General features: G+C 67.5%; 53 protein-coding genes (2 of these 53 cut by a window edge). 20 read left to right on the top strand and 33 right to left on the bottom strand.

Annotated features, from left to right (window positions below; genetic code table 11):
* The 3 genes from DWF00_RS25695 to galE form a co-directional block, all read right to left on the bottom strand.
* Window positions 1-166: the start of an SGNH/GDSL hydrolase family protein gene (locus tag DWF00_RS25695; RefSeq protein WP_114828346.1), read on the bottom strand. The gene continues 1,052 nt to the left of window position 1, outside the view; the window shows 166 of its 1,218 coding nt (coding positions 1-166); its start codon is at window positions 164-166; its stop codon lies off the left edge, out of view.
* A gap of 63 nt (window positions 167-229) precedes the next feature.
* Entirely contained in the window at window positions 230-1,474 is a 1,245-nt protein-coding gene (locus DWF00_RS25700; protein ID WP_114828345.1) for a lytic murein transglycosylase, read from the bottom strand.
* 89 nt (window positions 1,475-1,563) lie between these two features.
* Window positions 1,564-2,553, bottom strand: coding sequence for a UDP-glucose 4-epimerase GalE (galE, locus tag DWF00_RS25705; RefSeq protein WP_114828344.1), 990 nt, complete (start codon window positions 2,551-2,553; stop codon window positions 1,564-1,566).
* Window positions 2,554-2,900: 347 nt separating this feature from the next.
* Between galE and galU the strand changes: the two genes are divergently transcribed.
* Window positions 2,901-3,779, top strand: a complete 879-nt coding sequence (galU, locus tag DWF00_RS25710) for a UTP--glucose-1-phosphate uridylyltransferase GalU (protein WP_114828343.1) — start codon at window positions 2,901-2,903, stop codon at window positions 3,777-3,779.
* Between the two features lie 127 nt (window positions 3,780-3,906).
* Here the strand turns inward: galU and DWF00_RS25715 are convergent, their stop codons facing one another.
* Window positions 3,907-5,439 (bottom strand): outer membrane beta-barrel protein, encoded by a 1,533-nt coding sequence (locus tag DWF00_RS25715; protein ID WP_114853086.1) that lies wholly within the window; start codon window positions 5,437-5,439, stop codon window positions 3,907-3,909.
* Window positions 5,440-5,830: 391 nt separating this feature from the next.
* Between DWF00_RS25715 and DWF00_RS25720 the strand changes: the two genes are divergently transcribed.
* Window positions 5,831-6,805, top strand: a complete 975-nt coding sequence (locus DWF00_RS25720) for a KpsF/GutQ family sugar-phosphate isomerase (protein ID WP_114828341.1) — start codon at window positions 5,831-5,833, stop codon at window positions 6,803-6,805.
* A gap of 195 nt (window positions 6,806-7,000) precedes the next feature.
* Here the strand turns inward: DWF00_RS25720 and serA are convergent, their stop codons facing one another.
* The 4 genes from serA to DWF00_RS25740 form a co-directional block, all read right to left on the bottom strand.
* Entirely contained in the window at window positions 7,001-8,257 is a 1,257-nt protein-coding gene (gene serA, locus DWF00_RS25725; RefSeq protein ID WP_181832546.1) for a phosphoglycerate dehydrogenase, read from the bottom strand.
* 236 nt (window positions 8,258-8,493) lie between these two features.
* The gene (locus tag DWF00_RS25730; protein ID WP_114828340.1) at window positions 8,494-8,940 is read right to left on the bottom strand and encodes an NfeD family protein; all 447 of its coding nucleotides are present in this window, start codon (window positions 8,938-8,940) and stop codon (window positions 8,494-8,496) included.
* A 7-nt stretch (window positions 8,941-8,947) separates the two neighbouring features.
* Window positions 8,948-9,934, bottom strand: coding sequence for an SPFH domain-containing protein (locus DWF00_RS25735; protein ID WP_114828339.1), 987 nt, complete (start codon window positions 9,932-9,934; stop codon window positions 8,948-8,950).
* Window positions 9,935-10,029: 95 nt separating this feature from the next.
* Window positions 10,030-10,527 carry a MarR family winged helix-turn-helix transcriptional regulator gene (locus tag DWF00_RS25740; RefSeq protein WP_114828338.1) on the bottom strand — a complete coding sequence of 166 codons (498 nt, stop codon included), beginning with the start codon at window positions 10,525-10,527 and terminating at the stop codon, window positions 10,030-10,032.
* A gap of 45 nt (window positions 10,528-10,572) precedes the next feature.
* Between DWF00_RS25740 and DWF00_RS25745 the strand changes: the two genes are divergently transcribed.
* Window positions 10,573-11,469, top strand: a complete 897-nt coding sequence (locus DWF00_RS25745; protein ID WP_114828337.1) for an alpha/beta fold hydrolase — start codon at window positions 10,573-10,575, stop codon at window positions 11,467-11,469.
* Between the two features lie 141 nt (window positions 11,470-11,610).
* Here the strand turns inward: DWF00_RS25745 and hemH are convergent, their stop codons facing one another.
* On the bottom strand, window positions 11,611-12,666 hold the full coding sequence (gene hemH, locus DWF00_RS25750) for a ferrochelatase (protein WP_114828336.1): 1,056 nt from the start codon (window positions 12,664-12,666) through the stop codon (window positions 11,611-11,613).
* A 167-nt stretch (window positions 12,667-12,833) separates the two neighbouring features.
* Here hemH and DWF00_RS25755 point away from each other — a divergent pair, with 167 nt between their 5' ends.
* The 3 genes from DWF00_RS25755 to ung all read left to right on the top strand — a co-directional run bounded on the left by DWF00_RS25755 (window position 12,834) and on the right by ung (window position 15,888).
* A complete protein-coding gene (locus DWF00_RS25755) occupies window positions 12,834-13,565 on the top strand; it encodes a hypothetical protein (RefSeq protein WP_114828335.1) in 732 nt (243 codons plus the stop codon).
* 104 nt (window positions 13,566-13,669) lie between these two features.
* Window positions 13,670-15,190 carry a bifunctional metallophosphatase/5'-nucleotidase gene (locus DWF00_RS25760; protein ID WP_114828334.1) on the top strand — a complete coding sequence of 507 codons (1,521 nt, stop codon included), beginning with the start codon at window positions 13,670-13,672 and terminating at the stop codon, window positions 15,188-15,190.
* Window positions 15,187-15,888 (top strand): uracil-DNA glycosylase, encoded by a 702-nt coding sequence (gene ung, locus DWF00_RS25765; protein ID WP_114828333.1) that lies wholly within the window; start codon window positions 15,187-15,189, stop codon window positions 15,886-15,888. The genes DWF00_RS25760 and ung overlap by 4 nt, the downstream gene beginning before the upstream one ends.
* A 268-nt stretch (window positions 15,889-16,156) precedes the next feature.
* Here ung and DWF00_RS25770 read toward each other — a convergent pair whose 3' ends face one another.
* The 8 genes from DWF00_RS25770 to DWF00_RS25805 all read right to left on the bottom strand — a co-directional run bounded on the left by DWF00_RS25770 (window position 16,157) and on the right by DWF00_RS25805 (window position 25,732).
* A complete protein-coding gene (locus tag DWF00_RS25770; protein WP_114828332.1) occupies window positions 16,157-17,389 on the bottom strand; it encodes a phenylacetate--CoA ligase family protein in 1,233 nt (410 codons plus the stop codon).
* Between the two features lie 19 nt (window positions 17,390-17,408).
* Window positions 17,409-18,092: a zinc metallopeptidase gene (locus DWF00_RS25775; protein ID WP_114828331.1), complete on the bottom strand. Its 684-nt coding sequence runs from the start codon at window positions 18,090-18,092 to the stop codon at window positions 17,409-17,411.
* A gap of 24 nt (window positions 18,093-18,116) precedes the next feature.
* The gene (locus DWF00_RS25780) at window positions 18,117-18,962 is read right to left on the bottom strand and encodes an ABC transporter ATP-binding protein (protein WP_114828330.1); all 846 of its coding nucleotides are present in this window, start codon (window positions 18,960-18,962) and stop codon (window positions 18,117-18,119) included.
* 192 nt (window positions 18,963-19,154) lie between these two features.
* The gene (locus DWF00_RS25785) at window positions 19,155-20,486 is read right to left on the bottom strand and encodes an ABC transporter substrate-binding protein (protein ID WP_114828329.1); all 1,332 of its coding nucleotides are present in this window, start codon (window positions 20,484-20,486) and stop codon (window positions 19,155-19,157) included.
* Window positions 20,487-20,592: 106 nt separating this feature from the next.
* Window positions 20,593-21,672 carry a branched-chain amino acid ABC transporter permease gene (locus DWF00_RS25790; RefSeq protein WP_114828328.1) on the bottom strand — a complete coding sequence of 360 codons (1,080 nt, stop codon included), beginning with the start codon at window positions 21,670-21,672 and terminating at the stop codon, window positions 20,593-20,595.
* A 10-nt stretch (window positions 21,673-21,682) separates the two neighbouring features.
* The gene (locus DWF00_RS25795) at window positions 21,683-22,597 is read right to left on the bottom strand and encodes a branched-chain amino acid ABC transporter permease (RefSeq protein ID WP_114828477.1); all 915 of its coding nucleotides are present in this window, start codon (window positions 22,595-22,597) and stop codon (window positions 21,683-21,685) included.
* Between the two features lie 382 nt (window positions 22,598-22,979).
* Window positions 22,980-23,798, bottom strand: a complete 819-nt coding sequence (locus DWF00_RS25800) for an ABC transporter ATP-binding protein (protein WP_114828476.1) — start codon at window positions 23,796-23,798, stop codon at window positions 22,980-22,982.
* Window positions 23,798-25,732 (bottom strand): AMP-dependent synthetase/ligase, encoded by a 1,935-nt coding sequence (locus tag DWF00_RS25805; RefSeq protein WP_181832557.1) that lies wholly within the window; start codon window positions 25,730-25,732, stop codon window positions 23,798-23,800. The genes DWF00_RS25800 and DWF00_RS25805 overlap by 1 nt, the downstream gene beginning before the upstream one ends.
* 305 nt (window positions 25,733-26,037) lie before the next feature.
* Between DWF00_RS25805 and DWF00_RS25810 the strand changes: the two genes are divergently transcribed.
* Window positions 26,038-26,790: a bestrophin-like domain gene (locus DWF00_RS25810; protein ID WP_114828326.1), complete on the top strand. Its 753-nt coding sequence runs from the start codon at window positions 26,038-26,040 to the stop codon at window positions 26,788-26,790.
* Between the two features lie 73 nt (window positions 26,791-26,863).
* Here DWF00_RS25810 and DWF00_RS25815 read toward each other — a convergent pair whose 3' ends face one another.
* The 3 genes from DWF00_RS25815 to DWF00_RS25825 form a co-directional block, all read right to left on the bottom strand.
* Window positions 26,864-28,057: an MFS transporter gene (locus DWF00_RS25815; RefSeq protein ID WP_114828325.1), complete on the bottom strand. Its 1,194-nt coding sequence runs from the start codon at window positions 28,055-28,057 to the stop codon at window positions 26,864-26,866.
* A 187-nt stretch (window positions 28,058-28,244) separates the two neighbouring features.
* On the bottom strand, window positions 28,245-28,919 hold the full coding sequence (locus tag DWF00_RS25820) for a Crp/Fnr family transcriptional regulator (RefSeq protein ID WP_114828324.1): 675 nt from the start codon (window positions 28,917-28,919) through the stop codon (window positions 28,245-28,247).
* A gap of 202 nt (window positions 28,920-29,121) precedes the next feature.
* On the bottom strand, window positions 29,122-32,679 hold the full coding sequence (locus DWF00_RS25825; protein ID WP_425453182.1) for an indolepyruvate ferredoxin oxidoreductase family protein: 3,558 nt from the start codon (window positions 32,677-32,679) through the stop codon (window positions 29,122-29,124).
* 246 nt (window positions 32,680-32,925) lie between these two features.
* Between DWF00_RS25825 and DWF00_RS25830 the strand changes: the two genes are divergently transcribed.
* Together DWF00_RS25830 and DWF00_RS25835 are read left to right on the top strand one after the other, a co-directional pair.
* Complete coding sequence (locus DWF00_RS25830) at window positions 32,926-33,576, top strand: DUF1007 family protein (RefSeq protein WP_181832545.1); 651 nt, start codon at window positions 32,926-32,928, stop codon at window positions 33,574-33,576.
* A gap of 164 nt (window positions 33,577-33,740) precedes the next feature.
* Entirely contained in the window at window positions 33,741-34,700 is a 960-nt protein-coding gene (locus tag DWF00_RS25835) for a nickel/cobalt transporter (protein WP_245974310.1), read from the top strand.
* Between the two features lie 174 nt (window positions 34,701-34,874).
* Here the strand turns inward: DWF00_RS25835 and DWF00_RS25840 are convergent, their stop codons facing one another.
* The 5 genes from DWF00_RS25840 to DWF00_RS25860 form a co-directional block, all read right to left on the bottom strand.
* Window positions 34,875-35,258, bottom strand: coding sequence for a nitrile hydratase accessory protein (locus DWF00_RS25840; RefSeq protein ID WP_245974312.1), 384 nt, complete (start codon window positions 35,256-35,258; stop codon window positions 34,875-34,877).
* Window positions 35,245-35,904, bottom strand: a complete 660-nt coding sequence (gene nthB / locus DWF00_RS25845; protein WP_114828321.1) for a nitrile hydratase subunit beta — start codon at window positions 35,902-35,904, stop codon at window positions 35,245-35,247. The genes DWF00_RS25840 and nthB overlap by 14 nt, the downstream gene beginning before the upstream one ends.
* The gene (gene nthA / locus DWF00_RS25850; protein ID WP_114828320.1) at window positions 35,901-36,584 is read right to left on the bottom strand and encodes a nitrile hydratase subunit alpha; all 684 of its coding nucleotides are present in this window, start codon (window positions 36,582-36,584) and stop codon (window positions 35,901-35,903) included. The genes nthB and nthA overlap by 4 nt, the downstream gene beginning before the upstream one ends.
* Before the next feature lie 112 nt (window positions 36,585-36,696).
* Complete coding sequence (locus DWF00_RS25855; RefSeq protein ID WP_114828319.1) at window positions 36,697-37,896, bottom strand: amidase; 1,200 nt, start codon at window positions 37,894-37,896, stop codon at window positions 36,697-36,699.
* 2 nt (window positions 37,897-37,898) lie between these two features.
* A complete protein-coding gene (locus tag DWF00_RS25860) occupies window positions 37,899-39,488 on the bottom strand; it encodes a gamma-glutamyltransferase family protein (protein ID WP_114828318.1) in 1,590 nt (529 codons plus the stop codon).
* Between the two features lie 112 nt (window positions 39,489-39,600).
* Between DWF00_RS25860 and DWF00_RS25865 the strand changes: the two genes are divergently transcribed.
* Window positions 39,601-39,840, top strand: a complete 240-nt coding sequence (locus DWF00_RS25865) for a hypothetical protein (protein ID WP_114828317.1) — start codon at window positions 39,601-39,603, stop codon at window positions 39,838-39,840.
* Window positions 39,841-40,032: 192 nt separating this feature from the next.
* Here the strand turns inward: DWF00_RS25865 and DWF00_RS25870 are convergent, their stop codons facing one another.
* The 3 genes from DWF00_RS25870 to DWF00_RS25880 all read right to left on the bottom strand — a co-directional run bounded on the left by DWF00_RS25870 (window position 40,033) and on the right by DWF00_RS25880 (window position 43,656).
* Window positions 40,033-40,398 (bottom strand): DUF1850 domain-containing protein, encoded by a 366-nt coding sequence (locus DWF00_RS25870; protein WP_114828316.1) that lies wholly within the window; start codon window positions 40,396-40,398, stop codon window positions 40,033-40,035.
* The gene (locus DWF00_RS25875) at window positions 40,395-42,533 is read right to left on the bottom strand and encodes a TRAP transporter permease (RefSeq protein WP_114828315.1); all 2,139 of its coding nucleotides are present in this window, start codon (window positions 42,531-42,533) and stop codon (window positions 40,395-40,397) included. The genes DWF00_RS25870 and DWF00_RS25875 overlap by 4 nt, the downstream gene beginning before the upstream one ends.
* A 154-nt stretch (window positions 42,534-42,687) precedes the next feature.
* Entirely contained in the window at window positions 42,688-43,656 is a 969-nt protein-coding gene (locus tag DWF00_RS25880; protein WP_114828314.1) for a TAXI family TRAP transporter solute-binding subunit, read from the bottom strand.
* A gap of 230 nt (window positions 43,657-43,886) precedes the next feature.
* On the opposite strand from DWF00_RS25880, the gene DWF00_RS25885 reads away from it, so the two are divergent.
* A complete protein-coding gene (locus DWF00_RS25885) occupies window positions 43,887-45,506 on the top strand; it encodes an OpgD/OpgG family glucan biosynthesis protein (protein WP_114828313.1) in 1,620 nt (539 codons plus the stop codon).
* Here DWF00_RS25885 and DWF00_RS25890 read toward each other — a convergent pair whose 3' ends face one another.
* Both DWF00_RS25890 and DWF00_RS25895 read right to left on the bottom strand, forming a co-directional pair.
* A complete protein-coding gene (locus tag DWF00_RS25890; protein WP_114828312.1) occupies window positions 45,507-45,764 on the bottom strand; it encodes a BrnA antitoxin family protein in 258 nt (85 codons plus the stop codon).
* The gene (locus tag DWF00_RS25895; protein WP_114828473.1) at window positions 45,724-45,996 is read right to left on the bottom strand and encodes a BrnT family toxin; all 273 of its coding nucleotides are present in this window, start codon (window positions 45,994-45,996) and stop codon (window positions 45,724-45,726) included. Before DWF00_RS25895 ends, DWF00_RS25890 begins: the two co-directional genes overlap by 41 nt.
* A gap of 113 nt (window positions 45,997-46,109) precedes the next feature.
* On the opposite strand from DWF00_RS25895, the gene DWF00_RS29590 reads away from it, so the two are divergent.
* The 8 genes from DWF00_RS29590 (at window position 46,110) to DWF00_RS25930 (ending at window position 53,176) form a co-directional block, all read left to right on the top strand.
* Entirely contained in the window at window positions 46,110-46,259 is a 150-nt protein-coding gene (locus DWF00_RS29590; RefSeq protein ID WP_181832544.1) for a hypothetical protein, read from the top strand.
* A 28-nt stretch (window positions 46,260-46,287) separates the two neighbouring features.
* A complete protein-coding gene (gene aztA, locus DWF00_RS25900) occupies window positions 46,288-47,022 on the top strand; it encodes a zinc ABC transporter ATP-binding protein AztA (RefSeq protein ID WP_425453183.1) in 735 nt (244 codons plus the stop codon).
* A 333-nt stretch (window positions 47,023-47,355) separates the two neighbouring features.
* Entirely contained in the window at window positions 47,356-48,186 is an 831-nt protein-coding gene (locus DWF00_RS25905; RefSeq protein WP_114828471.1) for a metal ABC transporter permease, read from the top strand.
* A 36-nt stretch (window positions 48,187-48,222) separates the two neighbouring features.
* A complete protein-coding gene (locus tag DWF00_RS25910; RefSeq protein WP_114828311.1) occupies window positions 48,223-49,155 on the top strand; it encodes a metal ABC transporter substrate-binding protein in 933 nt (310 codons plus the stop codon).
* 194 nt (window positions 49,156-49,349) lie between these two features.
* Window positions 49,350-50,312: a CobW family GTP-binding protein gene (locus DWF00_RS25915; protein ID WP_114828310.1), complete on the top strand. Its 963-nt coding sequence runs from the start codon at window positions 49,350-49,352 to the stop codon at window positions 50,310-50,312.
* A gap of 182 nt (window positions 50,313-50,494) precedes the next feature.
* On the top strand, window positions 50,495-51,499 hold the full coding sequence (locus DWF00_RS25920) for a WD40 repeat domain-containing protein (protein ID WP_114828309.1): 1,005 nt from the start codon (window positions 50,495-50,497) through the stop codon (window positions 51,497-51,499).
* Between the two features lie 6 nt (window positions 51,500-51,505).
* Window positions 51,506-51,787, top strand: coding sequence for a hypothetical protein (locus tag DWF00_RS25925; RefSeq protein WP_114828308.1), 282 nt, complete (start codon window positions 51,506-51,508; stop codon window positions 51,785-51,787).
* Between the two features lie 234 nt (window positions 51,788-52,021).
* A complete protein-coding gene (locus tag DWF00_RS25930; protein ID WP_114828307.1) occupies window positions 52,022-53,176 on the top strand; it encodes a winged helix-turn-helix domain-containing protein in 1,155 nt (384 codons plus the stop codon).
* Between the two features lie 187 nt (window positions 53,177-53,363).
* Here DWF00_RS25930 and DWF00_RS25935 read toward each other — a convergent pair whose 3' ends face one another.
* Entirely contained in the window at window positions 53,364-54,389 is a 1,026-nt protein-coding gene (locus tag DWF00_RS25935; RefSeq protein WP_114828306.1) for a zinc-dependent alcohol dehydrogenase family protein, read from the bottom strand.
* A 108-nt stretch (window positions 54,390-54,497) separates the two neighbouring features.
* Between DWF00_RS25935 and DWF00_RS25940 the strand changes: the two genes are divergently transcribed.
* A complete protein-coding gene (locus tag DWF00_RS25940; RefSeq protein WP_114828305.1) occupies window positions 54,498-55,403 on the top strand; it encodes a LysR family transcriptional regulator in 906 nt (301 codons plus the stop codon).
* A gap of 215 nt (window positions 55,404-55,618) precedes the next feature.
* On the opposite strand, the gene mutT is transcribed toward DWF00_RS25940, so the two are convergent.
* Window positions 55,619-56,023, bottom strand: a complete 405-nt coding sequence (gene mutT, locus DWF00_RS25945) for an 8-oxo-dGTP diphosphatase MutT (RefSeq protein ID WP_114828304.1) — start codon at window positions 56,021-56,023, stop codon at window positions 55,619-55,621.
* Between the two features lie 7 nt (window positions 56,024-56,030).
* A protein-coding gene (locus tag DWF00_RS25950) for a carboxypeptidase regulatory-like domain-containing protein (protein ID WP_147283660.1) crosses the window boundary here: on the bottom strand, window positions 56,031-56,037 show its 3' portion. 500 nt of this gene lie beyond the right edge of the window; 7 of the gene's 507 nt are visible here — the last part of the coding sequence; its start codon lies beyond the right edge, outside the window; its stop codon occupies window positions 56,031-56,033.

Consider the following 56,037-nt stretch of genomic DNA (forward strand, 5'->3'; position numbering starts at 1 on the left):
GCGGCGGCTGCCTCGGCTGCGCCGCCTGCCGCTCGGGGATCTGCCAGAACAGGTTGAACAGGCTGCGGTTCGGCGGCGGCGCGTTCTGGGCGAGCGAGACCGGCCCGCCCGTCGCCAGCAGGAGCAGGGCGGCTGCCAGAACCATGAAGAGCGAACGCAGTCGCATCGGGCCAGATCCCACGCCGGTCAGCGGCGCCAGCCAGCAATATAATGCAGAAACGGGCCGGCGTCAGCGGGAGGCGCGCAGCTTCGCCAGCAGCGCGGGGGTGGGGTAGCCGTCGGCGATCTCGCCGATCTTGAGCTGGTATTGCCTGACCGCCTCGCGCGTGCCGGTGCCGATGCGCCCGTCGGCGTCGTGGTTGTAGATGCCGAGCGCCTTCAGCCGCCTTTGCAGGTCCTGCGTGCCGGCCTTGTCGAGCCTGGGCGCCTGCACCGGCCAGTCGGCCTGGATCGCCGGGCGCCCCATGATCCGGTCGCCGAGATGGCCGACCGCGAGCGCATAGGCGTCGGAGGAATTGTACTTCTTGATGACGTCGAAATTCTCGGTCAGCAGCAGCACCGGGCCGCGATGCCCGGCCGGGAAGAACAGACGCCCCTCGCCCGAGGAGGGCAACGAGCCGCCATCGGCCCGGCGCACCCCTGCGGAGCGGAACGACGAGAAGCTCGCCTTGTTGAGCTTGTAGTCGAAGCCCTCGGGCAAGGTGATTTCGAGCGCCCAAGGCAGGCCCGAGACCCAGCCATAGCCCTTGAGGTAGTTCGCGGTGGACGCCAACGCGTCGCTGGTCGAGCTCCAGATGTCGGCATGGCCGTCGCCGGTGAAGTCGACCGCGTATTTCATGTAGCTCGACGGCATGAACTGGGTATGGCCCATCGCGCCGGCCCAGGAGCCGCGCAGCTCGCTGCGCTCGACATGGCCGTTCTCGATCAGCTCCAGCGCGGTCAGCAGCTCGTCGCGGAAGAAGTCGCCGCGATAGCGGATGCTGGCCAGGGTCGCGAGCGAGCGGATCGTGTCCTTGTCGCCCTTGAACGAGCCGTAATTGGTCTCCATGCCCCAGACGCCGAGCACGATCTCCTTGGGCACGCCATAGCGCGCCTCGACCTGCTGCAGCACGCCGGCATTGTCGGCAGCCGCATCGCGTCCGCGTGGGATGCGCGTGCCGCCGACGGCGTTGTTGAGATAGGCCCAGATCGGCGCGGAGAACTCGGCCTGCTTCTTGGTCAGCCCGATGATCGAGCTATCCGGCGTCACGCCGCGAAAGGCGAGGTCGAACGTCTTGCGCGAGATGCCGCGCGCCTGCGCCTGCGGCCAGAGCTTCTCCAGGAAGGCGGCGAAGCCGGCATCGGGCTGCGCCACGCTGGCGGTCTTCACGCCCTGCGCCCGCGCCACATGACCGAGCGAACCGGTCGTCGTCTGCGCCAATGCCGGGGCGAGGCTGATGGCGGCCACGGCAAGGACGAGGGGCAGGCGGCGCATGGATGGACCTCGCTCGGGCGGGGTGAAGACAAAAGATTGCGTCGTCCACAGCGCCCGAACAAGATTAATCGCGGGTTAAAGCAACCGTATCAGCGCGCATTCCGCGTCTTCAGCGCATCCTCCCAGGCCAGCGCCTGCTTCACGATCTCCTCCAGATCGTCATGCTCCGGCTGCCAGCCGAGCTCGGCCCGGATGCGGTCGGCCTTGGCGATGAGGGAGGCCGGGTCGCCCGCCCGGCGCGGCGAGAGCTTGACCGGGAAGTCGACGCCCGAGACCTGCTTGACGACCTCGACGACCTCCTTGACCGAATAGCCGCGGCCATAGCCGCAATTCAGCGTCAGGCTGCCACCGCCGGCGCGCAGATGGTCGAGCGCGGCGAGATGCGCCCGCGCCAGGTCGGTGACGTGGATGTAGTCGCGCACGCAGGTGCCGTCCGGCGTCGGGTAGTCGGTGCCGAAGACCTCCAGCCCGGCGCGCTGGCCGAGCGCGGCCTGGCTGGCGACCTTGATCAGATGCGTGGCGTTGGCCGAGGACTGGCCGGAACGCCCCTTCGGATCGGCGCCCGCCACGTTGAAATAGCGCAGCGCGACATAAGTCAGGCCATGGGCGCGGGCGACGTCGCCCAGCATCCACTCGCTCATCAGCTTGGAGCGGCCATAGGGATTGATCGGGGCAAGTCCGATCTCCTCCGGCACGGGCGAGACGGCAGGCTCGCCATAGACGGCAGCGGTCGAGGAGAAGATCACGTGCTTGACGCCGCCGCGCACGGCGCTCTCCAGCAACGCCCGCGTCTTCACCGTGTTGTTGAGGTAGTAGCCGAGCGGATCGGTGACCGAATCCGGCACCACGATCTTGGCGGCGAAATGCGCGATCTCGGTGATGCCGTGCTCGGCGATGGTGCGCTCGACCAGGCCCTGGTCGCCCATGTCGCCCTGGACGAAAATGGCCTCCTTCGGCACCGCCCACCAGAAGCCGGTCGAGAGATCGTCCAGCACCACGACCTGTTCGCCGCGGTCGACGAGCTCGAGGACCATATGGCTGCCGATATAGCCGGCTCCGCCCGAAACCAGAATCGCCATCGTCGTCTCCCTGTTGCCCTCTCCGCATAGAACGAGATCGCGACAGGTTGAACCAGCCCGCCTGACGCAGGCCTCCAATGGTTAAGAGCATCTGAGCGGGACGGCAGCGTAACGCCACGGCTTCGCTTCGATCTTCGCGAGAGTTTTTCGCAAAAGGCCGAGTTTGCTTAAAAGGCATTGACGATGCAGCAAGGCCCGGTTGGTATCAGGGCGCGGAGCTGGCCCGCCTTTTGCCAGAATCGCGCGACAGCCTCCCTTGGCCGGCCTCGATCGGGGCGAAGCCGGCTCCGGAATCGCCATCCCCTTCCGTCGCAGGCGTGCCGGCCGGCGCGCGAAATGGATTTTTCATGACGCAACGTATCCGCAAGGCCGTCTTTCCCGTCGCAGGCCTGGGCACCCGCTTCCTGCCCGCCACCAAGGCGATCCCGAAGGAGATGCTGACCATCGTCGACCGGCCGGTCGTCCAGCATGTCGTCGATGAGGCGCGCGCCGCCGGCATCGAGCATTTCGTCTTCGTCACCGGCCGCAACAAGGCCGTGATCGAGGACCATTTCGACATGGCCTACGAGCTCGACGACACGCTCGCCAAGCGCAGCAAGACCCGGGAGCTGGAAGGGCTGCGGGCCGACCTGCCGGCGGCGGGCGCGACCAGCTTCACCCGCCAGCAGGCGCCGCTCGGCCTCGGCCACGCCGTCTGGTGCGCCCGCGACATCATCGGCGACGAGCCCTTCGCGCTGCTGCTGCCGGACATGCTGCACCACACCCATGGCAGGGGCTGCCTCGCCGAGATGATGGAGGCCTATGACAGGCATGGCGGCAACCATGTCGCGGTCGCGCCGGTGCCGGAGGACCAGACCCATCAATATGGCATCGTCGGCGTCGAGGACGTGAAGGCCAAGGTCTCGAAGATCACCCACATGATCGAGAAGCCGGCCAGGGGCACCGCGCCCTCCAACCTGCACATCACCGGCCGCTACATCCTGCAGCCGACCATCTTCAACCTGCTCGCCCATCAGGAGCGCGGCGCCGGCAACGAGATCCAGCTCACCGATTCGATGATCGCGTTGTCGCACCAGGAGCCGTTCCACGCGGTGCGCTTCGACGGCGACATCTACGATACCGGCTCGAAGATCGGCTTCCTGACCGCCAACATCGCCTATGCGCTCGACCGCGCCGATCTGGGGCCGGACCTGCGCGCCGAGATCGAGCGGCTGATCGAGCGGTAAGTCCTGCTCGTCATTCTCGGGCGGAGCGCAGCGGAGACCCGAGAAGCTCGTGCCGGAAGAGGCTCCCTGGCACCGGAGCCCTCTCGTCCAGAGATGCTCGGGCCAAGCCCGAGCATAACGGCGCGCGCTAGAACTGCACCCGCAACCCCACCTGCGAGACATTCGCGGTGTAGTCGGACCCCGGCGCGGTCGAGTTCAGGCGCTCATGCGTGAAGCCGGCCCGGATCGCGAAGGTCCGGGTCAGCTTGTATTCGATCCTGACGCCGAGCGTGCTGAAATCCTCGCGCAGGCCCTGCCCGTCATATTCGGTGCGGCCGAAGCCGGCGACGCCGGTGACTGTCAGGTTGCGGCGCAGTGCATGCGCGATCTCGAGATTGACTCGCCGCGCCGTCGTGCCGCTGCTGCCGGCGATGGTGGTGTCGCCAAGCTCGGCCGTGCCGCGCAGGGTCACCGTGGTCAGTGGCGTCGGCGTCCACAGGATCGCGACGTCGCCGACCGGCCCGCGCAGGTTCTTCAGCCTGGCATCCTCGTACTTGCGGTCCTGGTAGCCGGCCGAGATCTCGCCGGTCAGTTGCCGGCTGATCTCGAAGGTCGAGCCGACGCTGGCGCCGATGCCGTTCGACGAGCGCTCATAGCCGTTCGAATCGACCTTCTGGTCGAACTGGCGCGTGTCGACCTCGCCCTGCACGAAGGGTTTTATGCCGGGCGTGAGCTCGTAGGCGGCGCGCAGGCGCAGCTCGTATTGGGTCTGGTTGCGGTCGCGCTGGCTCAGCGTCGCGCCGCTGGTCAGCTTGGCGTCCTCGTAGTCGAAGCGGTCGACCGAGCCGCGCAGGTTGAACTGCAGCCGGTTGACGTCATGCGTGATGCCTGCCGAGCCGCCATAGGCATAGGTCAGCGGCCGGCCGGTGACGGAGGCGTTCAGGTCGGGCGAGCCCGGGCGCTGCGTGTCGAGCTTCAGCCGGCTCTCCAGCAGGATGCGGGTGTCCCTGCTGGCGTCGAGCCTGAGGTCGAGGCCCCCCTCGGCATCCGGCCGCGAGGCGTCGCGCTGCTTGAAATACTCGGTATAGCCGCCGCGCAGCTTGCCCTTCAGCTCGTGCACGTTCCAGTCCGACTGGACGCTGAGCTCGCCCTCGTAGCGGCCGAAATACGAGCCCTTGGTCGCGCCGGAGGAGCGCTGCGGATTGGTGTCGTAGCCGCCCGACGCCGTGAGCGCCGGCTTGAGCGTGACAGCGCCGAGCCGCAGGCCGAGCGGCGCGTAAGGATCCTCCTCGGCCACCGTCTTGCGACGCGGCACCGGGGCAGGCTCGGGCGCCGGCGGCAGTTTGGCGATGTCGGGCTGCGGCGGGCGGAACTGGCGCTGCGTGACGCCGCGCAGCGCTGGCGACTGCACCGGCCGGCTGGCGCGCGGCGGGGGACGGCGGGAAATCACCGAGCCCTGGTTCTGGATCAGCGCGGCGGGGTCGCGCGCCGCTTCCGGAATGGGCGATGTCGGCTCGGCCGGAACCGGGTCGGGCTGAGGCTGTGCGACATAGGCCGGCGTCGTGCCGCGCAGCGCGCCCCTCGCCTGCTGCGCGCGCGCCTCCGTCGCGACGACGAGCGCCGCCGCGAGCCCGGCCAGAGCGGTGCCGGACAACAGGAGGATCGTGGCGCGGCGGGACACGGAGAGGCGCGCTCCAGGCAAACGGACGCGCAGCCGGGTGGGTGCGCATGGTTAACGGAGTTAGAACGAAGACGGTTAACGCACCGTCAATGTGCCGGCCGAGCGACGCTTTCCCCTTTTGCGAAAGCGGGCGCGGGAGCCCCTCTCCCTTGTGGGGAGGGGTGGGGGTGGGGGGCGAAAAGTCGGAGCGATCGCTTCTGCCTTCGCCCGCAGTGCCCATACAGCGGCCTTGTACCCAGTCGTCCGCCCCCCATCCCCATACCCTTCCCCACAAGGGGGAAGGGAGGAGCTTGAGCCGGCCAGTCCATTGCCCCACCTTTTTGCAGGCGTATCCACCCTGAGAAGGGAAGGCGGTGGATACCCTCCCTGCTCCCGTGCTAGAGCGCGGCGCATGACAGCCGATATCCGCGCTTCGGCGCTCCGCACCATCGCCACCGAGCGCGCCGGGCTCGACACGCTGCACGAGGCCCTGGCCGATGGCCTCGGCGCGCCCTTCGCCGCCGCCGTCGAGATGATCCGCACCGCCAGCGGCCGCGTCGTCGTCACCGGCATGGGCAAGTCCGGCCTCGTCGCACGCAAGATCGCCGCGACACTCTCATCGACCGGCACGCCCGCGCTCTTCGTCCATCCGGCTGAGGCCAGCCATGGCGATCTCGGCATGGTCCAGCCCGAGGACGTCGTCGTGGCGCTGTCCTGGTCGGGCGAGGCCGTCGAGCTCTCCGCCATCGTCGGCTATACCCGCCGCTTCCGCGTCGGGCTGATCGCGATCACCACCAATCCGGACAGCGCGCTCGGCCGCGAGGCCGATATCGCGCTGGTGGTCCCGAAGGCCGAGGAGGCCTGCCCGAACGGGCTCGCCCCCACCACCTCGACCACGATGCAGATGGCGCTGGGCGATGCGCTCGCCATCGCCCTGCTCGAGGCGCGCGGCTTCACCCGCCAGGATTTCTTCGTCTACCACCCCGGCGGCAAGCTCGGCGCCCAGCTCAAGACGGTCGAGAGCATCATGCATCGCGGCGAGGCGCTGCCGCGCGTCGGCCTTGATGCGGCGCTACCCGACGTCGTCGCGATGATCTCGGCCAAGGGCTTTGGCTGCGCCATCGTCACCGACCCGGACGGCACTCTCGCCGGCGTCGTCACCGATGGCGATTTGCGCCGCAAGCTCGGCTCAGGCACGCCGGGCGCGCTGCGCGCCCGCGACGTCATGACGCCCGATCCGCGCCGCATCGCGCCGGACGCGCTGGCGGTCGAGGCGCTGGAAATGGTCAACCGCCTGCGCATCACCGCACTGATCGTCGCCGATGCCGAGGAGCGCCCGGTCGGCCTCGTGCATGTGCACGACCTGCTGCAGCTGGGCGTGGCGTAACCCGCATCAGGCGCGGGAGCCCATCTCCTGTAAGGAGAGGGGTAGGGGTGAGGTGTAGGGCGTTTGACGCTTCAGCCGTGAGCTAACCGCGGCTCTCATACCGCCTCACTGGTCCAGCGGCCTACACCTCACCCTGCCCTCTCCTTACAGGAGAGGGTTCCCCGCGCTCTATAAAGCGAACGGCAGTGCGAGGGATCACATCCGTTCGTACAGCAGCCTCGCCCGGATCGTCCCATCCAGCGCGCGAATCTCGGCCAGGATGTCCTGCGCGTCCGCCCCCGAGCGATCCGCCTCCATCACCACGTAGCCGATCTCGCCATCGGTCTGGTAGTTCTGGGCGGAGATGTTGACCTGGTGCCGGGCAAAAATCTCGTTCAGCCGCTGCAGCATGCCTGGCTGGTTGCGCTGCACCTGGATGAAGCGGGTGCCGGTCGGCCGCGGCGCCAGCTGCACCTGCGGGAAGTTGACCGCGCCGACGGTCGAGCCGACATCGGAATAATCGACCAGCTTGCGCGCGACCTCGGCGCCGATGCGCTCCTGCGCCTCCTCGGTCGAACCGCCGACATGCGGGGTCAGGATCACGTTGGAGAGGCCCTGCAGCGGCGAGACGAAGCGCTCGCTGTTCGATGCCGGCTCCTTCGGGAAGACGTCGACGGCGGCGCCCGCAAGGTGGCCGCTGCGCAGGGCGTCGGCGAGCGCGTCGAGATCGACCACCGTGCCGCGCGAGTTGTTGATCAGGTAGCTCCCCTTGCGCATCGCGGCGATCTCGGCCTTGCCGATCATGCCATGCGTCGCCGCCGTCTCCGGCACGTGCAGCGAGACGATGTCGCAATTGCCGAGCAGGGTCTGCAGGCTGTCGACCGGCTCGGTATTGCCGTGGCGCAGCCGGTCGGTGTGATCGTAGTAGATCACGCGCATGCCCATCGCCTCGGCGATGGTCGAGAGCTGGCTGCCGATATTGCCGTAGCCGATGATGCCGAGCGTCTTGCCGCGCACCTCGAAGCTGCCATTGGCGGATTTGTCCCAGCCGCCGTCATGGGCCGAGCGCGAGCGGTCGGGAATGCGCCTGAGCAGCATGACGATCTCGCCGATAGTGAGTTCCGCAACGCTGCGCGTGTTCGAGAACGGCGCGTTGAAGACCGGCACGCCGCGCGTGCGGGCAGCTTCCAGATCGACCTGGTTGGTGCCGACCGAGAAGCAGCCGACGGCGAAGAGCCGGCTCGCCCGGGCGAAGACCGCCTCGGTGAGCTGCGAGCGCGAGCGGATGCCGAGCACATGCACCTTCTCGACCGCCTTCAGCAGCTCCTCGTCACCGAGGGCCTTCGGCAGGCGGGTCATGTTGGTGTAGCCGGCCTGGACCAGCAGGTCGGCGGCGGAATCGTTGATGCCTTCGAGCAGCAGGACGCGGATGCGGTCCTTGGGCAGCGACAGGCGTTCGGTCAGGTTCGACATGGAGCAATTCGGACTTGCGGCGGGGGCTTCGCTATACGCCTCGCCGGCGGTTCTGGGCAGTCCTCTTTCGCATCAGCGAAATGACGTGGCGACGCAGGCCGCGTCATCCCGCACAAAGCTCTTCCCCGTCATGGTCGCCCTTGTGGCGACCATCCACGTCTTGCGACGCTCATCGCAGGCAAAGACGTGGGTGCTCGGGACAAGCCCGAGCATGACGGCGAGAGTGGGACTCCCGCCTACGCCTTCTCGACCACCAGCGTCGCGCCCTCGACGCGCACGACCCGCACCTCGGTGCCGGCCAGCAGCTCCGGCCCGGTGACGCGCCAGGAGGAATCGCCGACGCGGATGCGGCCCTCGCCGCCGAGCATCGTCGCCTCCAGCTTGAAGACCTTGCCGATCAGCTGCCGGCCGCGATCGTTCAGCCCCTGCGCCAGGTCGGGCTCGTCGGACCCGCGCCGCGTCAGCAGCCGCCCGGCGACGACGCTCAAGATCGAGAACCCCGCGAAGACCAGGGCCGAGACCTGCCAGCCGAAATCGAACAGCCCGACGACGAGCCCGGTCAGCAGCGCGGCAAGGCCGAGCCAGATCAGGAAGATGCCGGGCGCGAGCAGCTCGCCGCCGATCAGCACGAGCCCGAAGACGAGCCAGCCCCAGCCGCCGAGCGATGCGAGCCAACCCATCATGATCGCCTCAGGCGCCGCTGCGGCCGGAGGCGGGCACCGAGCCCGAACCGACCCGGCGCGCCTCGACCGCCTCCTCGCCGAAGACGGCGCGGGTGAGCTGGGCGATGCCGCCGACCGTCCCGGCCAGCGCCGCCGCCTCGATCGGCACGATCACCACCTTGCTGTTGGGCGCGCTGGCGATGGCCTTGAGCGCATCGGTGTAGCGCTCGGCGATCAGGAAGTTGGCGGCCTGGATGTCGCCACGGCTGATCGCCTCGCTGACCATGGCGGTCGCCGCTGCCTCGGCCTGCGCCGAACGCTCGCGCGCCTCGGCATCGCGGAACGCGGCCTCCCTGCGGCCTTCCGCGGCAAGGATCTGCGACTGCTTCTGGCCTTCCGCCTTCAGGATCTCGGATTGGCGCAGGCCTTCGGCCTCGAGCACCGCGGCGCGTTTCTCGCGCTCGGCCTTCATCTGGCGGTTCATCGCGCCGACGATGTCGGCCGGCGGCATGATGTCCCGGATCTCGATGCGCGTGACCTTGACGCCCCAGGGCGAGGCGGCGGCGTCCATCACCCGCAGCAACCGCTCGTTGATCTCGTCGCGATGCGAGAGCAGCTGGTCGAGGTCCATCGAGCCGACCACGGTGCGGATATTGGTCATGGTCAGCACGACCAGCGCCTGTTCGAGCGAGGAGACCTCGTAGCTGGCGCGGGCGGCGTCGAGCACCTGGTAGAACGCGGCGGCGTCGATCTTCACGCCCGCATTGTCCTTGGTGATCGCCTCCTGGCTGGGAATGTCGAGCACCTGCTCCATGACATTCACCTTATGCCCGACGCGCTCGATATAGGGCACGATCAGGTTGAGCCCAGCCCCCAGCGTGCGCGAATAGCGGCCGAAGCGCTCGATCGTGTAGTTGTAGCCCTGCGGCACGGTCTTCACCAGGAAGGCGACGGTGATGATCGCCAGCAGCACCAGGGCGACGACGAAGATACTGAAGCCCGACAACGTAGCCATCTGACCGCCCGCCCTCAAAGCCGATGAGTCGCCGACACGCGCTCCCGTTGCAAGCAACCTGACGATTGCGACGGGATGATGCAAGCCGTGGCGGCTTAGCTCTCCAAAGCCTTCGACACCCGCCTCATCATGTCGCCGACGGACTGGCATTCCTCGTCGCTAAGCACGTCCATCATCGCCTCGATGCGCTGGACATGGACGGCCATCGCCTGGCGCGTCAGCGCTTCGCCCTCCGGGGTCAGCCAGAGCCTTCGCACCCGCCGGTCGGCCTCGTCGCCGCGACGCTCCACCAGTTCGCGCCGCTCCAGCTCCGGCAGCAGCATGCTCATGGCGCTGCGCCCGACCAGCAGCTTCTCGGCCAGCTGCTGCTGGCTCAGCCCCGGCACGTGGAAGATGTTGGCGAGCACGTCGTAATGCGCCACCTGGATGCCGAGCGGCGCCAGCGCCTCGCTGAACACCTTCTTCCAGAGCGCATGCACGCGCGCCACCGCGATCCAGTTATGGAAGCGCGGCAGCTCCCAGGGCAGCACTTGCCGGTCGGCCTGCGCAGCCCCATCTGCCGGTACGGAATTGAGCACTTGCTTTTTGTTCATGACTGAACATACTTGTTCATCGCTGAACGATTAAGGGCTTGTGCCATGTCCGGTCCTGCACTGCGTCTCATTCGCCCGCTCGTCCACATGTCCAGCCTGGTCGCCCCGAGGGCGGCCGGGCATATCGCCTTCAGGCTCTTTTGTACCCCGCCGCGCCGCAAACAGCGAACCGCCCAGAACGGTTCTGCCGTCAAATCGGCGCAGGGCCGGCTCGCCGCCGCCGAGCGCCACGCCATTCCCTATCCCTGCGGCTCGGTGACGGCCTATGTCTTCGAGCCCGAGGGCGCCGCGGAGTTTGAGACACCGGCCCCGACCGTGCTGCTCCTGCATGGCTGGACCAGCGAGGCGGCCTTCATGACCGCCTTCGTCGCGCCGTTGACCGGGGCCGGCTTCCGCGTCGTCGCCTATGACTTGCCGGCGCATGGCAACTCGACCGGCAGCGAGCTCAACCTCCCGCTCGGCGTCGCCAGCCTCGCGGCGGTGGCGCGCGCCTTCGCGCCGATCCACGCCATCGTCAGCCATTCCTTCGGCGGCGCCATCGCGCTCGCCGCGATGGCGCGCAGCGTGCCGGGACAACCGGAGGTCACGGCCAGCCGCCTCGCCATGATCGCCGCGCCCTCCTCGATGACGCAGATCACCCGCCAATTCGGCGCGACGATCGGGCTCGGCCGCCGCGGCCAGGCAGCGCTGGAACGGCGCATCCACGTCGTCGCCGGCGCCCCGGTCGAGACCTTCGAGGGCCGCGACCAGTTGGAGACGATCGGCCTGCCGACGCTGCTGATCCATTGCCGCGACGACCGCGAGCTGGAGTTCCGCCATGCCGAGGCGCTGGCCAAGGCCGGGCCGTTCGTGACGCTGGAGCCGGTGAAGGGGCTCGGGCATCGCCGAATCTTGCAGGCGCGGGCGGTGGTGGAGAGCGTCACGCGGTTCGTGATCGGCTGAGACGAGCCTCCGTCGTCATGGTCGGCCTTGTCCCGACCACCCACGTCTTCGCTTATCGCGGGCACCGTTCAAGACGTGGGTGCTCGCCACAAGGGCGAGCATGACGTCGAGGGTGTCACGCCCGGCGAGGCGAAGTGAACCTCACACCCAGCCCATCAGCTCCCGTCGCACCACCGCATCGAGCACCCTGATGCCCTCATCGGAATCATTCAGGCACGGCAGATACGCGAACCTCTCCCCGCCATTGTGCATAAAAATCTCGCGGTTCTCGACGTCGAGCTCCTCCAGCGTCTCCAGGCAGTCCGCCGAGAAACCGGGCGCCACGATGGCGAGCGACTTCGTCCCGCCCTGCGCCAGCGCCTTCACGGTCTCGTCGGTATAGGGCTGCAGCCATTCGTCCGGCCCGAAGCGCGACTGGAAGGTCAGGCGAAAGCGCTCTTGCGGCAGGCCCAGCTCCTCGCGCAGCAGCCGCCAGGTCTTGACGCACTGGCAATGGTAGGGGTCGCCCTTGAGCAGATACTCCTTCGGCATGCCGTGGAAGGAGCAGAGGATCACCTCGGGCTCGAAATCGAGCTTCGCCAGCGACGCCCGCATCGAGGCTGCGAGCGCCGCGATATAGACCGGATCGTCATGATACGGCGGCGCGACGCGCACCGAAGGCTGCCAGCGCATCTGCATCAGCGCACGAAAGGCCTGGTCGCAGGCCGTGGCCGAGGTCGGCGCGGCATATTGCGGATAGAGCGGCACGAGCAGGATGCGGTCGCAGCCCTGGTCGAGCAGCGCCTTGAGCCGGCTCTTCACGTCGGGGAAGCCGTAGCGCATCGCCCAGTCGAACACGACCCGCCCCTCGCCGAAGCCGGTCAGCCGCTCGGCCAGCTTCTCGGTCTGCGAGCGCGTGATCGTCTTGAGCGGGCCCTCGTTGCGCTCCTTGTTCCAGATCGAGGCGTAATCCTTGCCCTTCGGGCCCGGCCGCTTGGTCAGGATGATCAGGTTCAGGATCGGCCACCAGACCAGCCGCGAGGTCTCGATCACGCGCCGGTCAGAGAGGAACTCCTTGAGATAGGCCCGCATCGGCCAATAGCCGGTGCCCTCCGGCGTGCCGAGATTCATCAGCAGCACGCCGACGCGGCCGTTGCGGATCGGCGGGTGATCCGAGGGCAGGCGGACGGCCTCGGGCAGCTTGCTCTGGACTGTCATCGATCCCTGACTTTCGTTCCCCTGTGATTTAGACGAGTTAGAGCGTTCGTCCAGCCGCACCGGCCAGGGTGCGACATTGGAGAACATGGTCTGAGCCCCGCCGGACCACCGGTTGTGTGAGCTTCCTCTCTTGTCAGTATCCCACATCGAGCGGACGATCCGTCGGGATGACGCCGTTCTCGGCGCGGAGCAATGCCATGCCGCCTCCAAGCACGAATACCCCGGCCTACACGATCAAAAGCCGCATCATCCACGCGAACAAGGTCGTGATTCCAACGCAGCGTTACGACCTCAAGCCACCAAGAGGGCTCGTGGCCGACGATCTGCGGATGCCGAATTTCGTCAAGCCGCAGGAGATGATGGCGCTGCTCACCGATACGCCGAATTACAATCCAAGCCGCCTCGCGATCACCCACGGGCTGGTCAAGACGGAGTTTGCCTTCGTGTTCCCCGCCATCGACGAGCAATGGCGACGAGCGGCCGGGCCCCAGAATCGGATCACGCGGCAGTTCCAGGGTGGCGATGTCTTCGCCCAGGCGACGATCGCGGTCCACGTTCTCCACGCTGATCGGCCATTGGAGAAGAACAAGCTCAGCGAGAAACTGTTCGTGGTGATCTGGGAGCACGAACTGCTCCATGTCCTCGACGACATCGAGATCATGCGCGACTGGTTGCCGGAGAAGGTGCGTGACGACGAGTGGGTCAAGAAATACATGACCGAGGCCAGAGAACTGGATGAATCCTCCTTCGACCACTACATCCGCAAGGACAAGCTGACGCCATGGCTACGGGACGGGTTCTGGCAGGAAGAGCGCAACAGGCGGGCAGCGATCCGCGACGCGCCGGCACGCTATGCGGAGCTCAACGAGGCGATCGCCAATATCCGGAGCCGGATGTAAATCGCTGAGCCGGCCAAGGGATTGCTCAAGCCGGCTTGAACCTTGCGGCCCAAGGCTGCGATACTGCACATTCCTCATCATGGCCCCCGCAGGGAGTCCACTTCATGTCCAAGCTTACCCGCCGCAACGCCCTCGGCGTCATCGCCGCCCCGGCCGCGCTCGCCGCGACGGCGCCCGTCGCCCGCGCCCAGCAGCCGGCCCCCGCCTTCACGCTGCTTCTGGTCAACGACATCTACAAGATGAGCGACGACAAGGGCCGCGGCGGCTTCGCCCGCGCCGCCGGCATCGCCAAGGCCGAGCGGGCCCGCGGCGTGCCCGTGCTGTTCTGCCATGCCGGCGATTGCTATTCGCCCTCGCTGATGTCGGGCTTCGACCAGGGCGCCCATATCGTCGCGATGCAGAACAAGTTCGGGCTCGACGTCTTCGTGCCCGGCAATCACGAATTCGACTTCGGCAAGGAGAACTACCTCAAGCTCGTCGCCGCCCAGACCTACCCGACCTTTGCCGCCAACCTGCGCGATGCCGCGGGCAACGCGCTGCCCGGCCACAAGGATTCGCAGCTCTTCGAGCTCGGCGGGTTCAAGGTCGGCGTCATCGGCACCGCCTATGACCCGACGCCGCAGATCTCCAATCCCGGCGACCTGAAATTCTCCTCGACCATGGAGGCGCTGCGGCGCGAGGCGAAGACGCTGAAATCGCAGGGCGCCGACATCTTGGTCGCCGTCGTCCATGCCGACCGCGCCATGGACCTGGAGATCGTCCGCTCGCGCGTCGTCGACATCGTCCTGACCGGCCACGACCACGACCTCGCCATCGCCTATGATGGCAAGGTCGTGATGGTCGAGTCGAACGAGGAGGGCAACTACGTCACCGCGATCGACATCGCCGCCACCGCGACCGGCGAGGGCGCTGCAAGGCAGGTGACGTGGACGCCGACCTTCCGCGTCAACGATTCCCGCGGCGCCACGCCCGATCCGGACGTCAACGCCATCGTCAAGGGCTACGAGTCCGAGCTGTCGAAGGAGCTCGACGTCGAGATCGCGACGCTCGCCGCCCCGCTCGATTCCCGCACCGGCGTCATCCGGACGCAGGAGACCGCGATCGGAAACCTGATCGCCGACGCGCTCTGCGCCTCCACCGGCGCCAAGCTCGCGATCAGCAATGCCGGCGGCATCCGCGCCAACAAGCAATATGCCGCCGGCCACAAGCTGACCCGCCGCGACGTGCTCTCCGAGCTGCCCTTCGGCAACGCCTCGATCATGGTCCAGATCACCGGCAAGGACGTCAAGGACGCGATCGAGAACGGGCTCGCGCCGGCGCCGCAGGGCTCGGGCCGCTTCCCGGTCATCTCCGGCTTCAAGGTCGAGGCCGACGTCAAGCGGCCGGTGGGCCAGCGCGTGATCGCGATCACCGTCGATGGCGACCCGATCGACGAGGCCGCGACCTACACCGTCGCCTCCAACAACTTCATGCTCGCGGGCGGCGACGGCTACACCGCGCTCGGCCGCGGCAAGACGCTGATCGGCCTCACCGACGGCAAGCTGATGGCGAACGAGACCATGGTCTATCTGCGCCGGCTCGGCACGGTCGACGCCAAGGTCGAGGGCCGGATCGTCCTGAAGTGAGCGGCTACGCCGCGGCGCTCGCGCAATTTTTGGCGAGCCCGGCGAGCAAGGGCTGGCGCCAGCTTGCGGTCTTCGCGCCGGGCGGTGCTGCGGCCCGCGCCGCGGCTGCCGCCGATGCCGAGCGCGCCGCCGGCCATGTCGTCGCCCCCTCGCCCGAGCGCTTCCTCGCCGCGCTGGAGCGGACGCCGCTCGCTGAGGTCCGCACCGTCATCCTCGGCCAGGACCCCTACCCGACGCCCGGCCACGCCAACGGCCTCGCCTTCTCCTATGTCGGCCCGCCGCCACTGCCGCGCTCGCTGGTCAACATCTACAAGGAGCGCGCCGAGGACCTCGGGGAACCAGCGCCGGCCAGCGGCGACCTGACGCCATGGGCCAAGCAAGGCGTGCTGCTGCTCAACACGGCGCTGACCGTGCGCGAGGGCGCGAGCAAGGCGGGCTCGCATCTCACGCTCGGCTGGGGCGCGGTGACGGACGCGATCATTACGGCTGTTTCCGGCTCGCGCCCGCATGTCGTGTTCCTGCTCTGGGGCGCGCCGGCGCAGGCCAAGCGCGGCCTGATCGACGAGAACCGGCATCACGTGATCGCCAGCGCGCATCCATCGCCTCTATCGGCAAGGCGGGGCTTCTTCGGCTCGAAACCGTTCAGCCGGGCGAATGAGTGGTTGGAACGAAACGGACAGCACGCCATCGACTGGTAAGCGCGGGAGCCCTCTCCTGTAAGGAGAGGGTTGGGGTGAGGTGTAGGCCGTTGGACGCTGCTGCCGTGACTTGACCGCGCCTGCCGTCATTGCGAGCGTAGCGAAGCAATCCAGGGGCCGTCGAGTGAGACCTTCTGGATTGCTTCGCTACGCTCGCAATGACGAGAAAGCGGCTCTCGATCCGCTTGACTGGTGTTCTGGCCTACACCTCACCCTGCCCTCTCCTTACAGGAGAGGGTTCCCCGCGCTCCACTCGGGCATCGCAGCGTCAACCAATCGGCCGCTCGTCGGCGATGACCTTCCCATCATTCGGCAGAGCCCCGAGCGGCAAAATCTCTACCGCCCCCTTGAGCTTCGTCACCTGCTGCAGGGTCGAGGACACCGCATCGACGAACCCGATCGGCTCGGCATAGATCTCGGCCTTCAGCGTCATCGTGTCGACCTCGTTCGCCCGCCCGACCACCAGCCGCAGTTTGGCGATCTCGGCATGGCGCCGGGCGATCTCGGCGACCTGCTCGGGCCGCACGAACATGCCCTTGATCTTGGCGGTCTGGTCGGCGCGGCCCATCCAGCCCTTGATCCGCGCGTTGCTCCGGCCGGACGCGCTCGCCCCCGGCAGCACCGCCGTGAGGTCGCCGACCGCCAGCCGGATCTGCGGATGATACGGGTCGAGATTGGTGACGACGATCTCGCCGACCTCGCCCTCCGCCACCGGATCGCCGGTGCCCGGCCTGACGATCTCGACGATCATCGTCTCGTTCAGCACCATGCCGTCGCGGGCCGAGGTCTCATAGGCGATCACGCCGAAGTCGGCCGTAGCGTAGAGCTGGTAGGCATCGATGCCGCGCGCCTTGACCCAGTCCTGCAAGGATGGCGGGAAGGCCGCACCGGACACCACGGCGCGCTTGATGCAGGAGATGTCGACGCCGCGGACCTCCGCCGCCTCGATCAGGATCTTCAGGAAGTCGGGCGTGCCCGCGTAGCATTGCGGCTTGTAGGCGGAGATCACCTCCATCTGCTGCTCGGTATTGCCGGGACCGGCCGGGATCACGGCGCAGCCAAGAGCGCGCGCGGCGGAGTCCATGATGAAGCCGCCTGGCGTCAGGTGATAGCTGAAAGTGTTGAGCACGACGTCGCCGCGCCGGAAGCCCGCCGCATAGAGCCCGCGCGCCGCCCCCCACGGATCGATGCCGGTACCCTCGGGCTCGAAGATCGGCCCGGGCGAGGTGAAGAGCCGGCCGAAGGAGCCGAGCGGCGCGCCGACGAAGCCGCCGAAGGGCAGCGCCGCCTTCTGCAGCGCCGGCATCTCGGCCTTGCGCAGGATCGGCAGTTTCGCCAGCGCCTTGCGGTCGGTGATCGCCGCGGGATCGACACCTTTCAGATGCGCTGAGTAGCCCGGCGTCTTCAGCGCGGCCTCGAGCATCGGCCGCAGCTTGGCGAAGAGATCGGCCTCCCGCACCGCGGGCGAGCGGGTTTCGAGATCGTCGTAATGCTCGCTCATCGATCTGGTCCTCTCCCGTTCAGCGGAGAATGCGCAGGATGCGCAGGAAATTGAGCAGCCCGATCAGCGCGCCTGCGACATAGGTGAAGGCGGCAGCCCTGAGCACGCCGCGCGCCGCCGGCAGGTCGTCGCTGTGGAGATAGCCGTCGCCCGTCAGGATCGGCAGCGCCTTGCCGAAGCTGGCATCGAGCTCCAGCGGCAGGGTGACGAGATGCACGACGAGGCCGATGCCGAGCAACGCGACAGCCAAGCCGAACTGCATCAGGCCGATCGCCGGCACCCGCGTCACGATCGCAACCAGCGGCGCGGTGACCAGGATCGCCATCGCGACCTTGTCGAAAATGCCGAGGAAGCGCGCCAAGGCCGTGCGCCAGGCGAAGAGCGAACTGCCCTGCGCATGCTGGATGGCATGGCCGACCTCATGCGCCGCGACGGCCACGGCCGTGATCGAGCGCCCGTCATGGTTCTCCGGCGAGAGCCTGACCGCACGCGCCTCGGGATCGTAATGGTCGCCGCCGGTCGCGGTCGTCTCGACCTTGACCCAGTCGAGCTGGAAGCGGTCGAGCAGGTGGCGCGCCAGCTCGCCGCCGGTGCCCGGCAGGTCCGGCCGCGCCGCGGCGTGCTTCCGCATCTGGCTGCGGACCCAGGCCTGCGGTCCGAAGATCAGGGCGATCACCAGAACTGCGATGACGAGATAGAGCATCGCCCCGGACCATACCCCCGCGAGTCAGGAGAGCCAGCGCTTGCGGCGCTTGTAGCTCTTGACCTCGCGGAACGACTTCTTGTCGCCTTCGGCCACGCCGAGATAGAACTCCTTCACATCCTCGTTCTCGCGCAGCATCGCCGCCTCGCCATCCATCACGACGCGGCCGGTCTCCATGATGTAGCCATAAGTGGCGTAGCGCAGCGCCATGTTGGTGTTCTGCTCGGCGACGAGGAAGGAGACATCCTCCTCCGCATTCAACCGGCGCACGATCTCGAAGATCTCCTCGACGATCTGCGGCGCCAGCCCCATCGAGGGCTCGTCGAGCAGGATCATCTTCGGCTTCGACATCATCGCCCGGCCGACGGCGCACATCTGCTGCTCGCCGCCGGAGGTGTAGCCGGCCTGCGAGTTGCGGCGCTGCCTCAGGCGGGGAAAAAGCTCGTAGATCTTCTCGAGGTCGCGCTTGATCGCGGCGTTGCCGTCGCGGCGGGTGAAGGCGCCGGTCAGCAGGTTCTCCTCGATCGAGAGATGGCCGAAGCAGTGCCGCCCCTCCATCACCTGGATGCAGCCGCGCCTGACGAGCTCGTTCGGCGACATCCGGTCGACGCGCTCGCCATTGAACATGATCGAGCCCTTGGTCACCTCGCCGCGCTCGGCCTTGAGCAGGTTCGAGATCGCCTTCAGCGTCGTGGTCTTGCCGGCGCCGTTGGCGCCGAGGATGGCGACGATGCCCTTGCGCGGCACGGTCAGCGAGACGCCCTTCAGCACCAGGATGACGTGATCGTAGATCACCTCGATATTGTTCAGCGCGAGGATCGTGTCCGTCGCGGTGGCGGCCGGCTTGTCGAGGGTGGCGGTGGACGACATGACTCGCTCCTTCCCTTCTCCCCCTGCGGGAGAAGGTGGCGCGCAGCGCCGGATGAGGGGTCGCGCTACGCGTCAAAAGTTCGTTCGAGCCGCCAAGCCTGAAATGGCAGTGCGACCCCTCATCCGTCTCGGCTTCGCCGAGCCACCTTCTCCCGCAAGGGGAAAAGGGAGCGCGGCGCAGCACTCATCAGGCTAGGACGACTTCTCGCAGGGCTCGGTCCGCTTCGGCCAGCCGGTCGCCTTCTCGACATAGTCCTTGGCGTTGGCCTCGATCAGCGGGCGCACCTCGTCCTTCAGCGGCTCCAGCCAATCGCCCTTCTGGGTCCACTTGGTGCCGTCCCATTCCGCGACATAGGCCTTGCTGTGGCCGGAATGGTCGGTGCAGGAGATCGTCGTCGGCGTGGCGAAGCCGCCCATGCCGATCTCCTTCAACCTGGCTTCGCTGACGTTGAGGCTCTCCAGGCCGCGGCGCATGTCCTCGGCGTTGACGACCTTCTTGCCGGTGAGCTTCTGCGCGTTGCGGATCGCCTCGACGACGAGCATCGAGTTGTAGACGCCGCGGTTGTAGAGGTTCTCGCCGACCTTCTCCTTCGGCGTGGTGCTCTTGCCCTTCTCCACGACGTATTTGAGGATGTCCTGGACCACCGGGAAGTTCTGGCCGGCGGCGTTGAAGTTCAGCGACTTGTAGCCCTTGGCCTCGGCGCCGCCGGCGCGCGCGTCGTCATCGCCGCCGGCCCACCAGACGCCGACCAGCTTGTTGATCGGGAAGTTGTTCTTGATCGCCTCCTTGACCGCGGTCGGGTTCATCGCGCCCCAGCCCTGGTTGTAGAGATAGTCCGGCCGGTCGCGCCGGATCGAGAGCCAGAGCGAGCCCTGGTTCTGCATGTCGGCCGCCGCCACCGGGTAGAGCTTCAGCTCGAAGCCGTATTTCTTGGCGAGGTTCTCCAGGACCGGGATCGGCTCCTTGCCGAAGGGCGCGTCGAGATGGATCAGCCCGAGCTTCTTGCCCTTGAGCTTGTCCATGCCGCCGAGCTCGGCCGCCATGTGGCGGACCATGATCGAGGCGCCGTCCCAATAGGTCATCGGCGGGATGAAGACCCAGGGGAAGTTGGTGCCATCGGCCGAGGCCGAGAGGCCGTAGGCCATCGAGAGGATCGGGATCTTGTCGATATGGGCGCGCGGGATCGCGGCCAGCGTCGCGCCGGTCGACCAGGGCGAGTAGACGATCGTGTTCTTCGACTTGGCCTGCTCGTAGCACTCGATCGACTTCTTGGTGTCGTAGCCGGTCTCGCATTCCTCGTAGACGACCTTGACCCCGTTCACGCCGCCGTCGCGCTCGTTGATCATGGTGATGTAGTCGCGCATGCCGTCGCCGATCGGGATGCCGGAGCCGGAGAACGGCCCGGTGCGATAGGCGTTGTTGGCGAAATAGACGCTGTCCTGGGCCGAGGCCGGCGCAACCGCGGCGCCGGCCGCGAGCAGCGCGCCGAGCGCCGCGCCCTTCATCAGATTGGTCTTCTTCATTTTGCTTCCTCCGTGGTTGCACCGGTCATGCGATGGCTCGCCTGCCGTCCTCTCCTGCCCGCCGCTTGCACTGGCGCCGGATCGTGTTCTTGGGCCGTCTCTCCGCTCAGTACGGGAAGGGCCACGTCCGCAACTTCTGCTTGCCGATCTGCCAGAGCCGCGCCAGCCCATGCGGCTCGACGATCAGGAAGATGATGATCAGCGCCCCGACCAGCATGAAGGTGACGTGCTCGGCCGCTGCGCCCGAGAGCGGCACGCCGAGCGCCGGCAGGCCGAATTTCAGGATGGTCGGCAGGCTGGCGATGAAGGCCGCGCCGAAGAAGGAGCCGATCAGCGAGCCCAGCCCGCCGATGATGACCATGAACAGGATGTTGAACGAGAGCCGGATGGTGAAGACGTCGTTGGCCTCGCCGCCGCCGTACCAGAGGAAGATCATCATGGCGCCCGCCACCCCGGCGAAATAGGATGAGACGGCGAAGGCGATGAGCTTGGTGTTGAGCAGCTTGATGCCCATCAGCTCGGCGGCGATGTCCATGTCGCGCACCGCCATCCAGGAGCGGCCGAGCCGGCCATGGACCAGGTTCGAGGCGAACCAGGTCAGCACCACGACGAGGCCGAGGCAGACGAAATAGCGCGTCTCCGGCAGGGCGGCGGGGCCGGTGACGGCGATGCCGAACAGGTCGCGCTGCGGCACCTCGATCGCGCCCGAGGCGTTGTAGTTGAACAGCCAGGGCACCCGCACGAAGCACCATTGCAGGAAGAACTGCGCCGCCAGCGTCGCGACCGCGAGGTAGAAGCCCTTGATCCGCAGCGACGGCAGGCCGAAGAGCACGCCGATCGCCGCCGAGAACAGGCCGGAGACCAGCATCAGGACGATGATGTTCACGCCCGGGAACAGGGTCGTCAGCTTGTAGCAGGAATAGGCGCCGACCCCCATGAAGGCCGCGGTGCCGAGCGAGATCAGCCCGGTATAGCCGGTCAGGATGTTGAGCCCGATCGCCGCCATCGAGAAGACCAGGAACGGGATCATCACCGTCGCGATGAAGAAGTCGTTGCCGATCAGCGGGATGCCGATGAAGGCGATGGCCAGGATCACGGCGAGGCCGATCCGGTCCTGCCGGATCGGGAACACGGCCATGTCGGCGGCGTAGGTCGTCTTGTATTGGCCGGCTTCGCGGTAGAACACGGGGCAGCCCTCAGATTCGTTCGATGATCTTGTCGCCGAACAGGCCCTGCGGCCTGAACAGCAGGAAGCCGAGCGCGATGAAATAGGCGAGCCAGCTCTCGATGCCGCCGCCGATCAGCGGCCCCCAGTAGAACTCCCCTAACTTCTCGCCGATGCCGATGATCAGCCCGCCGACGATGGCGCCCGGGATCGAGGTGAAGCCGCCGAGGATCAGCACTGGCAGCGCCTTCAGCGCCACGATCTCGAGCGCGAAGGAGACGTCCGAGCGCGCCCCCCACATGATGCCGGTGATCAGCGCGACGATGCCGGCGGTGAACCAGACGATCACCCAGATCTGGTTGAGCGAGATGCCGACCGAGAGCGCCGCCTTGTGGCTGTCGGCGACGGCCCTGAGTGCGCGGCCGATCCGGGTGTACTGGAAGAACAGCGCCAGCGCCGCGATCATGATCGAGGCGATGATCGCCGCGGCGATGTCGATCTTCTGGAAGGAGACGAAGCCGCCCAGGATCTTGGCGTCGATCGCGCCCTTGGGCAGGTAGAGCTGCTCGGTGATCATCTGCTTCGGGCTGCCGCCGAACACGGCCTCGCCGAAGCCGATCAGGAAATAGGTGATCCCGAAGGTCGCCATGAACAGGATGATGTCGGGCTGGTTGACCAGCGGCCGGAGCACGACGCGCTCGATCGTCACCGCGAGCACGAACATCACGCCGAGCGTCAGGATGACCGCCAGGAAGGCAGGCACCCCCTTCTCATGCAGGCCGACCAGCGTCAGCGCCGCGAACACGACCATGATGCCCTGCGCGAAGTTGAACACGCCCGAGGCCTTGAAGATCAGCACGAAGCCGAGCGCGATCAGCGCGTAGAGCACGCCGGAGACCAGCCCCTCCCAGATTGTCTGCACCAGCAGGTCCGGCGCAGTGACCATCTGCTGGAACGGGTCGATCAGCACGGCGTAGAGCGTGCCGGAGCCGTCGAGCTTGGCGCCGACGATGGCCAGCACCACGACGGCTACGAGGATGAGCCCGGCCTTGACCCAGCCATTGGCGAGGAGGTTCGGAGCGGGCCGTGTGGCGATGTCGCTCATGACCGGGCCTCCAGGCAAGCGGGCGCGGCAGGTTGGACGGGCCGCGACAGGTCCCCTTCCCCCCGCTTGCGGTGGGGAAGGGTTAGGGATGGGGGGGCGTGCAGGATGAAGCGCGACGGGCGTGCCAAGGCACTCGCCCCCCCACCCCAGCCCTCCCCACCGCAAGCGGGGGGAGGGGGCAGGTCGCGCCCGCCAAGAGCGCTGATGATCACGATCGCCCGCATCAATGCGCCACTCCCAGATAGGCGTCGATCACCTTCTGGTCGCGCTTGACCTCGTCGGGCGTCCCGTCGGCGATCTTGCGGCCGTATTCGAGCACGACGACGCGGTCGGACAGGTCCATGACCACGCCCATGTCGTGCTCGATCAGTGCGATCGTCGTGCCGAACTGGTTGTTCACGTCGAGGATGAAGCGGCACATGTCCTCCTTCTCCTCCAGGTTCATGCCGGCCATCGGCTCGTCGAGCAGCAGGAGCTCGGGCTCCATCGCCAGGGCACGGCCGAGCTCGACCCGCTTCTGCAGGCCATAGGGCAGCTTGCCGACCGGCAGCTTGCGGATGTGCTCGATCTGCAGGAAGTCGATGATGTCCTCGACCACCTTGCGGTGCTCGATCTCCTCGTTCATCGCCGGGCCATGGCGCAGCGCCTGCCAGAAGAAGCCGCGCTTCATCTTCAGCGTGCGGCCAGTCATGATGTTGTCGAGCGTCGACATGCCCTTGAACAGCGCGACGTTCTGGAAGGTGCGGGCGATGCCGGCCGCCGCCGCGCGATGCGGCTTCATCTTGTCCCGGCGCACGCCTTTGAAGGTGATCTGCCCTTCCTGCGGCTGGTAGAAGCCGTTGATGCAGTTCAGCATCGAGGTCTTGCCGGCGCCGTTGGGGCCGATGATGGCGCGGACCTCGCCCTTGCGGATGTCGAAGGAGACGTCCGAGATCGCCTTCACCCCGCCGAAGCGCAGCGAGACGTTCTGGACCGAGAGCAGCACCTCGCCCTTCCCCGCGGGGATCGGCGTGCCCGTCACGTTCAGCGGTTCCGCATTCATCATGCCGCCCTCGCCGCTGCCGGTCGCTCGGGCGCGGTGACCGGGTAGGTCTTGGCGTCGCGCACCTTGACCCGCGCCGAGATCACGCCCTTGCGGCCATCCTCGAAGGTGACTTCGGTGGAGATGTCGGCGGCCTCGGACCCGTCATAGAGCGCAGCCACCAAGGGCGCGTAGCGCTCCGCGATGAAGCCGCGCCGCACCTTCTGCGTCCGCGTCAGTTCGCCATCGTCGGCATCGAGCTCCTTGTGCAGGATCAGGAAGCGCTTGATCTGGGCCCCGCCCATCATCGGCTCCGCGGCGAGCGACCGGTTCACCTCGTCGATATGCCTGGCGACCATGTCGTAGACGAGGTCGTGCCCGGCCAGCTCCTGATAGGAGGCATAGACGACGTTGTTGCGCTCGGCCCAGTTGCCGACCGCGGTCAGGTCGATGTTCACAGCCACGGTGGCGTAGCCGCGGCCCTGGCCGAAGGCGACGGCCTCCTTGATGTTGGGATAGAACTTGAGCTTGTTCTCGATGTATTTCGGCGGGAACAGCTCGCCCGAGTTGAGCTTGCCGACATCCTTGGCCCGGTCGATGATCTTCAGGTGGCCGGTCTCGTCGAAGAAGCCGGCATCGCCGGAGCGGACATAGCCGTCCGCCGTCATCGTCTCCGCCGTCTTCTCCGGGTCCTTGAAATAGCCGCCGAAGATCGAGGGCGAGCGGTAGAGCACCTCGCCGTTCTCATCGAGCCTGATCTCGACCATCGGCGCCGGCCGGCCGACCGTATCCGCCCGGATCTCGCCGTTCGGCTGCATGGTGATGTAGATGCCGGCCTCGGTCTGCCCGTAGAGCTGCTTCAGGTTCACGCCGATCGAGCGGTAGAACTTGAACAATTCCGGGCCGATCGCCTCGCCCGCGGTATAGCCGACCTTGATCTTGGTCAGGCCGAAGCGGTTGCGCAGCGGCGCGTAGATCAGCATGTCGCCGAGTTTGTAGAGCAGCAGCGCTCCCAGCGGCACCGGCTCGCCGTTCAGGATCTTCTCGCCATGCTGCTTCGCCACGCCGAGGAAGTAGTGGAACATCCGGCGCATCAGCGGCCCGGCATCCTCCATGCGCACCATGGTGATGGTCAGCATGTTCTCGAACACGCGCGGCGGCGCGAAGGCGTAGGTGGTGCCGACCTCGCGCCGGTCTTCGATCACCGTCTCCGGCCCCTCCGGGCAATTGACGCAGAAGCCGGCGACGATCGCCTGCGCGTAGGAGAAGACGTGGTCGCCGACCCAGGCGATCGGCAGATAGGCGATGACCTCGTCCTGCTCGTTCAGCCCGTCGAACTGGCAGCCGATCTCGGCCGCCGTGATCACGTTGAAATGGCTGAGCATCACGCCCTTGGGCCGCCCGGTCGTGCCTGACGTGTAGAGGATGATGGCGAGGTCGGAGCCCGCGCCCTGCTCCATCTCGCGATCGATCGCCTCGCCGGCGGCCCCGTCCTTCAGGGCCTTGGCGCCGGAGGCGATGACGTCGCCGATATCGTGCAGCTTGCCATGGTCGTAGTCGCGCAGGCCGCGCGGCTCGTCATAGAGCATCTGGCGCAGGCGGGGCAGGCGATCGGCGATCGAGAGCACCTTGTCGACCTGCTCCTGGTCCTGCACGCAGGCGAAGACCGCCTCGGCATGATCCAGCACATAGGCCATCTCCTCGGCCACCGAGTCGGCATAAACAGGCACCGGCACCGCGCCGAGCCATTGCGCCGCGCACATCGACCAGTACAGCCGTGGCCGGTTGTAGCCGATGATCGCGACCTTATCGCCGCGCTTCAGGCCGAGATCCTGCAATCCCCTGGCATAGGCGCGGATCTGCTCGGCCGTTTCAGCCCAGGTCCAGGACTGCCAGATGCCGAGGTCCTTATGGCGGAACGCGGTGCGCTGGCCACGCTCGCGCGCATTGCGCATCAGCAATTTCGGAAACGTATCCGCCTGGCCGGCAGCGATGCTCGCCACGATGCCGTTCTCCTCCCTGAGCGGCCGCCGTACATGGCAGCGACCTCGTTCGGGTCGTTTCGACCCTTATTGTTCATGCAAGGGTTGCAGGACGGCCCCATCATCGCAAGTGGGGGCTTGACAGACAATCTGGTATTTGGTCGCTATTGTCCCGCCGAAGTGTGAGCGAGTGCGGACGCTCATCGTTCGGGCTGCCTGAGCTATCGCGGCCAGCCGCGCCAAAGTCCTGCCCCACGCCCTCCCCCCAGGCGCTTGCCATGAGCCCTTTCGAAATCGGCGGCATTGCGTTCGTGTGCGTGTTCGGCACCGCCTTGCTCGGAATGTTCCTGCGCTCGCGCCTGCCGGAACATCATCTGGACGTGGATTCGCGGGATGCGATCAAGCTTGCCACGGCCGTCATCGGGACATTGTCCGCGCTTGCCCTCGGCCTTCTGATCGCGTCCGCCAAGCGTTCCTTCGACGACGCCGGCGCGGAGCTGAGAACCGCCGCGGCGCGCGTGCTCCTGCTCGATCGCGTCATGATGCACTATGGGCCGGAGGCTGCGGAGATGCGCCGCACCTTGCGCAGGGTCATGGAGACGCGCGTAAACGGCAACAGGCCCCAGGCCATCAACAAGACGACGCTCGACGATGGCCTCGATATCGAGGCCGTGCAGGACGGGCTGCGAAACCTGTCCCCCCAGACCGATGGCCAACGCTGGCTTCAGGGGCGCGCGCTGCAGCTCAGCGGGCAGATCGCGGAAGCACGGTGGCTGCGGGCGGAGACCGAAGCGGGAGGGTTTCCCGGGCTGTTCCTCGTCTTCCTCGTCTTTTGGCTGGCGCTGCTCTTTGGCTCCTTCGGGCTGCTGGCTCCAGGCAACGCGACAGTCATGGCCACCCTGCTCGTCTGCACCCTCTCCGTTACCGGAGCGCTCGTGCTGATCATCGATATGGATCACCCATATCTTGGCTTCATTCGCGTGTCCGAAACACCCCTGCGGCTGGCGCTGGAGCGCCTCGGCCAGCATTGAACGCGCCCGGTCGGAGATCGCAGCGGCGGCGTTCTTCGCGCCACGTCCTGCCCCGCATGCGGCGCCTACCGCCTCAGCTCCTGCTCCGCCCCGCCATCGGCTCGGCGCCCCGCCGCGCCACCCAAAACGCCACCGCCCCAAGCGCCAGCGCCGCCAGGCTCCCCAGCGCGAAAACGCTCGAATATTGCAGCCCGACCTTGTCCACCAGCGGCCCGCCGCCGAAGGCCGCGATGCCGTAGCCGAGCTGGTAGAACGCGATCAGCGCGCCCAGCATCGACGCCATCTGCGCGGGGAACTCCTTGCCCGCGAAGCTCAGGCTCAGCGGCAGGATGGCCGAGCAGGCGAGGCCGACCAGCGCGAAGGCGGCGATGCCGGCCTGCGCGCTCTCGGCCCGCGCCACGAGCTGGAAGGCCAGAGCCAGCAGGAGCGGCAGGCCGAGATAGACCAGCCGCACGGGCAGCGCCCGCGCCAGCACCGCAAAGAGGATGCGGCCGAGCGTCAGCATCACCCAGAAGGCGGTGAGCGCGAAGGCCGCGTTCTCCGGCGAGACCTGGCGCTGCGTCGAGAGGTAGAGCGCCGCCCAGTTGCCGCTGAGCGTCTCGACGATGCCGTAGAGCAGCACCGCCGCCGCATAGACCCAGAAGCGGCCGGGCAGGCCCTGCGACCCACTAGTCGCGTCATAGGGCAGCTTCAGCGGCGCCCGCAGCGTCGCGAGCAGCAGCACGGCCAGCAGCAGGCTCATCAGGGCGGGCAGCGCCCACCACATGCCGAGCCAGGTGAAGAGCGCGATCAGCAGCGGCGCCAGCGCCGTGCCGAGGCCGATCAGCCCGTTCAGCGCCAGCATGGCCGAGTCCGGGCGCGGCGCGGCGAAGCCCTGGACCAGCGTGTTCAGCGTCATGGTGGTGAAGCCGAAGCCGAGCCCGAGCGTCGCGGTCGCCAGGCAGAGCACGATGAACGCCGACGGAGAGCCGATCAGCAGAGCGCTCGCGGCCAGCAGCGCCATCGATAGGACGTTGCCGCACAGCCCGAGCAGCAGCACGCCGCGCAGCCCGAGCCGGCGCGACAGCGACGAGCCGAAGGCCGCGGCAAAAATCGCCAGCACGACCTGCGGAATGAACATCGCGCCATATTGCGTGCCGGACAGGGCAAAGCCCGCGGGGCTGACGAGGATCGCGCTGGCGGCGGGGAACGAGACCAGCGCCAGGCCCTGCACGACGCCGATCAGGTAGAGCAGGCCGATTTCGAACCGGCTGGCAGTCTGTGGCATGGCTGAGCTCATCCGCGGCGCTGCAGCGGTGGTCGCCGATCTAGCGGCGGTTGGCAATAGAGAGAAGCGCGTCGGTATTCCCCGTCATTGCGAGCGCAGCGAAGCAATCCAGGGGACGTCGAGCGCAATCCCCCTGGATTGCTTCGCTTACGCTCGCAATGACGGTTCAGGCTTATCGGAAACCGCCCTATCCCTCGTAGCGCGCGAGTCTCTCCAGATCCAAAATCGTGATGGCGCCATGGCCGATCTCGACCAGCCCGAGATCGGCCAGCTTCGCCAGGCCCTGGTTGGCCATTTGCCGGGAGATGCCGGCGAGCAGGCCGAGCTCCTCCTGCGAGATCGACAGCGTCCGGTCGAGGTCGGGATAGAGGATCGGGTTGAACAGCCAGCTCAGGTTGCGCGCCAGCCGCGCCGTCGAATCGAGCATGCGGTCGTTCTCGGCCAGCGCGATGAACTGCGCCAGGCGCTCGTTGAACTGGTGCACGAGGAAGCGGTTGAAGGCGGCCGAGTGCTCGAACAGCCAGAGGAAGGTCGAGCGCCGCATCAGCGCGAGCCTGGTGTCGCGCAGCGCGACGAGATCGTAGCGCCGCGGCTCGGCCTTGATCACGGTGCCCTCGCCGAACCAGGCACCGGCGCGCAGCCCCGCCAGCGTCGCCGACTTGCCCTCCTTCGAGGTCGTGCTCATCTTGACCAGCCCCTCGGCGACGCCGGTCCAGGATTCCAGCCTGTCGCCGACATGGCAGATGTAGTTGCCCTTGCCGTAGCTCTTCAGGCTGACGCCGCGCCGCGCCTCCTCGAACTCCTCCGGCTTGAGGTCGCGGGACCAGGCGGCGATGCGGCGCAGGTCTTCGGGCGGGATCAAGGCAGGCTCACCGGGGCTGATGCGGGCTGTGCCGGCTCAGTATGGGGCAACGGACGCGGGAAGCTCAAGGTTACCCTTCTCCCCTCGCGGGAGAAGGTGGCTCGGCGAAGCCGAGACGGATGAGGGAAGGACGGTTGAGCTTGTGCAATCCTTCCCTCATCCGCCCCTAACGGGGCACCTTCTCCCCCAAGGGGAGAAGGAATCACTCCGCCGCCCGCGGCATTTCCAGCGCCTGGGCCGAGCCGTCGCGCAGCCGCTTCAACAGCTCGCCCTCCTCGGCCTTGGCCGCAACCAGGTGCCGCTCCTTGACGTGGCCGAAGCCGCGGATCTTCTCCGGGATCGCCGCCAGCGCCACGCAGAGCGCGTGGTTCTCCGGCGAAAGCTTGGCCAGGATCTCATCCAGCACCGCCTCGTAATCGGCGATGAGCCCGCGCTCGGTCTTGCGCTCCTTGGTGTAGCCGAACACGTCGAGGGCGGTGCCACGCAGGCCCTTCAGCTTCGCCAGCAGGCCGAACGCGCTCATCATCCACGGGCCGAAGCTCATCTTGCGCGGCACGCCGGTATTCGGATCGACCTTGGCCATCAGCGGCGGCGCGAGGTGGAACTCGTAGCGCAGCTTCTGACCGGAGGCGCTGTCCTTCTCGAAGGTCGCGGCGACCTGCTTCTGGAACGAGCCGTCGGCATAAAGCCGCGCCACCTCGTACTCGTCCTTGTAGGCCATCAGCTTGAACAGGTAGCGCGCGACGGTCTCGGCCAGCGCGCTCTGCCCCGGCAACACTTGAGTCTCCCTGACCTGTATCTTGGCGACGAGGTGGCGGTAGCGCGCCGCATAGGCCACGTTCTGGTAGGCGGTGAGGAAGTCGACGCGCCGGGCGATGATCTCCTCCAGCGACTCGGAGATGTGCCGCGCCTGCGTCGGCGCCTTGGCCTCGGCCAAGGAGGCGACCAGCGCCGCCGGATCATGCGCCGCCCGGCGGCCGAGCTCGAAGGCCTGCTTGTTCATGGCGACGGCCTCGCCGTTGAGCTCGATCGCCCTGAGCAGCGCCGCGCGCGACAGCGGCACGCCGCCGAACTGCCAGGCGTAGCCGAGCATGAACATGTTGGCGGCGATGGCATTGCCGAGGAAGGCGGTCGCGGCGGCCGTGGCATCGACGAAATGCGTCTGCTCGCGGCCGGCGGCCGAGAGGATGCCGCGCTTCAACCGCTCGATCGGCAGCGAGAAATCGGCGTTGCGGGTGAAGTCGCCCGGCATGCTCTCGGCGGTGTTGACGACGACGGTCGAGCCGCTCGGCTTGATCGCGCCCAGCACCTTCTTCGAGCCGGTGACGGTGAGGTCGCAGCCGAGCACGAGGTCGGCCTCTCCCGCGGCGACACGGATCGCGTGGATCGCGTCGGGCTTGGGCGCCAGCTTGACGTGACTGAACACCGCCCCGCCCTTCTGCGCCAGGCCGGCCATGTCGATCATGCCGCAGCCCTTGCCTTCAAGGTGGGCGGCCATGCCGAGGATGGCGCCGATCGTCACCACGCCGGTGCCGCCGACGCCGGTCACCACGACAGCGAAGCTGCGGGTGAGTTCCGGCACGACCGGCTCCGGAATCTCCGCCGAGCCGAACGCGCCGACATCGAGCCGCTTCGGCTCCGCCTTCTTCGGCCGCGCGCCATGCACGGTGACGAAGGAGGGGCAGAAGCCCTTCACGCAGGAGAAGTCCTTGTTGCAGTTCGACTGGTCGATCTGGCGCTTGCGGCCGAACTCGGTCTCGAGCGGCTGCACCGAGACGCAGTTCGACTGCACGCCGCAATCGCCGCAGCCCTCGCAGACCAGCTCGTTGACGATGACGCGCTTGTCGGGATCGGGATAGGTGCCGCGCTTGCGCCGGCGCCGCTTCTCGGTGGCGCAGGTCTGGTCGTAGAGCAGCAGCGAGACGCCCGGCACCCCGGCGAGTTCGCGCTGCACGACGTCGAGATCGTCGCGATGGTGGATCGTCGTGCCCGCCGGCCATTGCGTGCCGGGCGCGTACTTGTCCGGCTCGTCTGTGACCACCGCGATGCGCTGCACGCCCTCGCCGGCAATCTGGCGGGCCATCTGGTCGGGCGAGAGGTGGCCTTCCGCCTGCTGGCCGCCGGTCATCGCGACGGCGTCGTTATAGAGCAGCTTGTAGGTGATGTTGACGCCGGCCGCGACCGCCCAGCGGATCGCGAGCGAGCCGGAATGGGTGTAGGTGCCGTCGCCGAGATTCTGGAAGACGTGCGGCCTGGTCGAGAACGGCGCCTCGCCGATCCAGTTCGCGCCCTCGCCACCCATCTGGGTGAAGCCGAAGGTCTCGCGGTCCATCCACTGCACCATGTAGTGGCAGCCGATGCCGGCATAGGCGCGCGAGCCCTCCGGGACCACGGTCGACGTGTTGTGCGGGCAGCCCGAGCAGTAATAGGGCGTGCGCTTGGCGATGTCCTGCGCCTCCGCCAGCCGCCCCTGCGCCTTGGCGATCTCCTCCAGCCGCGCCCGCAGGCCGGGATCGTCCTGGTATTGCAGCAGGCGTGCGCCGAGCGCGATCGCGACGTCGTTGGGGTCGAGCGCACCATGGACCGGGAAGAGCCAGTCGCCGTTCTCGTCCTTCTTGCCGATCACCATGGGCTGCTGCTCGGAGCCGTAGAGCTCCTCGCGCACCTGCACTTCGATCAGCGAGCGCTTCTCCTCGACCACCATGATCAGGTCGAGCCCTTCGGCGAAGCTCTTCAGCTCGGAGGGGTCGATCGGCCAGGGGCAGGCCACCTTGAACAGGCGGATGCCGAGATCGTTCGCCTTGACCTCGTCGAGGCCGAGATCGTCCAGCGCCTGGCGCACGTCGAGATAGGACTTTCCGACCGTGATGATGCCGATGCGCGGCTTTTGCCCGCCCGAGGTGATGGTGTGGTTGAGCTTGTTGGCGCGCAGATAGGCCAGGATCGCGGCGCGCTTGTGGATGTGCAGCCGCTTCTCCTGCTCGAGGAAGTCGAGCTCGCGGCGGATGCTGAGGCCGCCCGGCGGCATGATGAAGTCGCTCGGCGTGACGATCTCGACCCGGTCGATCGAGCCGTCGACCGACGCGGTCGATTCGATGTTGTCCTTGACGCATTTGATGCCGACCCACACGGAGGCGAAGCGCGAGAGCGCCAGCCCGTGCAGGGAATAGTCCATGATCTCCTGGACGCCGGCCGGGTTCAGGATCGGCATCATCCGGTCGACGAAGACGAATTCGGTCTGGTGCGCGTTGGTCGAGGATTCGGCGGTGTGGTCGTCGCCCATCAGGCAGATCACGCCGCCATGCGGCGAGGTGCCGGCCATGTTGCCGTGGCGGAACACGTCGCCGGAGCGGTCGACGCCCGGCCCCTTGCCGTACCAGAGCGCGAAGACGCCGTCGTACCGGCCTTCGCCCTGCAGTTCGGCCTGCTGCGTGCCCCAGACGGCTGTCGCCGCGAGGTCCTCGTTCAGGCCCGGCTGGAACACGACGTTCGAGGCCTTGAGCTGCTTGCCGGCGCGCGCCAGCTGCTGGTCGAGCCCGCCGAGCGGCGAGCCGCGATAGCCGGAGACGAAGCCGGCGGTGTTCAGCCCCGCCCGCCTGTCGCGCTCGCGCTGGACCATCAGCATGCGGGCGATGGCCTGCGTGCCGGTCAGGAAGATCTTTTGCTTGGTAAGGTCGTATTTGTCGTCGAGCGCGACCTCGCGCAAACCGCTGGCATCGGCCTGAGCGGTGACGCCGGACTTCTGCTGCATCTCGGCCATGGCCGACCTCCCACGATCGTCCGTTGACGGAAATATGGGGCGGGTTGGCCCAGCCTCCAACCTGATATTATGTCAGCAATGCTGACATATATTCCACGAGCCGTCAATCAGCTTGGGACGGTTCCAATTTGTGCGCCGCGATTTGGCCCCGTTTGCGGGCGAAGGCTGTGATGCTATTTCGTTGCAGAGTCGGCGTATGCCTTCAGTGGTCGCCCACCCTCATGCAGCACGCGCAGGATCGAGACCTTGAAGCAACCCCTGACCGGCTCGGCCCTGCTTGCCCTGGTTGCGCTCTGGCTCGGCTTCACCATCCCGGCCCAGGCGCATCCGCACGTCTTCGTCAACGCCAAGGCCGAGATCGTCTACGCGCCGGATGGCAGCGTGCAGGCGCTCAGGCACATCTGGAGCTTCGACGAGGCCTATTCGGCCTACATCACCCAGGGGCTCGACAAGAACAACGACGGCAAGCTGACGCCCGACGAGCTGACCGACCTCGCCAAGGTCAACATGGAATCGCTGCCTGAGGTCGGCTACTTCACCATCGCCAAGGCCAACGGCAAGCAGCAGGAGTTCGGCCCGCCGAGCGATGCCTCGCTCGCCTTCGAGAACAAGATCCTGACGCTGACCTTCACCCTGCCGCTGAAGAACCCGCCGCACGCCAACCGCTCCTTCGGCATCGAGATCGGCGACCCCACCTATTTCGTCGCCTTCGACATCGTCGACGTGCCCGATGCGGTCGTCACCCGCGATGCGCCGAAAGGCTGCGTCGTCCGCGTCGCCCGCCCGCCCAAGCTCGACCCCGCGACCCAGCTCAAGCTGGCGCAGGAGGACATCACCGCGACGCCGGACATGAGCAGCTACCAGGTCACCACCCGCGCGCTGGTCGCATGTCCCTGAGTACGGCCTCCCAAACCCTGAGCCCTCATCCTGAGGAGCCGCGCAGCGGCGTCTCGAAGGATGCTCCCGTGCGCGCTGGAGCATCCTTCGAGACGCGGACTGCGTCCGCTCCTCAGGATGAGGGCTCAGGGAAAAGCGCAAAATCCCTGCTCCCGCGCCTCGCCGTGGCCGTGCTCGCGCTCGCACTGGTCGCCGGCGCGCTCGCACTGCTCGCCTGGCTGATCGCGCTCTACGCGCCGCCGCCACCACCTCCCCCGCGCAATCCCTTCGGCACGGCCCTGCCGCGCGAGGCCCTGCCCTCGACCACCGGCTTCGGCGCGCTGCTGATCGCCTGGCAATCGAGCTTCTACCGCGAGCTGACCGCGACGCTGAAGGCGATCCACGACAGCGGCGCGGCCCTGCCCGCCCTGCTCTGGCTCTCCTTCGCCTATGGCGTCTTCCACGCCGCCGGCCCCGGCCACGGCAAGGCGGTGATCTCCGGCTACATCGTCGCCGACAATCGCAGCCTCTGGCGCGGGCTGGCGCTCAGCTTCGCCGCCGCGATCGTGCAGGCGCTGGTCGCCATCGCGCTGGTCGCGGTGCTGACGCTGGTGCTGCGCGCGACGGCAGCGACGATGAACGCCGCGACAACCGTGATCGAGCAGGGCAGCTTCGTCCTGGTCTCCCTGGTCGGGCTCTACGTGCTCTGGCGCAAATCCGGCGCACTGGTGGCGCTGAGCGGCAACGCCGCCATGCACGACCCGACCTGCGACCATGTCCACCTGCCTGGCCCGGACGAGGTCGCCCGCCTCAAGGGCTGGCGCGAGATGGCGGGCGTCGTCTTCGCGGCCGGCCTGCGCCCCTGCGCCGGCGCGCTGATCGTCCTCGTCTTCGCCAATGCGCAGCAGCTCTTCTGGGCCGGCATCGCCGCAGCCTTCGCCATGGCGCTCGGCACGGCGCTGACCACCGGCGCGCTGGCGGCGGTCGCGGTCTTCTTCAAGTTCACGGCGCTCAAACTCGCCGGCGGCGGCAGCGCCCGCGGCGCCTACGCGATCATGGCGCTGGAGGTGCTGGCGGCGGCCTTCGTCGCGGTACTCGGCGCGGCCCTGTTCTTCGGGCTCTGGATCGGCGGACAGGGCAGCTGAACGCCCCTGCCCTTCTCCCCTTGCGGGAGAAGGTGGCTTGGCGAAGCCGAGACGGATGAGGGGTCGCGCGACGGTTCCCAATTCGACACTTGAGTTGCTCTGTTACTTGGCAAGGGCAGCGCGACCCCTCATCCGGCGCTGCGCGCCACCTTCTCCCGCAAGGGGAGAAGGAAGCTACCCCTCCGGATCGTTCTCCAGCACAATCGGCTTGCCATGCGGCGTCGCCTCGGCGGCGCGCTCCCAGGCAGCCGCCCGCGCATCGACGCCGTCATGCGAGGCCAGTCCCTTCGCGATCAGCAGGTGCTCCAGCGCCTCGCACCAGCGCTCGTAATAATCCGAGCCGTCCTTGCAGCCCCCGGCCGCCACCGCCTCGCGGATCTCGGCACCGAGCGCCTCCGCCCATTCCTGCGCCGTGAACACGCCCTTGTTCTGCAGCGCGACGACGAGCGCAAACGCCTGCGCCTGCCAGGGCTCGGCAAAGACGGGACCGTCGGCATCGCGCGGGATCGGCGTGTCGGCGGCGAGCGCCGCCGCCAGATCCGCCTCAGGCCGGCTCAAGATAGCTCTCCCAGGCATCGATGCTGACGGAGAGCGTCGGATCGGCGCCCCGGCCCCACAGCTCCGGCCCGCTGAACTCGACGGTGTAGAGCCATTGCGGCTGCTCGCCGCCGCCATGCGCGCTCGCATCCGGGAAGACATGCGCGCCATGGACCAGCACGACGGTACCCTGCTTGGCGCGGGCATAGCGCGGCAGCCTTGTATGGCCGGTCGGGTTCATGTTGATGGTGCGGACTGTGTCGCCCGGCTGGAAGCGCTGCGGGCCCGCAGCCGGCCGCTCGGTCGGCCCGCCCTTGGCCAGCGCGCCCGAAACCATCTCGGCCTTGAGCACGCGCTTCGGCTGGATCGGCGGCAGGCTGGCCTCGCCGCTCGCCATTTCCCCGGCGCTCAGGAAGCCGTGGCGCTCGAGCAGGGTCGAGAGCCCCTTGATCCAGATCTCGTAATAGCTCGACGACAGGTAGTCGGCCGGGCGCAGGCTCTCGCGCGCATGCCGGCTCTCGTCGATGGTCCAATGGCCCATGCCGCCCGACGCGACGGTCAGCGCCATGGCGCGGGGCTCCCAGGCGGCGTGATAGAGCGGCTCGTCCTGTTCGGGGTTGACCGGGCCAAAACCCATTTGCCCGCCGAGATCCTGCGCGCCGTTCATGCCGCTTCCTCCTCCGGCTGTCGCGCGAGGCCAGTGCCGATCATCGCGTCGCGCGTGACGAGGTCGGCGAGCCTCTCCTCGCTCCAGCCCTCGGTACCGGCCGGGCGCTCGGGGATGACGAGATAGCGGATCTCCGCCGTCGAATCCCAGACGCGGATGCGCTTCGCCTCGGGCAGGGTCACGCCGAATTCCGCCAGCACGCCGCGCGGGTCGATGACCGCCCGCGAGCGATAAGGCGGCGACTTGTACCAGACCGGCGGCAGGCCGAGCACGCTCCACGGGTAGCAGGAGCAGAGCGTGCAGACGACCATGTTGTGCTCGTCGGCGCTGTTCCAGACGCTGACCATGTGCTCGCCCTGCCGGCCGCTATAGCCGAGCTCGGCGATCGCCGCCGTCGCATCCTGCTTCAGCCGCGCGGCGTAGGCCGGGTCGCTCCAGGCCCTCGCCACGACGCGGGCGCCGTTGCGCGGGCCGACCTTGGTCTCGTAGGTGTCGATGATCACGTCGAGCGCGGCCGGGTCGACATAGCCCTTCTCGACCATCAGCGATTCCAGCGCCTTCACCCGCGCCTCGATCGGCGTGAAGTGGTTGTCGTGCTCGTGCTCGTGCTCGTGGTCGTGGTCGTGGTCGTGGTCGTGGTCGTGGTCGTGGTCGTGATGGTGGTGATCGTGCCCGCTCATCGTCGTGCCTCCTCCCAGCCTCGTCATTGCGAGGAGCGAAGCGACGAAGCAATCCAGGGGGACCGGGCGCCCGGCGGCCCTGGATTGCTTCGCTTCGCTCGCAATGACGATGTTACGCGATCCTGATCCGCGCCGCCCGCTCGAACTTCACCGCGAAATGGACCAGCGACTTGTCCGAGCCCTTCGGCCCGATCAGCGACAGGCCGAGCGGCGCATCCTCGCGATGGGCGGCCGGAATCGTCACCTGCGGGAAGCCCGACAGGCCGGACAGGCACAATAGCCTGAGCGCGCGGTTGCGGAAATCCTCCAGTTCGGCCTCGTTGGCGCTGACCAGCGGCGCGATATCAGGCACGGTCGGCAGAATCAGCACGCCGTCGGAGCCGAGCAGCTTGGCCAGCCGGTTGCGGAAGCTCTTGCGCACGCTCTCGCCCTTGGCGACCTCCTCGTCGGTCACCGATTTCGAGAAGGCGAAGCGCTCGGCCACGCCAGAGCCCAGCGGCGGCGCGAAGCGCTCGATCATGGCGCCATCGGCATTCCAGGCGTCGCGGCCTTGCACCCAGCGGAAGGCCCAGTAGAGCGCGTCGAGATCGCGCGCCGCCTTCACCATCTCGGGCTCGCCGAGCAGCGGCATGGCGCGCTGCACGACGTTGCGCAGCGCGTTCTCGGCATCGGGCACGGCCTGCGCGAACATGTCCTCGGCCAGCAGCAGCCGCGGCACCTCGGGCAGCGCGATGCGGTCCTTGCCGAACACGACATCGGCGACGCGGGCAAAGGTCTTGCCGTCGCGGGCGAACCAGCCGGGCGTATCCAGGCTCTCGGCCAGCGGCCAGACCCGCTTCAGCGAGAGCCTTGCATGCGTCGGCCTGATGCCGAAGAGCCCGCCATAGCTCGCCGGCGCCCGCACCGAGCCGCCGGTGTCCGAGCCCAGCGCGATATCGGCGAGCTTGCCGGCAACCGCCGCCATCGAGCCGGAGGACGAGCCGCCGGTGATGCGGTCGGGCGCCGCCGGATTGATCGGCGCGCCGAAATGCGCGTTCTTGCCGTTGAGCGAGAAGGCGAGCTCGTCCGTATGCGTCTTGCCGACGAAGCGCGCGCCGGCATCGAGCAAGGTCTTCACGATCGGCGCCGTCTTTGTCTTGATGCCCGATTGCGCCAGCACGATCGGCGAGCCCGCCCCGGTCGGATAGCCCTTGACGTCGAACAGGTCCTTGACCGCCAGCGTCAGCCCGGCGAGCGGGCCGGTCGCAGCGCTCTTCACCGGAATCTCCGGATAGGGCACGAAGCAGCGGAACGGATCGTCCTTGATCGTCATCGTCAAATCCCCCTGGCGTCGCCATCCGAGCGCGGATCATGCGTCGCTTCGACATGGCCCTTTTGGTGCTTCACCAGCATCCCGGCATGGCCGAACTGGTCGGAATAGGCCTCGCCATACTCCTCGACAGGGTGGCCGGCTGCCGTCAGCCGCGCCACCAGCTCCGGGTCGAAGCGGCTCTCCAGCTTGAGCGAGAGCGAGCCTGCGCCCCAGCTCCGGCCGAAGAGGAAGCGCGGCGCATCGACGGCCGCGGCCGGGTTCTGGCCGAAGCGGTAGCGCGACAGGATCTGCGCCTGGAATTGCGGCTGCCCGTCGCCACCCATGGCGCCATAGGAGACGATGCGCCCGTCATCGAAGCAGGCCAGCGGCGGGTTCAGCGTGTGGAACGGCTTGCGGCCGGGCGCGAGCGGGTTCAGCGCCGCCTTGTCGAGCGAGAAGGAGACGCCGCGATTCTGCCAGTTGAGCCCGGTCTTGGGCAGGATGCAGCCCGAGCCGTATTCCCAGTAGATCGACTGGATATAGGAGACCGCCAGGCCCGAGCCGTCGATCGCCCCCATCCAGACCGTGTCGCCCTTGCCGGCCTTGAACGGCCAGGAGGCGGCGCGCTTCCTGTCGATCGCCGCCGCCTCCCGAGCGAACACAGCCTCGGTCAGGAAACCAGCAGGATCGACCTTGAGATGCGCCGGGTCAGTGACGTGCCTGTCGCGGATGGCGAAGGCGCGCTTGGTCGCCTCGACCAGGCCGTGGATATGGTCGAAGCCCTCGGCCCTGGTCACTCCGAGCTTCTCGAAGATGCCGAGGATCAGCAGCGCGGCCAACCCTTGCGTCGGCGGCGGGAAGTTATAGGCGGTGAGCCCCGGCAGCTTGACCGAGAGCGGCTGCGCCATCCGCGCCTTGAACGCCTCGATATCGGCCCGCGTGATCGGAGCGTCGATCTGGCTGAGGTCGGCGGCGATCTCGCGGCCGATATCGCCGCGGTAGAAATCGTCGAGTCCGGCATCCGCGAGCTGCGCCAGCGTCGCGCCCAAGGTCTCGGGCCTGCGCCTCGCGCCGGGTTTGGGCTGCTCGCCATCGGGCCAGAAGAAGCTGCTGAAGCCCGGCGCCGCCTTGGCCGCCTCGACCTCCTGCGGCAGGGTCCGCAGCTCCGAAGCGGAGATGGCGTAGCCTTCGGTGCAATGGCGGATCGCGTCGGCGAGCAGGTCCTTCAGCGGCATCCGGCCACCGAGCGTCTGCGAAAGCGCCAGCGCCGCCTGCCAGCCGCCGACCGCGCCGGCCACAGTCAGCGCCGCATCCGGCCCGCGCGCAGGGATCGCGTCATAGCCCTTCTCGTGATAGCGCTCGATCGTCGCCAGCGAGCCGGCCGGGCCGCAGGCCTCGATCGCGTGGACCTTGCCGCCGGGCTGATGCACCAGCCAGAAGCCGTCGCCGCCGATCGCGTTCATGTGCGGGTAAACCACGGCGATCGTCGCCGCCATCGCGACCATCGCCTCGATGGCGTTGCCGCCCTCCGCCAGCACGGCGCGCCCGGCCTCCGACGCTGAACGATGCGGCGCGGCGACAGCGGCCGAGGCGAAGACAGGCGTTTCGATCATTGCGGGCTTTTCAATCCGACCGGGAGCAACCATGTGCGGCAGGCGCGATTTTGTTGCATGCCACTCGTCTGTCGGCTAGGCGGTTCGAGACATAAGTTTTTGAGGAATAATCATGGCCTCTCGCCACACCAACTGGCGCAACCTGACCTTGGTCGCCTCGCTCGGCATCCTGATCGCGGTCGAGCTGTTCGGCGTCGCGCTGGCTTCCGGCTGGGCGCTGGCCGGCCTGTTCGAGCTCGGCCCGATCGTCGGCTACGTCCTCATGGCGCTGTTCTCGGTGATCGCCGCCTACGCCCTGCTCAACCTGATGCGCCGGGTCATGCGGATCGAGCGCCTCAGCGAGTGGAATTGAAGCGCTCTTCCCTTCTCCCTCTTGCGGGAGAAGGTAGCTCGGCGAAGCCGAGACGGATGAGGGGTCGCGCGACGATGGCAGCGTCACAGATGACATCCTCGATATCCGGATAGGGCAGCGCGACCCCTCATCCGCCCCTGCCGGGGCACCTTCTCCCGCAAGAGGGAGAAGGGAAGAACAGCGCTCACCAAGTCAATCGCAGCGTTTGAGCGTCACCGGATCGGCCTCCGCCGGCAGGTAATCCCCCATCGCCCGGCACGCCCCGGCGATGCAGACCTGATAATCCGCCGTAGCGCCCGAGCGCCGCATCACCACCTCGCGCAGCGGCGGCAGGTCGGGCGTCCAGCGCCAGAAGCCGTCGCTCAGCTTCGCCCCATCAGGCGGGTCCATGCCGGCGCCCGAGCCCTCGACGCGCGCCTCGGTGAGCCGCAGGCCGTCCGGCGTCTCCAGCCAGACCTCCTGCCACAGCGTCTTTTGCACCGAATGCCGCCAGCCGAGCGTGACCTCGTCCGCGCCCAGCGCGACGATCAGCGCCCCCGCGGCGAGGCACAGGCTCACGCCGGGCTGCCCACCTGCTGCCGGCGCACCGCCCACCAGTGCCGGCCGACCAGTGCGGCGCTGAGCAGGTAGCCGAGCGCGTCGCTATAGGCGAATTCGCCGAACAGGAAGACCGCCGCGACGAAGGCCAGCACCCGCTCTGTGATGCTGAGCCGGTCGAACAGGTAGCCGATGGCGACGATGCCGAAGAGCGCGATGGCGACGCTGGCCTTGAACACGGCGTAGACCACCGCCGGCCAGAAGCCGATCACGTCCGACATCGGATCGCCCGGCTGCAGCATCAGCGCCGGCGAATAGACCGCGATGAACGGGATGACGTAGCCGGCAAGCGCGACCCGCATCGCTTCCCAGCCGATCTTGTCCGGGTTCTCCTTGGCGATCGGCGCCGCCGCCAGCGCCGCCAATGCAACGGGCGGCGAGAGGTCGGCCATGATGCCGTAGTAGAACGCGAACATGTGGCTGACGATCAGCGGCACGCCGAGCTGCTCCAGCGCCGGCGCCGCCAGCGCCGCGACGATGATGTAGGTCGGGATCGTCGGGATGCCGGTGCCGAGCAGGATCGAGAGGATCATCGTCAGCACCAGCGCCAGGAACAGGCTGTGCTTGCCGAGCCCGATCACCCAGGCGCCGAAGGTCGTGCCGATGCCGGTCTGCGTCATCAGGCCGATGATGGTGCCGACGATGGCGCAGGCGATGCCGACCGGCAGCGCCGTCTTGGCCGCGTCGGCGAGCGCGTTGCGGCAGATCACCAGCGTGTTGCGGCCGCCGAGCGTGAAGGCGTTGAGCAGGAGCAGCGCAGCGATGATGCCGGCAACGACGCGCACATCCATGCCGTTGCGCAGCAGCACGCCCGAGATCAGCCCCAGTCCCACCCAGAAGATCACGCGCAGCGCCGTGGTCTTGAAGCCGAGCGCCACGCCGGCGCCGAGCAGCAGGCCGACGGTCAGCGCCAGGCCGATCGTGCCGGCGAAGAGCGGCGTGAAGCCGTGGAACAGCATGAAGACCAGCACGGCCAGCGGCAGCGCCAGGTACCAGCGCTCGCGCAGGGCCTTGATCGGGCTCGGCAGCAGGCGCCGCTCGATGCCCTTGAGGCCGTGCTTGCCCGCCTCCAGATGCACCATCCAGAAGGCCGAGCCGAAATAGAGCACCGCCGGAATCGCCGCCGCCTGGACGATGGCAGAATACTCGACGCCCAGCGTCTCGGCCATGATGAAGGCGGCCGCGCCCATCACCGGCGGCATGATCTGCCCGCCCATCGAGGCCGTCGCCTCGACGCCGGCGGCGAAGGCGCGCCGGTAGCCGAACTTGATCATCAGCGGAATGGTGAACTGGCCGACGGTCACGACATTGGCCACGCCCGAGCCCGAGATCATGCCCATCAGGCCCGACGAGAACACCGCGACCTTGGCCGGGCCGCCGCGCGCGCCGCCGAACAGGCCGAGCGAGACGTCGTTGAACAGGTGGATCATCCCGGCCTTCTCGAGGAAGGAGCCGAAGACGATGAACAGGAAGATATAGGTCGCCGAGACATAGGTCGGCACGCCGTAGAGCCCCTCGGTCCCGTAGGAGAGGTGGCCGATGATCTGGTCGAAGCCATAGCCGCGATGGTTGAACGGCGAGGGCAGGTACTGGCCGAAGAACCAGTAGAGCAGGCAGACGCCGCACATGATCGGCAGCGCATTGCCCATCAGCCGCCTGGCGGCCTCGAAGACGAGGATGACGAGCAGCGAGCCGACGACGAGGTCCATGGTCGACGGGTCGCCATCGCGCAGGATCAGGTCGGCGTAGAAGATCAGCTGGTAGAGCCCGATGCCGAAGCCGAGCACGCCGAGCCCCCAGCCGAGCCAGCGCCCGGCATCGCTCTTCGCCCGGAAGTTGGCGACGAGGCCGAAGCTCAGCAGCAGCAGGAAGCCGACATGGATGCCGCGCACCGCCTGGCTCGGCAGGATGTGCCAGGCCGAGATCGCGATCTGGAAGCAGGCGAAGGCGAGCGCGACCGCATAGGCCAGGATGCCCCAGCCGCCGGGGCCGAAGCCGGGCGGGAAGCCGTGCTCGAAATTGTCGAGCTCGGCATGCTCGACCTCGCCTTCCCTGACGCCGGAAAGCGCGTGCAGCTGGTCGGTCTGGCTCGTCATCGTCCCCGCCCTACTTCGTAGAATAAAACGCCGTCATCCCGGGCGGCCGAAGGTCGTCCCGGGATCCGTCGCAGGGCGCGGAGCCTTACGATGGATCCCGGAGCTCCGCTTCGCTGCGTCCGGGATGACGGCAAACTGTCGAGCCTCGGCTCGCTCAGGAACCGACCTTCAGGCCCTTTTCCTTCAGGTAGCGCGCCGCGCCCGGATGCAGCGGCACCGGCATGCCCTCGAGCGCGTTCTCGAGCTTGATCGCCTTGCCGGCCGAATGCGCCGCGCCGAGCTCGCCCAGGTTCTCGAAGATGTTCTTCGTCATCTGGTAGACGAGCTCCTCCTTCACGCCGTCATGGGTGACGAGGTAGTTCACCACCGCGGCGGTGTTCACCGCGGCGGTCTGGCCGCCATAGGTGTTGGCCGGGATCTCGGCGCTGACGAAGGGCGCCCCGGCCTTGTCGATCACAGCCTTCGGCACTTCGACCACGACGATCTCGACCGACGAGGCGAGGTCGCGGATCGAGGCGACGCCGAGGCCCGCGGACTGGAGGGTGGCGTCGAGCTGGCGGTTCTTCATCAGCTCGACCGACTCGGCGAAGGGCAGGTACTCGATCTTGCCGAGGTCCTTGTAGGACAGGCCGGCGGCCGAGAGGATGGCGCGGGCGTTCAGCTCGGTGCCGGATTTCGGCGCGCCGACTGAGAGGCGCTTGCCCTTCAGGTCGGCCAGCGTCTTGATGCCGCTCTCCTTCGAGGCGACGATCTGGACGTAGTTCGGATAGATCGAGGTGATGCCGCGCAGCTTCTTCAGCGGCGTCTTGAAGCCGGCATCCTCGTCGCCCTTCCAGGCGGAGTCGAGCGAGTCGCCGAGCGTGAAGGCGATCTCGCCACGGCCCTGCTGCAGCAGCACGAGGTTCTCGACCGAGGCCTTGGTCGCCTGCACCGAGGGGCGGGTGCCGGGAATCTTGTCGCCGTAGATCTTCGAGAGCGCGACGCCCATCGGGTAATAGACGCCCGAGGTGCCGCCCGTCAGGATGTTGATGAATTCCTGCGCGCGGGCGCCGACTGGCGCGAGCGCGATCAGCAAGGCGGTGGCGATGCCGGCGAACGACCGGCCATTGAGCAGCGTCTTCATAAAACCTCCCGGAAGAACGTCCCCGGCACGAGCGGCCGAGCTGAACCTTGTTGTAGAGCAGGCCGCACTGGGAGGGGAAGCCAAAGAAACACAGGCTCTTGCCCACTTTAGTCGCCCTCGCGCGACGCTTTCGCCATCTTTGCCGGGCAAGCGGGAGCACAGCCCATGGTTGCCCCAACGTCCCGGACAGGATAGCCGGGGATGCCGACCTCCGCAGAGCCCAGAGAGACATGCAGAGCCGATCGAACCCCTCAGCCCTCGACCGACGCAGCCTGATCAAGAGCGCAGGCGCGACAGCAGCGCTCGCCGCCCTCGGCTTTGCGCCGGAGGCCTTGGCGCAGCAGGGGTTGAAGCTCGGACAGGCGGAGAACTTCAGCTTCGACGCGCTGAAGACCCGCGCGAAAGAGCTCGCCGCCCAGCCCTACGCACCGCCCCCGCCGCCGCCAGCCGACATCCTGGAGCGGATCGACTACGACGCCCACGGCAAGATCAAGTTCAAGCCGGAGATGGCGCTCTGGGCCAACGGCCCCTCGCCCTGGCCGGTGACCTTCTTCCACCTCGGCCGCTACTTCCGGAAGCCGGTGCGCATGCACGTGCTCGACGCCGGCAAGGCGCGCGAGATCGTCTATGACGAGAGCTATTTCGAGATGCCGGCGGATTCGCCCGCTCGCCAATTGCCTGATGGCGCCGGCTTCGCCGGCTTCCGCTTCCAGGAGAGCCGCTTCGGCCATCCCGGCCGCAGGGGCGAGAAGCTCGACTGGCAAAGGAACGACTGGGTCGCCTTCCTCGGCGCCTCCTATTTCCGCGCCATCGGCGAGCTCTACCAGTACGGGCTCTCGGCCCGCGGCCTCGCCATCGACCCCGCCGTCGCCGGCAAGGCCGAGGAATTCCCCGACTTCACCCATGTCTGGCTGGAGACGCCGCAGGAGGCGTCCGAGTACGTCGTGGTCTACGCCCTGCTGTCGGGCCCAAGCGTCGCCGGCGCCTATCGCTTCCGCATGCATCGCGGCAAGGGCGTCAGCATGGAGATCGAGACCGCGCTCTATCTCCGCAACGACATCGCCAGGCTCGGCATCACGCCGTTGACCTCGATGTACTGGTATTCGGAAACGGCCAAGACGACCGCCATCGACTGGCGCCCGGAAGTGCATGATTCCGACGGGCTCGCGCTCTGGACCGGCACCGGCGAGCGCGCCTGGCGCCCGCTCAACAACCCCAGCCGCGCCATCGCCTCGGCCTTCCGCGACGAGAACCCGCGCGGCTTCGGCCTGATGCAGCGCGACCGCCTGACCGACCACTACATGGACGGCGTCTTCTACGAGCGCCGCCCGAGCCTCTGGGTCGAGACGACCGGCGATTGGGGCAGGGGCGCGGTCCAGCTCATCGAGCTCCCGACCGATGACGAGATCCACGACAACATCGTCGCGATGTGGGTGCCGGAGGGCCAGGCCAGGGCCGGCGATTCCTACGAGTTCCGCTACAAGCTGCACTGGCTCGCCGACGAGCCCTTCCCGCCGGCGCTCGGCCGCGTCGTCGCCACCCGCCTCGGCAATGGCGGCCAGCCCGGCACCATCAGGCCCAGGGGCGTGCGCAAGTTCATGGTCGAGTTCAAGGGCCCGGCGCTGGAGAACATCCCCACCGGCTTGAAGCCCGAGGTCGTGCTCTCGGCCTCGCGCGGCACGTTCTCCTATGTCTTCGCCGAGGCGGTGCCCAACGACGTGCCCGGCCACTGGCGCGCCCAGTTCGACCTCACAGCCGACGGCAGCGACCCGGTCGAGATGCGCTGCTTCCTGCGCGGCGGCGACACGGTGCTGACCGAGACCTGGCTGTTCCAGTATCTGCCGTTCTGATCAACTCGCCTTGCGCAGTGCCTCGTTGATCCGCGCCTGCCAGCCCGGCCCGGTCGCACGGAAGCGCTCGATGATGTCGGCATCGAGCCGCAACGTGATCTGCTGCTTCGGCCTCTCGGCCTTGGGACGACCGCGGCCGCGCTTGAGCAGCACGTCGCCATGGTACTTGTCGGCCTGATCGAACCATTCCTCGGTCAGTTCCGGAGCCTCGTCCGGATCAGCCCAACCGGCTTTGGTATCGGGCTTGTTCCCGTTCATTCGCCTTCCTCATGCTGATGATGCGCCGCGCCTCGCCGCGCAGGGTCCAGACGATGACGACCATGCGCTCGTCGAGGACGCCCGCAGTGATGAAGCGGGCCTCGCCATAATCCGCCCGGTCATCCTCCTGAGTGAAGGTCACCCCGGCGAAGACCTCTGCAGCTCGCGCGAAATCCAACCCGCGATGCTCGAGCGTGGCATCGCGCTTGGCGCTGTCAAACTCGATCTCCACGATTATCTGTAGCTCCAGAAAATCAACCTGCCAAGGCACTCTGCAAGCGACGCATGTTGACGAGGTGACAAGATCGCTTGCCCACGGCATCGCGTAACATTATATCATCCCATATGAGCCACGCTCACAGCCACCCCACGCATCGTCCCGCCACCGATAATCCCGGTTGGTCGCTGCTGCGCCTTTCGGCGGCGAGCCGGCTCGGCATTGCGGTCGCGATCATTGCGGCGCTCTGGGCCGCGACGCTCGCCGTCATTGCCTGACCCCTTGGCCTGAGGAAAGTTGCACATCGTGCCTGCGATCCGCATCGACGATCTGACCCTCGGCTATGACCGCCACCCGGCAGTGCATCACCTCTCGGGCGAGGTCGAGTCCGGCAGCCTGACCGCGATCGTCGGCCCCAACGGCGCCGGCAAGTCGACGCTGCTCAAGGGCATTGCCGGCGCGCTCTCGCCGCTCGATGGCGGCATCACGCTCGCCCGCGGCAAGCGCCTCGCCTACCTGCCGCAATCGGCCGATCTCGACCGCTCCTTCCCGATCCATGTCTACGACCTCGTCGCCATGGGCCTGTGGAATGCGGCCGGCATCTTCGGCCGCATCGGCTTCGGCGCCAAAGGCAAGGTCGAGCAGGCCATCGCCGCCGTCGGCCTGACCGGCTTCGAGCGCCGGCCGATCGGCACGCTGTCGGGCGGCCAGATGCAGCGCGCCCTCTTCGCCCGTCTGCTGCTGCAGGACGCCGACATCATCCTGCTCGACGAGCCCTTCACCGCGATCGACGCCCGCACCACCGCCGACCTGCTGGCGCTGGTCCAGCGCTGGCATGGCGAGGCGCGCACGGTCGTCGCCGTGCTCCACGATATCGAGACGGTGAGGCGCGCCTTCCCGCAGACGCTGCTGCTGGCGCGGGAATCCGTCGCCTGGGGCGCGACCGACGAGGTCCTGACCGCCGCCAACCTGCTCCGGGCGCGGCACATGGTCGAGGCCTTCGACAGCCACGCCGCCCCCTGCGAGCGCGACGCGGCCTGACGTTTCGAGATTTGGTGCAAGCCAGCCCACACGCAGAAGACGAACCAAGAGGCTTTCTCTGCAGAACAAGATGAGGCGCGGGGACCCCCTCTCCTGTAAGGAGAGGGGCAGGGGTGAGGTGCTGGCCGTTCGACGCTGCTGCAGTGACCTACGCGGCGGCGCGCTTCGAGATTTACTGGTCGAACGGCCTACACCTCACCCTGCCCTCTCCTTACAGGAGAGGGTTCCCCGCGCTTTACCTTGCTTCTTAGAGGCTAAAGTTACGACTGGCGAAAAGAAGCGAAGCCCTTGCTCTACGACATCTTCATCGGCCCCTTCGCCGAATTCGACTTCATGCGCCGCGCCCTTGTCGGCATCGTCGCGCTTTCGGTCTCCGGCGCGCCGATCGGCGTCTTCCTGATGCTGCGCCGCATGAGCCTGACCGGCGACGCCATGGCGCACGCGATCCTACCCGGCGCCGCGATCGGCTATCTCGTCGCCGGCTTCTCGCTGCCGGCCATGACGATCGGCGGGCTCGTTGCCGGCTTCACTGTCGCGCTGGCCGCCGGCGCCGTCGCGCGGCTGACGGTGATGAAGGAGGATGCCTCCCTCGCCGCCTTCTACCTGATCTCGCTGGCGCTCGGCGTCACTATCGTCTCGCTGCGCGGCTCGGCGGTCGATCTCTTCCACGTCCTGTTCGGCAACGTGCTGGCGCTCGACGACGACGTCCTCGTCCTGCTCTCCAGCGTCGCGACGCTGACCTTGCTGACGCTGGCCGCTGTCTATCGCCCGCTCGTGATGGAATGCGTCGATCCCGGCTTCCTGCGCTCGGTCAGCCGCTCCGGCGGCATCGTGCACCTCACCTTCCTCGGCCTCGTCGTGCTCAACCTCGTCGCCGGCTTCCACGCGCTCGGCACGCTCTTGGCCGTTGGCTTGATGATGTTGCCTGCCGCCGCCGCCCGCTTCTGGACCGCCGACATCACCAGGCTCGTCCTGCTCGCCACCGGCTTCGGCATCCTTTCCGGCTATGGCGGGCTCGTCGTCTCCTATTCCGGCGGCGGCAACCTGCCGGCCGGCCCGGCCGTCATCCTCGCGGCCGGCGTGCTCTATCTTCTGTCGCTCCTGCTCGGCACGCAGGGCGGCCTCGCACGTCGCCTCTTGCCCCGCGCCCATCTCCAGCGTTAGTAATGTTATAGTGTTTCATTACAGCAGGAGAAACGCATGCTGAATCGCCGCCACCTCATCGCCGGGCTCACGCTCAGCCTGACGCTCTCGGCCTCGCCGATGGCCGCCCTCGCGCAGGAAAAGCTCCCGGTCGTCGCGAGCTTCTCCGTCCTCGGCGATTTCGTCAGGGAGATCGGCGGCGACCGCGTCTCGGTCACCACATTGGTCGGCCCCAATGGCGACGCCCATGTCTATTCGCCGACCCCGGCCGACGCCAAGAGCATGGCGGCCGCCAAGCTGATCGTCGTCAACGGCCTGAAATTCGAAGGCTGGATGACCCGCCTGATCAAGTCCTCCGGCGCCAAGGCCACGGTCGCGACCGCGACCACCGGGATCACGCCGCTCCAGCTCAAGGAAGACGACGACCACGCCAAGGCCGGCCATGACCATGGCCACGAGGACCCGCATGCCTGGCAAAGCGTCGCCAACGCCAAACTCTACATCGCCAATATCCGCGACGCGCTGGGCGCTGCCGACCCGGCCGGCAAGCCGGTCTACGACGCGAACGCCACGACCTATCTCGCCCAGCTCGATCAGGTCGATGGCGAGATCAAGGCCGCCGTCGCCCGCATCCCAGCCGACCGGCGCAAGGCCATCACCTCGCATGACGCTTTCGGCTATTTCATCAAGGCCTATGGCATCGAGTTCATCGCGCCGCAGGGCGTCTCGACCGAGGCCGAGGCCTCCGCCAAGGATGTCGCCCGCATCATTAGGCAGGTGAAGGCGCAGAAGATCCCGGCCGTCTTCCTCGAGAACATCACCAATCCCCGGCTGATCGAGCAGATCGCGCGGGAGACCGGCGCCAAGATCGGCGGCCAGCTCTTCTCCGATGCGCTTTCCGATGCGAAAGGTCCGGCGGGGACTTACATCGCGATGATGCGATACAATATAACGCAGATCGAAAAGGCGCTCGGCGCCGGCCCGGCCTGACAGGTCAGCCCAACACTCCAGCCCTCATCCTGAGGAGCCGCGCAGGCGGCGTCTCGAAGGATGGTTCAGTGGGCTCTGGAGCATCCTTCGAGACGCAGGCTGAAGCCTGCTCCTCAGGATGAGGGCTGTGTTTCAGCAGCACTGGCTGGCGGCGGGTGTCCTCCGCCGGTCGATTTCCAACTAGGTCACATGCCATGTCCGACAAGATTCCCGTCACGGTGCTCACCGGCTATCTGGGCGCCGGCAAGACCACGCTCCTCAACCGCATCCTGACCGAAGAGCACGGCAAGAAATTCGCCGTGATCGTCAACGAGTTCGGCGAGGCCGGCATCGACGGCGACCTCGTCGTCGGCGCCGACGAGGAAGTCTTCGAGATGAACAACGGCTGCATCTGCTGCACCGTGCGCGGCGACCTGATCCGCATCCTCGACGGGCTGATGAAGCGCAAGGGCAAGTTCGACGCGATCATCGTCGAGACGACGGGCCTCGCCGACCCGGCCCCGGTCGCCCAGACCTTCTTCGTCGACCAGGATGTCGGCGACGCCACCAAGCTGGATGCGGTGGTCACCGTCACCGACGCCAAATGGCTGAAGGACCGGCTCAAGGACGCGCCGGAGGCGAAGAACCAGATCGCCTTCGCCGACGTCATCATCCTGAACAAGGTGGACCTGGTCTCGGCCGAGGAGCTGGCCGAGGTCGAGGCCAGCATCCGCGCCATCAACCCCTACGCCAAGCTGCACAAGACGACGCGCTGCGAGCTGCCGATCACCGAGCTGCTCGACCGCAACGCCTTCGACCTCGACCGCATCCTCGACATCGAGCCCGACTTCCTCGAGGCCGGCCATCACCACCACCATTCGGAGGAGGTGCGCTCGATGTCCTTCACGATCCCAGGCGATGTCGATCCCGAGAAGTTCATGCCCTGGATCAACGACATCTCGCAGGCGCAAGGGCCGAACATCCTGCGCTCCAAGGGCATCCTGGCCTTCAAGGACGAGCCGCGCCGCTTCGTCTTCCAGGGCGTGCACATGATTTTGGACGGCGATCTCCAGCGCGACTGGAAGGCCGAGGAGACGCGCCAGTCCCGCCTCGTCTTCATCGGCCGCGATCTCGACGAGGGCGAGCTGCGCAAGGGGTTTATGGCATGCGCGGCCTGACATCCTCCGGCGTCATCCCGGACAAGCGGCTTTAGCCGCGCCGCTCCGGGATCCATCGTAGGGCGCCGGAGCTTTACGATGGATCCCGGCGCTCCGCTTCGCTGCGGCCGGGATGACGGCGCGGTTGGTCGATCCGCTCGGATAATGGTTTCTCTCGCCCAAGATTTTGCTAGACCCGCTCCATGGACACCCCAACCAAACCCGTCTCGCTGCGCGAGCATGTCGTTCCCGTCGAAGCCGGCGAGCATGTCGTCGCCGCCTTCTGGCTCAAGCAGACGCTGGCGCTGGCCCTCTCCGACGGCCGCGTGCTGCGCTGGCGCGATGGCAATGCCGAAAGCGTCGAGGCCCATGCCGGCGGCCTGCTGAGCGCCTGCTCGGATGGCGAGCGCCTGATCAGCGGCGGCGATGACGGCCGCGTCGTCGCGACCGGCGCGGATGGCGAACCGGCCGAGATCGCCCGCGATCCCAAGCGCCGCTGGATCGACGCCGTCACCATTTCGGCCTCGGGTAGCCTCGCCTGGAACACCGGCAAGACGATCCATGCCCGCGACGACAAGGGCAAGATCCGCACGCTCGACGCCGCCTCGACGCCGCAGGGCCTGGTCTTCGCCCCAAAAGGCTACCGTCTCGCCCTGGCGCAGATGAACGGCGTCTCGCTCTGGTATCCGAATACCGAGGCCAAGCCGGACTTCCTCGACTGGAAGGGCTCGCATGTCGACGTGACCTGGTCGCCGGACGGCCGCTTCGTCGTCTCATCGATGCAGGAGAACGCGTTGCACGGCTGGCGCCTCGGCGAGAAGCCGAGCCATATGCGCATGACCGGTTACCCCGCCAAGCCGCGCTCGCTGTCCTGGTCGCATGACGGGCTTTGGCTCGCCTCCAGCGGGGCGGATGCCGCGATCGTCTGGCCCTTCCAGGGCGAGGGTCCAACCGGCAAGGCTCCACGCGAATGCGGCGCCCGCCACGCCAAGGTCACCCGCGTCGCCTTCCATCCCAAGGCGCTGGTGCTGGCCGTCGGCTACGACGATGGCTGCATCCTGATGATCCGCCTGACCGACGCCTCCGAGTTGCTGGTCCGCCCGGCTTTGCGCGGCAGCGGCATCACCGCCTTCGCCTGGGACAAGCTCGGCAAGCGCCTCGCCTTCGGGGCCGAGGACGGCGCGGCCGGCGTCCTCACCCTGCCCTGACGCGCCATGCGGTTCGGCCTCTTCGGCAAAGGCAACGACCGCAAGGCGGAAAGCGCCGAGGCTGCGGCGCGCATCAAGGCCGAGACCCGCGAGCTGCTCGGCCTGCCCGAAGCTGCCGCGATCGCGGTCAACGAGATCATCTGCGCCGATCCGGCCTGCCCCGGCACCGAGACGGTGATCCTGGTGATGAACCCCGGCGAGAAGACGCGCGCCTTCAAGGCGCAGGTGGCAATGAGCGACCTGACGCGGGAGGCGCTAGCGGAGGTGTTGGCGCCACAGCAAAAGTAAAGGCGCGGGAGCCCTCTCCTGGTAAGGAGAGGGTTGGGTGAGGTGTCGGCCGTTTGACGCTGCTGCCGTGCCCCAACCGCCGCCGCCACTGGGTTTCACTGGTGTTCTGGCCTACACCTCACCCTGCCCTCTCCTACAGGAGAGAGGGTTCCGCGCGCCTCACCGACATCAGGTGTCAGCAATCAACGGGTTGCCGCCTTAACCTTTGCCACCGCACCCCATAACCTCCCCGCCATGGCAATCCGTCCCCGCAAGCTCCGCTCCCTCACCAGGCAGCAAGCCAAGCAGATCTGGCTCCGCGCCCAGCGCCTCGACACGCCCGAGCCCTTCGGCTCCGGCCCGGAGGCGACGCGCGCCGCCGTCGAGCATCTCGGCTACGTTCAGATCGACACGATCAACGTGATCGAGCGCTGCCACCACCACATCCTCTACAGCCGCATCCCGGCCTATGAGCGCGCCCATCTCCGGCAGGCGCAATCGCTCGACAAGAGCGTCTTCGAGTACTGGACGCACGCGCTCTCCTACATCCCGACGCGCGACATCCGCTTCTTCCTCGGCGACATGAAGCTGCACCGCGAGAAGCCGGAGCCCTGGTACGCCTCGGTCGGCAAGAAGGACATGAGCAAGGTCATGACGCTGCTCCGCCATGGCGGGCCGCTGACCATCCGCGACATCGACGACGACGTGCTGATCGAGAAGGACCATGCCTGGGCCAGCAAGAAGCCCTCGAAGCGCGCCCTGCAGCTCGCCTTCTACAATGGCGTGCTCACGGTCAGCGAGCGCAACGGCATGCTCAAGACCTACGACCTGATGGACCGGCACTTCGGCTGGGAGGCCAGGCCGAAACCGGTGACGGAGAAGCAGCGGCTCGACTACCTGCTCGACCGCGCCCTGCGCACGCAGGGGCTGATCAGCCTCGATTCAGCCTGCCATCTCGACGCACCGAGCAAGCCCGGCCTCGCCAAGCTGATCGCAAGCCGCATCCGCAAGAAGAAGCTGGTGCCCGTCGCGCTCGAAGGCCCCGGCAAGACCGCGCATTGGGGCCGGCCGGAGCTGCTGGAGGAGGCGCCGGAGCCCGTCGCGGCCCCGGTCCACATCCTCTCGCCCTTCGATCCGCTGATCATCCAGCGCAAGCGGCTCCAGATCTTCTTCGGCTACGACCACCGCTTCGAAGCCTATGTCCCGAAGGAGAAGCGCGTCTTCGGCTATTTCGCCCTGCCGGTGCTGGTCGGCGACGAGATCGCCGCCGTGCTCGACCTCAAGACCGATCGCGCAGCCGGCAAGCTGCTGATCCAGCAATGGACCTGGATCAAGCACGAGACACCGGAGCTGAAGCGGCAGATCGAGGAGGAGCTGAGCCGCTTCGAGAGGTTCCAGCTTGGCAGCTAACCAGGACGCGCTCTTCCCTTCTCCCCCTGCGGGAGAAGGTGGCTCGGCGAAGCCGAGACGGATGAGGGGTCGCGCGACGATTGCAACATCGCGCATGACATCCTCGGCATTCGGATAGGGCAGCGCGACCCCTCATCCGGCGCTACGCGCCACCTTCTCCCGCAGGGGGAGAAGGGTTCGCGCTCGTTCAACCAACCTCCACCACGATCTTCCCGAACGGCCCGCGATCGAGATGATCGAATGCCTCCGGCACCTGCTCGAACGTGTAGCGCTTGTCGATCACCGGCTTGAGCCCGATTGCCTCGACGGCGCGGGTAAAGTCCTCCAGGCCCCGGCGATGCCCGACCTGGATGCCCTGGATCGTCAGGCCCTTCATCAGCAGCGGCCCGACCGGCCCAGAGACCTCGAAACCGTCGAGCACGCCGATGACGGAGATCCGGCCATGGATCGCCACCGCCCGGATGGCCTGGCCGAGATTGGCGCCGCCGACGATCTCCAGGATGTGGTCGACGCCGCGATCGGCGGTGACGCGATAGACCGCTTCGACCCAATCCTCCTTGCTGCGGTTGATCAGGATGTCGGCGCCGAGCGCCTTGGCCCGCGCCAGCTTCTCGTCGCTGCCGGAGGTGACGATGACCTTGGCGCCATGCGCCTTGGCGATCTGCAGGCCGAACAGCGCGACGCCGCCGGTGCCCTGCACCAGCACGGTCTGGCCGGCCTGCAAGCCGCCATATTCGATCAGCGAGGTCCAAACGGTGAGCCCGGTGATCGGCAAGGTGCTGGCCTCGGCATCGTCGAGGCTCTTGGGCGCCGCGACGAACCAATCCTCCGGGAACGCGACATACTCCGCCAGCACGCCCGGAAAGGTACCGCCGAGCGACCGGTAGGGCGGGTTGCGCCCGGTGCCCGCCGGCTTGCCTTCCAGCCAGCCCGCGTTGAAGTTCGTGATCACCCGCTCGCCCGGCTTGAAGCGGGTCGCACCCGCGCCCGCCGCAGCCACCGTGCCGGCCATGTCCGAGCCGGGGCTGAACGGAAAGACGAGCGGCAGGCCCATGCCGCTCTCCAGCACGAGCTTGTCGCGGTAGTTCAGCGAGACGGCCGCCACCCTCACCAGCAACTCGCCCGGCTTGGGCTCCGGGATAGGCGCCTGCGACAGCGCGAGGTTGTTCCGGCCGATGGCATCGATAGCCCAGCGCCGCATCAGATCAGTCATGGCTTAGCCCTGTCTCGTGGTTGACCGGGCAAAGCTAACGTGGAAATCTAGGCACCAGTTGCGATCAATATTCCATTCAATGCATCCTCAAATTCTACAATAGCAACCATGACGGATCGGCTCGATGGCATCGGCGTCTTCGTCCAGGCGGTGGAGACCGGCAGCTTCGCGGCGGCTGCGGTCAAGCTGAACCTGTCGCGCTCGGCCGTCGGCAAGGCGGTGGCGCGGCTGGAGGCGCGGCTCGGCGTGCGCCTGTTCCACCGCACCACCCGCAGCCAGAGCCTGAGCGAGGACGGCCAGATCTATTACGAGCGCTGCCTGCGCGCGCTGGCCGAGCTGCGCGCGGCGGAGGCCATGCTGGAATCCGGCCGCACGGAGGTCATCGGCAAGCTGCGCGTCACCATGCCCGCGCTGTTCGGCCGCTATTGCGTCGCACCGATCCTGCTCGCCCTGGCGCGGCAGCATCCCGGCCTCGAACTGGAGCTCAGCTTCAGCGACCGCATCGTCGACCTCGTCGAGGAAGGCTTCGACCTCGCCATCCGCAATGGCGCGCTGCGCGGCGGCTCCGGCCTGATGACGCGCCGCCTCGCCTATCAGCGCATGGTGGTCTGCGCCTCGCCTTCCTATCTCGAAGCCAATGGCACGCCGGCCTCGATCGCCGATCTCGACCGCCACGAGGCCGTGCTCTACTGGCGCGCCGACACGGTCCGGAGCTGGCTGCTGCCCGAGCGCGGCCGGCCGACCGCGGAGATAATCCCGAAGGCGCGCATCCGGCTCGACGATCTCGAGGCGATCGCCGACGCTGCCGTGGCGGGCGCCGGCCTGGCCTGGCTGCCCTGCTGGCTGATCCGCGGGCGCGTCGAGAAGGGCGAGCTGGTCTGCGTGCTCGCCAACCAGCCGGGCATGGTCTTCGAGACCCATGCGGTCTGGCCGCAGACGCCGCGGCTGCCGCTGCGCACCCGCCTCGCCATCGACGCGCTGGTCAGCGAGCTGCCGAGGCTGATCGAGCTCTGACCATGCCGTGATCTGGCAGAACTAAACGCCGTCATCCCGGACGGAGCCCCCGGGTCCGGCCCTTCGGCCGGCCCGAGGACAGGCTCCGCGAAGCTCCGGGATCCATCATAGAGCACAGGAGCCTTACGATGGATCCCGGAGCTGCGCCGCAAACGCGGCTTGTCCGGGATGACGCGGTGAGGTTTCCGCTTAAGCGCAGCAGGCTCCAGGGAGCTTCAAGCCCCGAGCAGGTCGATCAGGTGCGGGATCAGCGGCTCGTCGGCTGGCGGCATGGCGAGGTCCTTGAGCTTGCCCGGACGCAGCCATTTCAGCGCCTGGCCCTCGGCGGAGGTGACCGTGCCCTCCCAGCGCCGGCAGATATAGAGCGGCATCAGCAGGTGGAACTCGGGATAGGCGAAGCTGGCGAAGGTCAGCGGCGCCAGGCAATCCTCCTTCACCGTGATGCCGAGCTCCTCGCTCAATTCGCGGATCAGTGCCGGCTCGGGCCGCTCGCCGGGCTCCAGCTTGCCGCCGGGAAATTCCCACAGGCCGGCAAGCGCCTTGCCCTCCGGGCGCTGGGTGACGAGGACGCGGTTATCGGCATCGATCAGCGCGCAGGCGACGACGAAGAGCAGCTTCACGGCAGGATCATTTC

It is taken from the genome of Allobosea caraganae, from assembly GCF_003351345.1.
Classification (GTDB): domain Bacteria; phylum Pseudomonadota; class Alphaproteobacteria; order Rhizobiales; family Beijerinckiaceae; genus Allobosea; species Allobosea caraganae.

Excerpts from the sequence above, each read along its gene's own strand:
- DWF00_RS25700 (WP_114828345.1), bottom strand. The coding sequence starts at position 1,474 with ATGCGCCGCCTGCCCCTCGTCCTTGCCGTGGCCGCCATCAGCCTCGCC.
- galE (WP_114828344.1), bottom strand. The coding sequence starts at position 2,553 with ATGGCGATTCTGGTTTCGGGCGGAGCCGGCTATATCGGCAGCCATATG.
- galU (WP_114828343.1), top strand. The coding sequence starts at position 2,901 with ATGACGCAACGTATCCGCAAGGCCGTCTTTCCCGTCGCAGGCCTGGGC.
- DWF00_RS25720 (WP_114828341.1), top strand. The coding sequence starts at position 5,831 with ATGACAGCCGATATCCGCGCTTCGGCGCTCCGCACCATCGCCACCGAG.
- serA (WP_181832546.1), bottom strand. The coding sequence starts at position 8,257 with ATGTCGAACCTGACCGAACGCCTGTCGCTGCCCAAGGACCGCATCCGC.
- DWF00_RS25730 (WP_114828340.1), bottom strand. The coding sequence starts at position 8,940 with ATGATGGGTTGGCTCGCATCGCTCGGCGGCTGGGGCTGGCTCGTCTTC.
- DWF00_RS25735 (WP_114828339.1), bottom strand. The coding sequence starts at position 9,934 with ATGGCTACGTTGTCGGGCTTCAGTATCTTCGTCGTCGCCCTGGTGCTG.
- DWF00_RS25740 (WP_114828338.1), bottom strand. The coding sequence starts at position 10,527 with ATGAACAAAAAGCAAGTGCTCAATTCCGTACCGGCAGATGGGGCTGCG.
- DWF00_RS25745 (WP_114828337.1), top strand. The coding sequence starts at position 10,573 with ATGTCCGGTCCTGCACTGCGTCTCATTCGCCCGCTCGTCCACATGTCC.
- hemH (WP_114828336.1), bottom strand. The coding sequence starts at position 12,666 with ATGACAGTCCAGAGCAAGCTGCCCGAGGCCGTCCGCCTGCCCTCGGAT.
- DWF00_RS25755 (WP_114828335.1), top strand. The coding sequence starts at position 12,834 with ATGACGCCGTTCTCGGCGCGGAGCAATGCCATGCCGCCTCCAAGCACG.
- DWF00_RS25760 (WP_114828334.1), top strand. The coding sequence starts at position 13,670 with ATGTCCAAGCTTACCCGCCGCAACGCCCTCGGCGTCATCGCCGCCCCG.
- DWF00_RS25770 (WP_114828332.1), bottom strand. The coding sequence starts at position 17,389 with ATGAGCGAGCATTACGACGATCTCGAAACCCGCTCGCCCGCGGTGCGG.
- DWF00_RS25775 (WP_114828331.1), bottom strand. The coding sequence starts at position 18,092 with ATGCTCTATCTCGTCATCGCAGTTCTGGTGATCGCCCTGATCTTCGGA.
- DWF00_RS25780 (WP_114828330.1), bottom strand. The coding sequence starts at position 18,962 with ATGTCGTCCACCGCCACCCTCGACAAGCCGGCCGCCACCGCGACGGAC.
- DWF00_RS25785 (WP_114828329.1), bottom strand. The coding sequence starts at position 20,486 with ATGAAGAAGACCAATCTGATGAAGGGCGCGGCGCTCGGCGCGCTGCTC.
- DWF00_RS25795 (WP_114828477.1), bottom strand. The coding sequence starts at position 22,597 with ATGGTCACTGCGCCGGACCTGCTGGTGCAGACAATCTGGGAGGGGCTG.
- DWF00_RS25800 (WP_114828476.1), bottom strand. The coding sequence starts at position 23,798 with ATGAATGCGGAACCGCTGAACGTGACGGGCACGCCGATCCCCGCGGGG.
- DWF00_RS25805 (WP_181832557.1), bottom strand. The coding sequence starts at position 25,732 with ATGCGCAATGCGCGCGAGCGTGGCCAGCGCACCGCGTTCCGCCATAAG.
- DWF00_RS25810 (WP_114828326.1), top strand. The coding sequence starts at position 26,038 with ATGAGCCCTTTCGAAATCGGCGGCATTGCGTTCGTGTGCGTGTTCGGC.
- DWF00_RS25815 (WP_114828325.1), bottom strand. The coding sequence starts at position 28,057 with ATGCCACAGACTGCCAGCCGGTTCGAAATCGGCCTGCTCTACCTGATC.
- DWF00_RS25825 (WP_425453182.1), bottom strand. The coding sequence starts at position 32,679 with ATGGCCGAGATGCAGCAGAAGTCCGGCGTCACCGCTCAGGCCGATGCC.
- nthB (WP_114828321.1), bottom strand. The coding sequence starts at position 35,904 with ATGAACGGCGCGCAGGATCTCGGCGGGCAAATGGGTTTTGGCCCGGTC.
- nthA (WP_114828320.1), bottom strand. The coding sequence starts at position 36,584 with ATGAGCGGGCACGATCACCACCATCACGACCACGACCACGACCACGAC.
- DWF00_RS25855 (WP_114828319.1), bottom strand. The coding sequence starts at position 37,896 with ATGACGATCAAGGACGATCCGTTCCGCTGCTTCGTGCCCTATCCGGAG.
- DWF00_RS25860 (WP_114828318.1), bottom strand. The coding sequence starts at position 39,488 with ATGATCGAAACGCCTGTCTTCGCCTCGGCCGCTGTCGCCGCGCCGCAT.
- DWF00_RS25865 (WP_114828317.1), top strand. The coding sequence starts at position 39,601 with ATGGCCTCTCGCCACACCAACTGGCGCAACCTGACCTTGGTCGCCTCG.
- DWF00_RS25875 (WP_114828315.1), bottom strand. The coding sequence starts at position 42,533 with ATGACGAGCCAGACCGACCAGCTGCACGCGCTTTCCGGCGTCAGGGAA.
- DWF00_RS25880 (WP_114828314.1), bottom strand. The coding sequence starts at position 43,656 with ATGAAGACGCTGCTCAATGGCCGGTCGTTCGCCGGCATCGCCACCGCC.
- DWF00_RS25885 (WP_114828313.1), top strand. The coding sequence starts at position 43,887 with ATGCAGAGCCGATCGAACCCCTCAGCCCTCGACCGACGCAGCCTGATC.
- DWF00_RS25890 (WP_114828312.1), bottom strand. The coding sequence starts at position 45,764 with ATGAACGGGAACAAGCCCGATACCAAAGCCGGTTGGGCTGATCCGGAC.
- DWF00_RS29590 (WP_181832544.1), top strand. The coding sequence starts at position 46,110 with ATGAGCCACGCTCACAGCCACCCCACGCATCGTCCCGCCACCGATAAT.
- DWF00_RS25905 (WP_114828471.1), top strand. The coding sequence starts at position 47,356 with ATGCGCCGCGCCCTTGTCGGCATCGTCGCGCTTTCGGTCTCCGGCGCG.
- DWF00_RS25910 (WP_114828311.1), top strand. The coding sequence starts at position 48,223 with ATGCTGAATCGCCGCCACCTCATCGCCGGGCTCACGCTCAGCCTGACG.
- DWF00_RS25915 (WP_114828310.1), top strand. The coding sequence starts at position 49,350 with ATGTCCGACAAGATTCCCGTCACGGTGCTCACCGGCTATCTGGGCGCC.
- DWF00_RS25920 (WP_114828309.1), top strand. The coding sequence starts at position 50,495 with ATGGACACCCCAACCAAACCCGTCTCGCTGCGCGAGCATGTCGTTCCC.
- DWF00_RS25925 (WP_114828308.1), top strand. The coding sequence starts at position 51,506 with ATGCGGTTCGGCCTCTTCGGCAAAGGCAACGACCGCAAGGCGGAAAGC.
- DWF00_RS25930 (WP_114828307.1), top strand. The coding sequence starts at position 52,022 with ATGGCAATCCGTCCCCGCAAGCTCCGCTCCCTCACCAGGCAGCAAGCC.
- DWF00_RS25935 (WP_114828306.1), bottom strand. The coding sequence starts at position 54,389 with ATGACTGATCTGATGCGGCGCTGGGCTATCGATGCCATCGGCCGGAAC.
- DWF00_RS25940 (WP_114828305.1), top strand. The coding sequence starts at position 54,498 with ATGACGGATCGGCTCGATGGCATCGGCGTCTTCGTCCAGGCGGTGGAG.